Origin of the sequence: Corynebacterium pilbarense (genome assembly GCF_026930265.1) — a bacterium.
GTDB lineage: Bacteria > Actinomycetota > Actinomycetes > Mycobacteriales > Mycobacteriaceae > Corynebacterium > Corynebacterium pilbarense.
The window spans coordinates 114,319-171,071 of sequence record NZ_JANRML010000003.1 but is presented as its reverse complement, the minus strand read 5'-3'; the positions used below and the strand labels follow the sequence as shown (position 1 = coordinate 171,071).

The 56,753-nt window shown below is 66.3% G+C and carries 52 protein-coding genes (2 of these 52 only partly in view); 31 read left to right on the top strand and 21 right to left on the bottom strand.

The window, feature by feature from the left end; genetic code table 11:
- The 3 genes in view from NUW87_RS04350 to NUW87_RS04340 are tightly spaced (each overlapping or abutting the next) and all read left to right on the top strand, a layout consistent with a single transcriptional unit that may run on beyond the window.
- A protein-coding gene (locus NUW87_RS04350; protein WP_269027363.1) for an ABC transporter ATP-binding protein crosses the window boundary here: on the top strand, positions 1-1,210 show its 3' portion. 134 nt of this gene lie to the left of the window's left edge; 1,210 of the gene's 1,344 nt are visible here — the last part of the coding sequence; its start codon lies off the left edge, out of view; the stop codon is at positions 1,208-1,210.
- Positions 1,207-1,968 (top strand): energy-coupling factor transporter transmembrane component T family protein, encoded by a 762-nt coding sequence (locus tag NUW87_RS04345; RefSeq protein ID WP_269027362.1) that lies wholly within the window; start codon positions 1,207-1,209, stop codon positions 1,966-1,968. The genes NUW87_RS04350 and NUW87_RS04345 overlap by 4 nt, the downstream gene beginning before the upstream one ends.
- Positions 1,965-2,432, top strand: coding sequence for a nucleoside/nucleotide kinase family protein (locus NUW87_RS04340; protein WP_269027425.1), 468 nt, complete (start codon positions 1,965-1,967; stop codon positions 2,430-2,432). The genes NUW87_RS04345 and NUW87_RS04340 overlap by 4 nt, the downstream gene beginning before the upstream one ends.
- Here the strand turns inward: NUW87_RS04340 and NUW87_RS04335 are convergent.
- The 6 genes from NUW87_RS04335 to NUW87_RS04310 form a co-directional block, all read right to left on the bottom strand.
- On the bottom strand, positions 2,419-4,386 hold the full coding sequence (locus tag NUW87_RS04335; protein ID WP_269027360.1) for a dipeptide ABC transporter ATP-binding protein: 1,968 nt from the start codon (positions 4,384-4,386) through the stop codon (positions 2,419-2,421). The genes NUW87_RS04340 and NUW87_RS04335 overlap by 14 nt on opposite strands.
- Positions 4,383-5,459, bottom strand: a complete 1,077-nt coding sequence (locus NUW87_RS04330) for an ABC transporter permease (protein WP_269027358.1) — start codon at positions 5,457-5,459, stop codon at positions 4,383-4,385. Before NUW87_RS04330 ends, NUW87_RS04335 begins: the two co-directional genes overlap by 4 nt.
- Before the next feature lie 12 nt (positions 5,460-5,471).
- Positions 5,472-6,455, bottom strand: coding sequence for an ABC transporter permease (locus NUW87_RS04325; protein ID WP_269027356.1), 984 nt, complete (start codon positions 6,453-6,455; stop codon positions 5,472-5,474).
- A gap of 133 nt (positions 6,456-6,588) precedes the next feature.
- On the bottom strand, positions 6,589-8,295 hold the full coding sequence (locus NUW87_RS04320; RefSeq protein ID WP_269027354.1) for an ABC transporter family substrate-binding protein: 1,707 nt from the start codon (positions 8,293-8,295) through the stop codon (positions 6,589-6,591).
- A gap of 364 nt (positions 8,296-8,659) precedes the next feature.
- Positions 8,660-9,196: a ribonuclease FAU-1 family protein gene (locus NUW87_RS04315; RefSeq protein ID WP_269027353.1), complete on the bottom strand. Its 537-nt coding sequence runs from the start codon at positions 9,194-9,196 to the stop codon at positions 8,660-8,662.
- A 4-nt stretch (positions 9,197-9,200) separates the two neighbouring features.
- The gene (locus NUW87_RS04310; protein WP_269027352.1) at positions 9,201-9,872 is read right to left on the bottom strand and encodes an Rv1157c family protein; all 672 of its coding nucleotides are present in this window, start codon (positions 9,870-9,872) and stop codon (positions 9,201-9,203) included.
- A gap of 165 nt (positions 9,873-10,037) precedes the next feature.
- Between NUW87_RS04310 and typA the strand changes: the two genes are divergently transcribed.
- The 8 genes from typA to NUW87_RS04270 all read left to right on the top strand — a co-directional run bounded on the left by typA (position 10,038) and on the right by NUW87_RS04270 (position 18,079).
- Positions 10,038-11,954, top strand: coding sequence for a translational GTPase TypA (typA, locus tag NUW87_RS04305; protein ID WP_269027351.1), 1,917 nt, complete (start codon positions 10,038-10,040; stop codon positions 11,952-11,954).
- 11 nt (positions 11,955-11,965) lie between these two features.
- A complete protein-coding gene (locus tag NUW87_RS04300; RefSeq protein WP_269027349.1) occupies positions 11,966-13,648 on the top strand; it encodes an ABC transporter family substrate-binding protein in 1,683 nt (560 codons plus the stop codon).
- On the top strand, positions 13,645-14,517 hold the full coding sequence (gene mshB / locus NUW87_RS04295) for an N-acetyl-1-D-myo-inositol-2-amino-2-deoxy-alpha-D-glucopyranoside deacetylase (protein ID WP_239219060.1): 873 nt from the start codon (positions 13,645-13,647) through the stop codon (positions 14,515-14,517). The genes NUW87_RS04300 and mshB overlap by 4 nt, the downstream gene beginning before the upstream one ends.
- Positions 14,514-14,837: a hypothetical protein gene (locus NUW87_RS04290; RefSeq protein WP_063937458.1), complete on the top strand. Its 324-nt coding sequence runs from the start codon at positions 14,514-14,516 to the stop codon at positions 14,835-14,837. Before mshB ends, NUW87_RS04290 begins: the two co-directional genes overlap by 4 nt.
- 13 nt (positions 14,838-14,850) lie before the next feature.
- Positions 14,851-15,174, top strand: a complete 324-nt coding sequence (fdxA, locus tag NUW87_RS04285) for a ferredoxin (protein WP_070421608.1) — start codon at positions 14,851-14,853, stop codon at positions 15,172-15,174.
- Between the two features lie 4 nt (positions 15,175-15,178).
- The gene (dapC, locus tag NUW87_RS04280; protein ID WP_269027346.1) at positions 15,179-16,279 is read left to right on the top strand and encodes a succinyldiaminopimelate transaminase; all 1,101 of its coding nucleotides are present in this window, start codon (positions 15,179-15,181) and stop codon (positions 16,277-16,279) included.
- Positions 16,280-16,339: 60 nt separating this feature from the next.
- A complete protein-coding gene (locus NUW87_RS04275; protein ID WP_269027344.1) occupies positions 16,340-16,903 on the top strand; it encodes a GtrA family protein in 564 nt (187 codons plus the stop codon).
- An 87-nt stretch (positions 16,904-16,990) separates the two neighbouring features.
- Positions 16,991-18,079, top strand: coding sequence for an HNH endonuclease signature motif containing protein (locus NUW87_RS04270; protein WP_269027342.1), 1,089 nt, complete (start codon positions 16,991-16,993; stop codon positions 18,077-18,079).
- On the opposite strand, the gene NUW87_RS04265 is transcribed toward NUW87_RS04270, so the two are convergent.
- The 5 genes from NUW87_RS04265 to NUW87_RS04245 are packed head-to-tail and all read right to left on the bottom strand — an operon-like array spanning position 18,022 to position 23,286.
- On the bottom strand, positions 18,022-18,573 hold the full coding sequence (locus NUW87_RS04265; protein WP_269027340.1) for a GNAT family N-acetyltransferase: 552 nt from the start codon (positions 18,571-18,573) through the stop codon (positions 18,022-18,024). The two genes, NUW87_RS04270 and NUW87_RS04265, sit on opposite strands and share 58 nt — an antisense overlap.
- Positions 18,563-19,537: a 2,3,4,5-tetrahydropyridine-2,6-dicarboxylate N-succinyltransferase gene (gene dapD / locus NUW87_RS04260; RefSeq protein WP_194560299.1), complete on the bottom strand. Its 975-nt coding sequence runs from the start codon at positions 19,535-19,537 to the stop codon at positions 18,563-18,565. Before dapD ends, NUW87_RS04265 begins: the two co-directional genes overlap by 11 nt.
- 5 nt (positions 19,538-19,542) lie before the next feature.
- Positions 19,543-20,907: an amino acid permease gene (locus tag NUW87_RS04255; protein ID WP_269027338.1), complete on the bottom strand. Its 1,365-nt coding sequence runs from the start codon at positions 20,905-20,907 to the stop codon at positions 19,543-19,545.
- A complete protein-coding gene (locus NUW87_RS04250; RefSeq protein ID WP_269027337.1) occupies positions 20,907-22,295 on the bottom strand; it encodes an amino acid permease in 1,389 nt (462 codons plus the stop codon). The genes NUW87_RS04255 and NUW87_RS04250 overlap by 1 nt, the downstream gene beginning before the upstream one ends.
- A gap of 58 nt (positions 22,296-22,353) precedes the next feature.
- A complete protein-coding gene (locus NUW87_RS04245) occupies positions 22,354-23,286 on the bottom strand; it encodes a 2,3,4,5-tetrahydropyridine-2,6-dicarboxylate N-succinyltransferase (RefSeq protein ID WP_269027336.1) in 933 nt (310 codons plus the stop codon).
- 29 nt (positions 23,287-23,315) lie between these two features.
- On the opposite strand from NUW87_RS04245, the gene dapE reads away from it, so the two are divergent.
- Genes dapE through NUW87_RS04210 form a run of 7 tightly spaced genes read left to right on the top strand, consistent with a single transcriptional unit; the run spans position 23,316 to position 28,163 of the window.
- On the top strand, positions 23,316-24,422 hold the full coding sequence (dapE, locus tag NUW87_RS04240) for a succinyl-diaminopimelate desuccinylase (RefSeq protein ID WP_269027335.1): 1,107 nt from the start codon (positions 23,316-23,318) through the stop codon (positions 24,420-24,422).
- A 3-nt stretch (positions 24,423-24,425) separates the two neighbouring features.
- The gene (locus NUW87_RS04235) at positions 24,426-25,211 is read left to right on the top strand and encodes an LOG family protein (protein WP_239219042.1); all 786 of its coding nucleotides are present in this window, start codon (positions 24,426-24,428) and stop codon (positions 25,209-25,211) included.
- Positions 25,204-26,055 (top strand): dihydropteroate synthase, encoded by an 852-nt coding sequence (gene folP, locus NUW87_RS04230; protein ID WP_269027333.1) that lies wholly within the window; start codon positions 25,204-25,206, stop codon positions 26,053-26,055. The genes NUW87_RS04235 and folP overlap by 8 nt, the downstream gene beginning before the upstream one ends.
- On the top strand, positions 26,052-26,768 hold the full coding sequence (locus NUW87_RS04225) for a glucosyl-3-phosphoglycerate synthase (RefSeq protein WP_269027331.1): 717 nt from the start codon (positions 26,052-26,054) through the stop codon (positions 26,766-26,768). Before folP ends, NUW87_RS04225 begins: the two co-directional genes overlap by 4 nt.
- A 10-nt stretch (positions 26,769-26,778) precedes the next feature.
- Positions 26,779-27,087, top strand: coding sequence for a hypothetical protein (locus NUW87_RS04220; protein ID WP_063937446.1), 309 nt, complete (start codon positions 26,779-26,781; stop codon positions 27,085-27,087).
- Positions 27,088-27,102: 15 nt separating this feature from the next.
- Positions 27,103-27,273, top strand: a complete 171-nt coding sequence (locus tag NUW87_RS04215; protein WP_070475087.1) for a DUF3117 domain-containing protein — start codon at positions 27,103-27,105, stop codon at positions 27,271-27,273.
- A gap of 26 nt (positions 27,274-27,299) precedes the next feature.
- Entirely contained in the window at positions 27,300-28,163 is an 864-nt protein-coding gene (locus NUW87_RS04210; RefSeq protein WP_239219036.1) for a class I SAM-dependent methyltransferase, read from the top strand.
- A gap of 3 nt (positions 28,164-28,166) precedes the next feature.
- On the opposite strand, the gene NUW87_RS04205 is transcribed toward NUW87_RS04210, so the two are convergent.
- Both NUW87_RS04205 and glgA read right to left on the bottom strand, forming a co-directional pair.
- Positions 28,167-29,567: a GH32 C-terminal domain-containing protein gene (locus NUW87_RS04205; RefSeq protein WP_269027328.1), complete on the bottom strand. Its 1,401-nt coding sequence runs from the start codon at positions 29,565-29,567 to the stop codon at positions 28,167-28,169.
- The gene (gene glgA / locus NUW87_RS04200) at positions 29,564-30,721 is read right to left on the bottom strand and encodes a glycogen synthase (RefSeq protein ID WP_269027326.1); all 1,158 of its coding nucleotides are present in this window, start codon (positions 30,719-30,721) and stop codon (positions 29,564-29,566) included. Before glgA ends, NUW87_RS04205 begins: the two co-directional genes overlap by 4 nt.
- A 67-nt stretch (positions 30,722-30,788) precedes the next feature.
- On the opposite strand from glgA, the gene glgC reads away from it, so the two are divergent.
- Positions 30,789-32,006 (top strand): glucose-1-phosphate adenylyltransferase, encoded by a 1,218-nt coding sequence (glgC, locus tag NUW87_RS04195; protein WP_269027325.1) that lies wholly within the window; start codon positions 30,789-30,791, stop codon positions 32,004-32,006.
- On the opposite strand, the gene NUW87_RS04190 is transcribed toward glgC, so the two are convergent.
- Entirely contained in the window at positions 32,003-32,677 is a 675-nt protein-coding gene (locus NUW87_RS04190; RefSeq protein WP_377734287.1) for an O-methyltransferase, read from the bottom strand. The two genes, glgC and NUW87_RS04190, sit on opposite strands and share 4 nt — an antisense overlap.
- A gap of 76 nt (positions 32,678-32,753) precedes the next feature.
- On the opposite strand from NUW87_RS04190, the gene sigE reads away from it, so the two are divergent.
- Genes sigE through tatB form a run of 3 tightly spaced genes read left to right on the top strand, consistent with a single transcriptional unit; the run spans position 32,754 to position 34,155 of the window.
- Positions 32,754-33,347: an RNA polymerase sigma factor SigE gene (sigE, locus tag NUW87_RS04185; protein WP_269027323.1), complete on the top strand. Its 594-nt coding sequence runs from the start codon at positions 32,754-32,756 to the stop codon at positions 33,345-33,347.
- Positions 33,348-33,368: 21 nt separating this feature from the next.
- Positions 33,369-33,728 (top strand): anti-sigma factor family protein, encoded by a 360-nt coding sequence (locus tag NUW87_RS11645; RefSeq protein ID WP_272508652.1) that lies wholly within the window; start codon positions 33,369-33,371, stop codon positions 33,726-33,728.
- Between the two features lie 10 nt (positions 33,729-33,738).
- Positions 33,739-34,155: a Sec-independent protein translocase protein TatB gene (tatB, locus tag NUW87_RS04175; RefSeq protein WP_239219026.1), complete on the top strand. Its 417-nt coding sequence runs from the start codon at positions 33,739-33,741 to the stop codon at positions 34,153-34,155.
- Here tatB and NUW87_RS04170 read toward each other — a convergent pair.
- A complete protein-coding gene (locus tag NUW87_RS04170; RefSeq protein WP_269027321.1) occupies positions 34,148-35,284 on the bottom strand; it encodes an Mrp/NBP35 family ATP-binding protein in 1,137 nt (378 codons plus the stop codon). The genes tatB and NUW87_RS04170 overlap by 8 nt on opposite strands.
- 52 nt (positions 35,285-35,336) lie before the next feature.
- Here NUW87_RS04170 and NUW87_RS04165 point away from each other — a divergent pair, with 52 nt between their 5' ends.
- Together NUW87_RS04165 and NUW87_RS04160 are read left to right on the top strand one after the other, a co-directional pair.
- Positions 35,337-35,858, top strand: a complete 522-nt coding sequence (locus tag NUW87_RS04165; RefSeq protein WP_239219022.1) for a YflT domain-containing protein — start codon at positions 35,337-35,339, stop codon at positions 35,856-35,858.
- Entirely contained in the window at positions 35,851-36,576 is a 726-nt protein-coding gene (locus NUW87_RS04160) for a hypothetical protein (protein WP_239219020.1), read from the top strand. Before NUW87_RS04165 ends, NUW87_RS04160 begins: the two co-directional genes overlap by 8 nt.
- Positions 36,577-36,663: 87 nt before the next feature.
- Here NUW87_RS04160 and NUW87_RS04155 read toward each other — a convergent pair whose 3' ends face one another.
- From NUW87_RS04155 to NUW87_RS04145, 3 genes are all read right to left on the bottom strand, one after another.
- Positions 36,664-40,398, bottom strand: coding sequence for a multifunctional oxoglutarate decarboxylase/oxoglutarate dehydrogenase thiamine pyrophosphate-binding subunit/dihydrolipoyllysine-residue succinyltransferase subunit (locus tag NUW87_RS04155; protein WP_269027319.1), 3,735 nt, complete (start codon positions 40,396-40,398; stop codon positions 36,664-36,666).
- Between the two features lie 123 nt (positions 40,399-40,521).
- Positions 40,522-44,130, bottom strand: a complete 3,609-nt coding sequence (locus NUW87_RS04150) for an ABC transporter ATP-binding protein (RefSeq protein WP_344849766.1) — start codon at positions 44,128-44,130, stop codon at positions 40,522-40,524.
- Positions 44,126-45,019: a hypothetical protein gene (locus NUW87_RS04145; RefSeq protein ID WP_269027318.1), complete on the bottom strand. Its 894-nt coding sequence runs from the start codon at positions 45,017-45,019 to the stop codon at positions 44,126-44,128. The genes NUW87_RS04150 and NUW87_RS04145 overlap by 5 nt, the downstream gene beginning before the upstream one ends.
- 81 nt (positions 45,020-45,100) lie before the next feature.
- Between NUW87_RS04145 and NUW87_RS04140 the strand changes: the two genes are divergently transcribed.
- On the top strand, positions 45,101-46,684 hold the full coding sequence (locus NUW87_RS04140; RefSeq protein WP_269027317.1) for a carboxylesterase/lipase family protein: 1,584 nt from the start codon (positions 45,101-45,103) through the stop codon (positions 46,682-46,684).
- 103 nt (positions 46,685-46,787) lie between these two features.
- The gene (locus NUW87_RS04135) at positions 46,788-47,645 is read left to right on the top strand and encodes a hypothetical protein (protein WP_269027316.1); all 858 of its coding nucleotides are present in this window, start codon (positions 46,788-46,790) and stop codon (positions 47,643-47,645) included.
- Here NUW87_RS04135 and NUW87_RS04130 read toward each other — a convergent pair.
- The gene (locus NUW87_RS04130; protein WP_269027315.1) at positions 47,642-48,166 is read right to left on the bottom strand and encodes a hypothetical protein; all 525 of its coding nucleotides are present in this window, start codon (positions 48,164-48,166) and stop codon (positions 47,642-47,644) included. The two genes, NUW87_RS04135 and NUW87_RS04130, sit on opposite strands and share 4 nt — an antisense overlap.
- A gap of 156 nt (positions 48,167-48,322) precedes the next feature.
- Here NUW87_RS04130 and NUW87_RS04125 point away from each other — a divergent pair, with 156 nt between their 5' ends.
- From NUW87_RS04125 to NUW87_RS04105, 5 genes are all read left to right on the top strand, one after another.
- Positions 48,323-49,531, top strand: coding sequence for an MFS transporter (locus NUW87_RS04125; protein WP_269027314.1), 1,209 nt, complete (start codon positions 48,323-48,325; stop codon positions 49,529-49,531).
- Positions 49,528-50,523, top strand: coding sequence for a nucleoside hydrolase (locus NUW87_RS04120; RefSeq protein WP_269027313.1), 996 nt, complete (start codon positions 49,528-49,530; stop codon positions 50,521-50,523). Before NUW87_RS04125 ends, NUW87_RS04120 begins: the two co-directional genes overlap by 4 nt.
- A gap of 109 nt (positions 50,524-50,632) precedes the next feature.
- Positions 50,633-51,442, top strand: coding sequence for an ECF transporter S component (locus NUW87_RS04115; RefSeq protein WP_269027312.1), 810 nt, complete (start codon positions 50,633-50,635; stop codon positions 51,440-51,442).
- Positions 51,443-51,451: 9 nt separating this feature from the next.
- Positions 51,452-52,150, top strand: a complete 699-nt coding sequence (locus tag NUW87_RS04110) for an energy-coupling factor transporter transmembrane component T family protein (protein ID WP_269027311.1) — start codon at positions 51,452-51,454, stop codon at positions 52,148-52,150.
- A complete protein-coding gene (locus NUW87_RS04105) occupies positions 52,141-53,301 on the top strand; it encodes an ATP-binding cassette domain-containing protein (protein WP_269027310.1) in 1,161 nt (386 codons plus the stop codon). Before NUW87_RS04110 ends, NUW87_RS04105 begins: the two co-directional genes overlap by 10 nt.
- A 206-nt stretch (positions 53,302-53,507) precedes the next feature.
- Here NUW87_RS04105 and NUW87_RS04100 read toward each other — a convergent pair whose 3' ends face one another.
- A complete protein-coding gene (locus NUW87_RS04100; RefSeq protein WP_269027309.1) occupies positions 53,508-56,525 on the bottom strand; it encodes a DEAD/DEAH box helicase in 3,018 nt (1,005 codons plus the stop codon).
- Positions 56,525-56,753, bottom strand: the 3' portion of a protein-coding gene (locus tag NUW87_RS04095) for a (deoxy)nucleoside triphosphate pyrophosphohydrolase (RefSeq protein WP_269027308.1). 161 nt of this gene lie beyond the right edge of the window; 229 of the gene's 390 nt are visible here — the last part of the coding sequence; its start codon lies off the right edge, out of view; it ends in the stop codon at positions 56,525-56,527. The genes NUW87_RS04100 and NUW87_RS04095 overlap by 1 nt, the downstream gene beginning before the upstream one ends.

Below are 56,753 nucleotides of genomic sequence, written 5' to 3'. Positions count from 1 at the left end.
GTCCACGTTGCTTGCGGTGATCGCCAAGCTTATCGACGACTCCGAGGACGGCAGCCGCGCCGGCACCCTACACGTGGACGGGACCGTCGGCATGGTGCTGCAGGACCCGGAGGCGCAGACGATTCTGTCGCGGGTGGGCGACGACGTCGCCTTCGGCGCCGAGAACCTCGGCGTACCCCGCGAGGAAATATGGCCGCGTGTGCAGCGCGCCCTCGACGCCGTGGGCCTCGACATCCCTCTGGACCACCGCACCGCGCACTTGTCCGGCGGTCAGAAGCAGCGCCTGGCTTTGGCGGGCGTGATCGCGATGGGGGCGGACATCCTCATCCTGGACGAGCCCACCGCTAACTTAGACCCGCGCGGGCGCGACGAGGTCATTGCTGCGGTGGACCGCGTCTGTCAGCGCACCGGCGCCACCTTGATCGTGGTGGAGCACCGCCCGAAGCACTGGGCGCACGTGGTTCAGACCTACTACCGACTGGACCAGACGGGTCTTTCCCGCATCGGCGCCGACGAGCTGCCGGACGCCCCGGCACTGCCGCCCGCGAAGAAGGTGCCACGGGGAGTACCTGCGGCCGTCGCAACGCAGGAGGTGCTCACGCGTTTCGGCCCGCCGCGCACCATGCACGCGCCGGAGGGGTATTCCACCGTGATTACCGGCGAGAACGGCTCCGGAAAGACCACGCTGGTGCAAGTGTTGGCTGGCCTGACCCCGCCGGAAAAGGGCGAGGTCCAGTACTCGGAGACGATCCGGCAGGGGCTGACCTCCCCGTCGATCAAGTGGTCGTCGAGGGATCTGACCAGCCGCATCGGGTACGTGTTCCAGGAGCCGGAGCACCAGTTCGTCACCGCTACCGTGCGCGAGGAGATGGCGCTGTCCGGCGCGCCACAGGAGCGTATCGACGACCTGTTGCACCGCCTGCGCCTGGAGCACCTGGTGGACGCGAACCCGTTCACTCTCTCCGGCGGTGAGAAGCGGCGCCTGTCGGTGGCTACCGCGCTGGTCAACGCCCCGCAGTTGCTCATCCTGGACGAGCCGACGTTCGGCCAGGACGACCGCACCTTCGTCGAGCTCGTCGGCCTGATCCGCGAGCTGACGGAGCAGGGCGTGACCGTCATGTCCATCACCCACGACGAGGCGTTCATCGCCTCGCTGGGCGACCACGTCGAGCGCGTCCTCGCACGCTCGGACGCGGAGGAGGGCCGATGAACTTGCTGCGCGGCATCAACCCCGTCACCCGCATCCTCGGCCTGGTGCTTCTGACCACGCCGCTGATGTTCACTATCGACTGGGTCTCCGCCACCTTCGTACTCGCGTTCACGCTGCTCATGGTGCCCGTGTGCGGGCTGGGCTACGGCCGCTTCTGCAAACGCGCGCTGCCGATCCTGCTCATCGCGCCGCTGGCGGGCATCCCCATGGCGCTCTACGGCCAGGCGGGCGGGGACACCTACCTCGAGTGGGGGCTTGTGCACGTCACCGAGCTGTCGGTGTCGTTGGCGTGGGCCGTGATCTTGCGCGTGCTCGCGATCGCCCTGCCAGTGGTGCTGCTGTCTGCGGACGTGGACCCCACCGACCTCGGCGACGGGCTCGCGCAGGTGCTGCACCTGCCGGAACGCTTCGTCATCGGCACCGTCGCAGCGCTTCGCATGCTCACCCTGCTTCGCGACGACCTCGACGCCATGCGCCGCTCCCGCCGCGCCCGCGGAATCGCCGACCAGGGCAAAATCAAGTACTGGTTCTCGCTGTCGTTTGGCCTGCTGGTGATGTCGCTGCGCCGCGCCGGCAAGCTCGCCACCGCCATGGAAGCGCGCGGCTTCGGCGGGCCGAACAAGCGATCTTGGGCGCGCGAATCCACGCTGCACTCCCGCGACTGGGTAGTTAAGGCCGCCTGCCTCGCCGTCGCGCTCGCCGCGCTCGCGCTCGCGTGGGCGACCGGCTACCTTCGCCCGGTGTGGGCGGTGCGATGACGTACACCCTGCTTATCGACGGCCCCTCGGGCTCCGGCAAAACCACCCTCGCTAACCAAATCGGCGCCGCCCTCGGCATCCGGGTGGTGCACCTGGACGACTTCTACCCCGGCTGGGGCGGGCTCGCCGAGGGCGCCCGGATGGTCGCCGACGACGTCCTTCACCCGGTGGCGCCCGGGTTCTGGCGCTGGGACTGGGAGCAGGATAGACGCGCGGAATGGGTGCCGTTGGTGCCCGGCGCGGATCTCGTGGTGGAGGGGGTTGGCGCGGTGACGGAGGCGTCGATAAGCAAGGCGAAAGCGCGCGGCGACGTGGACACGCTGCGGGTTGTCGCGGACGCCAGAACCCGAAAAGCCCGGGCCCTGAAGCGGGACCCGGGCTACGCGCCCTGGTGGGACATGTGGGCCGAGCAGGAGAAGCTCCAGCCCGCAATCCCCGTGGACGTGGAGGTTAGGAGGGTGTGACCTCCTCCGGCTTGTACACCGTGCGCTCGCGCGCACGCTCCGCGTCCGGATCGGGGATCGGAATCGCCGACAACAACGCCTTGGTGTAGGGGTGCTGCGGGTTGTCGAAGACGTCGTCGGTTTCGCCGAACTCCACGAAGTCGCCCTTGTACATCACCGCCACACGGTCCGACAGGTGGCGCACCACCGACAGGTCGTGGGCGACAAACAGGTAGGACAGGCCCAGCTTGCGCTTGAGCGAATCCAGCAGGTTGATCACGCCGGCCTGGATGGACACGTCGAGGGCGGAGACCGGCTCGTCCAACACGATCACCGACGGGTTGGTCGCCAACGCGCGGGCGAGGCCGATGCGCTGGCGCTGGCCGCCGGAGAAGTGGCCGGGGAAGCGGTCGATCTGCTTCGCGTCCAGGCCCACCGTGCGCATCAGTTCGGAGATGCGGGCGTCCTTGTCGCCCTCGTAGCCGAGGGCGTCCAGCGGCTCTTGGATGATCTCTTTCACAGTCATGCGCGGGTTGAGCGAGCTCATCGGGTCCTGGAAGACCATCTGGATGTTTTTGCGTGCTTCGCGGCGCTGCGCGGAGTTCATCTTCGCCGCGTCCTGGCCGCAGATGACAATGCGGGAATCCGCCTCCGGCTCGAGGTTCATGATCTCCAGCAGCGTGGTGGTCTTGCCCGAGCCCGACTCGCCCACGATGGCCATGCACTCGCCGGCGCGCACGTCGAATGAGATGTTCTTCACGGCCTCCACGGTGCCGATGCGGCGCTTGACCAACGCGCCCTTTGTCAGCGGGAAGGCGCGGTAGAGGTTCTCCACCTCGAGGGTGACCTCGCGGTCCTCGCGCGGGATGCCCGCGTACTTGTTCTCCGGCAGCTTCGGGGCCGGGAAGAGCGGCTTGCCGTCGATTTTTCCCTCCATGATCTCATCGCGGCGGATGCAGGCGACCAGGTGTTCATCGTCGTCGCCCTTGTCCGGGACCAGGGCCGGCTCTTTGGCCAAGCACTCGTCTACGGCGATGGGGCAGCGGGGTGCGAACTGGCAGCGGTCGGCGACGTCGATGAGCATCGGCGGGTTGCCGTCGATGTACGTCAGCGGTTCGTTGGACGGCTGGTCCACGCGCGGGGTGGAGCCCAACAAGCCCACGGAGTACGGCATCTTCGGGTTGCTGAAGAGCTCGTGCACCTCGGTGCGCTCGACGGGGCGGCCGCCGTACATCACCAGCACGTCGTCCGCGGTGCCGGCGACGACACCCATGTCGTGGGTGATCATGATGCAAGCCGCGCCCGTTTCGCGCTGCGCCTTCTTAATCACCTCGAGGATCTGCGCCTGGATGGTCACGTCCAGCGCGGTGGTCGGCTCGTCGGCGATGAGCACCTTCGGGTTGTTCGCGATGGCGATCGCGATGACCACGCGCTGTCGCATGCCGCCGGAGAACTCGTGCGGAAAGGAGCGCAGGCGCTTCTTCGGCTCCGGGATGCCCACGAGGTCCAGCAGCTCTGCGGCGCGGTCCATCGCCTTGGACTTGGAGACGTTGTTGTGCGCCTGGATGGCCTCCACCAGCTGGGTGCCGATGTCGTAGACCGGGGTCAGCGCGGACAGCGGGTCCTGGAAGATCATGCCGATGCCGTTGCCGCGGATCTTGGACATCGCGGCGTCGGACTTGCCCAGCAGCTCGTCGCCGCCGAACTTCACCGACCCGGTGACCTTCGCGTACTCCGGGAGCAGCCCCATCACCGCAAGCGAGGTGACGGACTTGCCGGAGCCGGACTCGCCCACGATGCCGAGGGTGCGTCCGGGGTAGAGGTCGAAGTCCACGCCGCGCACCGCCCGCACCACGCCTGCCTCCGAGGGGAAGGAGACGTGGAGGTCACGCACGGCAAGCACCGGGTCGCCCGTAGGCGCGGGCGCCGGGCCGCCGAAGCCTGTGCCGCCGGGGTTGTGGATGCTGGTTGTCATGCTGCGGAACCTCCGGAATTCGAGTTCGGGTCAAGCGCGTCGCGCAGGCCGTCTGCGATAAACGCCATGGACACGGTGAGCAGGGTCAGGATCAGGGCCGGGAAGTAGAACTGCCACGGTGCGGTGATCAGCGTCGACGTGCCCGTCTGCAGCAGCGTGCCGAGGGAGACGTCGGGAAGCTTCACGCCCAGGCCGAGGAAGGACAGGGCGGTCTCCGACATGATGGTGGAGACGATGCCGAGCATGAGCTGGATGATCAACAGCGACGCGACGTTCGGGATGACGTGGCGCACGATGGTCTGCGGGCGGGAGACACCCATGAACTTCGCGGCGCGCACGTAGTCGTTTTCGCGGATGGACAACGATAGCGACCAGATCACACGCGCCGAGTACATCCAACCGAACGCGATGAGCACGACGGTGAGCACCTTCCAGTCGCCGCCCGAGCCGGAGACCAGCAGGGCGATGATGAGGAAGGTCGGCACGGCCAGCAGGAAGTGGATGACAGCCAGGACAACCTTTTCCACGCTGCCGCCGTAGAGCGCCGCGCCGGCGCCGACGATCGCGGAGATGATGGTGGTGGCAATGGATGCGGGGACAGCAATCGTCAGCGAGCGGCCCAGGCCGTGGACGACTTGGGCGAACAGGTCGTTGCCGGAATCCGTCGTGCCGAACCAGTGCTCTGACGACGGCGGCACGGACAGGTTCAGAAAGTCCGGATCCTGGTAGTTCCACGGGCTGAGGAACTTGCCAAAGACAGCGAGCAGGACGAGCAGGAAGAAAATGATCAGACCGATCACCGCCGCCTTGTTGCGCATGAAGCGGCGGAAGTAGATCTTCGACTTTCGCGTCGCGCGCATCGTCCGTTGGTCGTCGATGCTGTTGCCCTGCTTCGGGGTTGGTGGGGGAGTATCGCGCTCCGCGCTTCTCACGCCGTCGGCCTGGCGGCCGGTCTCGGAGATAGCGGTGAGGTCGTTGAGCGGCATGTTCGCGTGCATGCCCAGTTTGGTCGAGCTGTGCGCCCGGGGGTCCTTCAATTTGCGGGATACGCCGCTGGAGGTATTCGGTGCCATGATCGGTGCTCCTTAGCTCACGCGCACGCGCGGGTCGAGGGCGACGACGATGAGGTCCGCCAGGATGGCGGAGACAGCTGTCATGGCGGCGCCGAACGCGGCCACGACGACGACCCCGTGGACGTCGTTACGCGCAATGGTCTGGATGAAGTACTGGCCCATGCCTTGCCAGGCGAAGATGCGCTCCGTCATCACCGCGCCGGTGAAGATGCCGGGCACGGAAAACGCCACGGAAGTCGCCACCGGGATCAAGGAGGTGCGCAATGCGTGACGACGCACCGCTTTCGCCTTGGTCAGTCCCTTCGCGCGAGCCGTACGCACGTAGTCAGCATTCAGGTTGTCGAGCAACAACGTGCGCTGCATGAAGTGGTAGCCAGCGTACGAAATGATCAACAGCGACAGGGTGGGCAGCACCAGGTGCTGGGCGTAATCCACCATCTTCGCACCGAATCCTTCAACGCCCGGGGAGGAGGCGCCGGTGACGTAGAAGATGCGCTTGCCGGTCCACTCGTTGACCTTGAGGCCGAACCACACCACGGCGATGGACGCCACAACCACGTGAATGTTCATGGTGATAATCGAGATGCCCTGCCACACGCGGTCGGCGCGCTTGTACTGGCGCGAAGCGGTGTACACGCCGAGGGCCACGCCGATGAGGATGGACAGCAACGTGGCAAACAGCGTCAGCTGGGCAGAAACCCAGATGCGGTAGGAGACCTGCTCGTTCACCGAGTCGCCGAGCGGGGATTTGCCCCAGTCCCAGCGTGTGAGGATGCCGGTCAGCCATGTCCACCAACGCTCAATGAGCGGGGTGTTCGGGCTCAGGTTCAACGGCTCGAGCAAAGCGTCGATTTGGTCTTCGGGCAGGGGAGGGCGGCGACCGAAGTAGTTGGCTCGCGGATCAAGGAAAAAGCTAGCGAGGAAGTAGGTCAGGTTAGTGGCCAAGAAAACAATCAGGCCCCAACTCAGCGTCTTCCTGAACAGGTATCGAAACATGTGGTCTCTCAGTTCCGGTGTCAGCGGGTGTGCAGGAGGTGTTCGGCGATGCAAGTGCGGAAGCCCGCCCAACGCTCACGCTGGGCGGGCTCACACTCATCGCGGGTGTTTCACCAGTTCGTAGGCGGGGGACTTACTTTGCCCAGCCCACGTTTTCGATCGGCAGGACTGCGAACGAGTTGGCACCGTAGTTGGCCAGCCCCTTCTTCACAGCCACGATCTCGGGGCCGTTCGCGTACGGCATGATGCCGAACTGCTCCAGAGCTTCCTTCTCCAGTTCGTTGGCGCGCTTGATCTGCTCGTCTGCATCCGGGATCTGCTGCAGCTCCTCGATCTGCTTGTCCATCTCCGGCGTGCCGGTGCCGGATTTATTCAGCTCAGAGTCCGACGCGTAGATCTGGCCGAAGTAGGCCACACCGAACGGGTCCGAGGAGCTGAAGCCGGACATGAACAGGTCGAAGTCGCGCTCAGCGGTGACCTTGGAGAAGTCGGAGCTCGGGCGCTCCTCCACCTGGACGTCGATGCCGATGTTGCGGAGCATTGCCTGCAGGGCGGAGGTGGTGGCCTGAACCATCGGGGAGTCGCCGAGGGTGACGTAACGCACCGACAGCGGGTTCGCCTCGTCGTAGCCAGCTTCCTTCAGCAGCTCCTTCGCCTTCTCCGGGTCGTACTGGACAACCTCGCCGAAGTTGTCCTCGTAGCCGTCCTGGGTCTGGAACAGGTTGAACGAGCCCGGCAGGTCCTCGGTGTAGCCCAGGCCCTGGAAGCGGATCGCGGCCAGCTGCTCGCGGTCAATGCCTCGCATGATGGCCTCGCGCACCTTGATGTCTTCCAGGCCCGGGGCGGTGGAGTTGATGGTCATGAGGTAGGTCGACGGGCGCAGCGCGGTGCGGATCTCCACCGCGTCGCCCATCTCCTTCGCGGTAGCCAGACGGTCGCGGGTGCCGACGCCGGTGGCGTCGAGCTCACCTGCACGGAACGCGTTCAGGGACGCCTGATCCTCCATCTGGCGGTAGGTGATCTTGTCCAGCTTCGGCTTCTCGCCCCACCAATTCTCGTTGGGCACGAAGGAGGCGGTGCCGCCTTCAAAGTCGACGTTTTCCACCTTGAACGGGCCTGCGCCCCACTCGGGGTGGACCTGCTTGAGGTAGGCGTTCATGAAGGTGTCGGCGTCCTTGACCTGCGGCGGAACCAGGGAGTCGAAGAGGCCTTCCCACCATGGGTATGCCTGCTTGAAGGTGACTACGGCCTGCTTGTCGTCCTCGCCGCGCTCCACGGACTCGATCAGCTCGTAGCCGTCGGTGGAGTTAACTTGGACGTCCGGGTTGCTGCCGTTGTTGAACTTCCAGGTGTTCTCGTAGGCAGTCCAGTCGATCGGGGTGCCGTCGTTGTAGTTGGCTTCCGGGTTGATGGTGTAGGTGACCACGGTCTTGCCGTCGACGGTCTCATCCTGGACGTCGGTGAGGTACGCCGGGTTCGGGTGGTAGGTGCCGTCACCGTCGAAAAGCGAAAGCACCGGGTTGTACTTCGTCCACAGAGAACGGGTGTACAGGTTCATGTTCGCGTGGAACATATTCTGCTGCTCGGCGATCTCGGTGATCGCGAGCGTGAGTTCGCCGCCGTCCTGGATCTGGTCGCGCTCGAGCGGGTTGTAGTCGCCCGCGGCGTTGACTTCGAGCTTCTCGCCGTTGTCGCCGGACTTGTCAGCCTGGGTGTTTGCGGTGTCCTGGCCGCCACCTGCGGCAGTTCCCTCGGAGTTTCCGTCCGAGGAGCAGGAGGCGAGGACGAGGGAGATGGAGGAGAGGCCGGCGAGAGCCGCGACGCGGAGGCGTTTGCTCATGGTCAGTTCCTTTCGTAGGTCGTCCGTTCGCAGTGTGCTTTGCGACGGTTGCCCAAGGCGGGCAATGGTGCCGGAAGTATCCGGCGGCCCCTGCACACGACACCGTTTTGGTAAACACGACGTGAATCAGGTTGAACACAACGTACCGCACGTGTCACCTAGTTCACATTGCTTTGGGAAAGTATTTTGCGTTTTATGCCCAGTGATTTTTCAGCGAATTTGAATGGTCCTGTAAATTCGCACGTCAATCGTTGTATTTGTTCGAAATCGAGATAGCTGCTCGGTTATAGAAAAAGTGAATGATATTTGCGCAACGTAAAAACCCCACCCGTCGCAGCGGCGGGTGGGGTTAACGGAAGGTGAATTAACTGGCCGGTGTCAGCTCCACGTTGTCGGCCCATGTCAGTTCGATGCCTTGGGCGCGCAGCCATTCCATGGCGTCGTCGCCGTGGCGGGTGATGCCTTCGACGGCGGCCAGCGTGACGTCGATAGCCTTCTCCGCGTCCTCGGCGGTGATGAAACCTGCGGAGGTGGCGGCGGCGAGCTCGTCGATGTCGAGAACATCGATGGGGTTGCCGGTCAGCGACACCAGGTCGACGTAGAGGTCGCGGGTGCTCCACACCTCACCGTCGACGTCGATGTCGGCGACGTCGAAGTAGAAGTCCTGCTCCCGCTCGGCGCCCTCGCGGTAGTGGAAGATGTTGGCGCGCAGCCCGAGCTCCGGCAGTAGCCAGCTCTCCAGGTAGCCGAACTCCGGGTGATCCGCGCCGCGGCCCATGTAAAGGCCGAAGTCGGTGACGCGGAACGTGTCCACCTCGCGCAAGAAGCCCTTCGGGTCGGTGTTGATGTTCGCTGCGGTGTCGAACGTCTCCTGCTTCACGGGGTGTAGATCGGCGGCCATGGGGTTACCTCACGTCAATCGATGCGGCGGTCGGTGCGAAGGGGCAGACCTTGTCGACGGTGCGCACACTCCCGTCAACGACTGCCAGAACCCGCCCAGAGCCCGTGTCCGCGGTCGCGGACAGGGTGGCCGGTCCTGTCGGGTTAATCCCGTTGTTGCCCAACGGCGTTACGCCAGTGCGGAAGTTCGCCAGGTTGATCCAGTACACCTTCATGCCGCCCTGCTCCTTCGCGGCCGCGGGGGTGCCCAGTGCGGTGAAGACGAAGGTGGTCTGGCCGGCCTTCGCACCCGGGGCGGGGGACTCGGCGGGTCCGGGCACCGCGATCGCGGAGGCGGTGGAGTGCAGCCCCTTGCCGATGCAGTTGCCGGAGACGGTGGGCCAGTAGAACTGGGTGAACCGTGGGGCATCGGCAGGCAGTGGCGGGCCGCCGATCTCGTCGCCACCCGCGTAGAACTGCACCGCGGTGCGCAGCGCGTTGCCCACCTTTTGCGGGACGTGAGGCTGATCTGCGAACGCGTTGACGCGCGCGACGGTCTCGGGCGTCGGCCGGCCCAGCGGGTCGAGGAACGAGGACTGCGCAGAGGCAGTTTGCTTAGCGACGCCTCCGGTCACCAGCAAACCGGCAGCGCACACCGCCGCAACGACGGTCCTGGAGAGTGAAAGATAGTTGTGCACTTGCGCCACATTAGTCACATCCGTAACAACGTCAAGCGGAACTGGGGTATTACTGTGGGAACCGTGCGCGCGCATCGCCCCGGTTTGCTGGCGGGATAATGCGATTCAGTGCAGGCGGGAGTATCGTTTAGGCGTTATTTCCGCCAACGCAAAGGATCTATCTCTGTGTCGCACCCTGAATTTCGCAACGTAGCCATCGTCGCCCACGTCGACCACGGTAAAACCACCCTGGTCAACGCCATGCTGGAACAATCCGGCGTGTTCGGTGACCACGGCGAACACGGCGACCGCGTGATGGACTCCGGCGAGCTCGAGTCCGAGCGCGGCATCACCATCCTGGCCAAGAACACCGCCATCCGCCGCGCCGGCAAGGGCAAGGACGGCGCGGACCTAGTCATCAACGTCATTGACACCCCGGGCCACGCCGACTTCGGCGGCGAGGTCGAGCGCGGCCTGTCCATGGTCGACGGCGTTGTCTTGCTTATCGACGCATCCGAAGGCCCGCTGCCGCAAACCCGCTTCGTGCTCGGCAAGGCACTCGAAGCCAAGAAGCCGGTCATCATCTGCGTGAACAAGACCGACCGCCCGGACGCCCGCATCGACGAGGTCGTCGAAGAAGCCCAGGACCTGCTCCTCGAGCTCGGCGCCGGCCTGGAGGACCCGGAAGCCGCAGAGGCCGCAGAGAACCTGCTCGAGCTGCCGGTGCTCTACACGTCCGGTCGCGCCGGCCGCGCCTCCCTGGAAAACCCGGGCAACGGCAACCTGCCGGACAACGAGGACCTGCAGCCGCTGTTCGACGTCATCTACGACGTGCTGCCGGAGCCGTCCGCAGAGATCGACGCGCCGTTCCAGGCGCAGGTGACCAACCTGGACTCGTCCTCCTTCCTGGGCCGTATCGGCCTGATCCGCGTGTTCAAGGGCTCCGTGAAGAAGGGCCAGACCGTCGCCTGGGTCCACTACGATTCCGAGGGCAACCAGCAGGTCAAAAACGTCAAGATCGCGGAGCTTCTGGTCACCGAGGGCCTGGACCGCGTACCGGCCACCGGCGACGTGGTTGCAGGCGACATCGCCGCCGTCTCCGGCGTCGAGGACATCATGATCGGCGACACCCTCTGCGATCCGGAAAACGTCGAGCCGCTGCCGCGCATTGCCATCGACGACCCGGCGATCTCCATGACCATCGGCGTGAACACCTCCCCGATGGCCGGCCGCAACGGCGGTGACAAGCTCACCGCCCGCATGGTCAAGGCCCGCCTGGATCAGGAGCTGATCGGTAACGTCTCCATCAAGGTGCTGCCCACCGAGCGTCCTGACGCATGGGAGGTGCAGGGCCGCGGCGAGATGGCCCTGACCGTGCTCATCGAGACCATGCGTCGCGAGGGCTTCGAGCTGACCGTGGGCAAGCCGCAGGTGGTGACCAAGGAGGTCGACGGCAAGACCTACGAGCCGTACGACCACATGATCATCGACGTGCCCGCCGAGCACCAGGGTGCCGTCACCCAGCTGATGGCCAACCGCAAGGGCCAAATGACCTCTATGGGCAACGCCGGCTCCGGCGACTGGGTGCGCATGGAGTTCGACGTGCCGTCGCGAGGCCTGATCGGCTTCCGCACCACCTTCCTCACCGAGACCCGCGGCGCCGGCATCGCCAACTCGTACTCCATCGAGCACCGCCCGTGGGCCGGCGAGATCAAGGGCCGCCCGACCGGCTCCCTGGTCGCCGACCGCTCCGGCCAGGTCACCGCCTACGCGCTGCAGCAGCTGGCAGACCGCGGCGACTTCTTCGTCGAGCCGGGCGCGGACGCCTACGAAGGCATGGTCGTCGGCGCGAACTCCCGCGACGAGGACATGGACGTCAACATCACCAAGGAGAAGAAGCTGACCAACATGCGCGCCGCCTCCGCGGACGCCACCGTCACGCTGCAGAAGGCACGCACCCTGTCTCTGGACGAGGCCATCGAGTTCTGCGACGACGACGAGTGCGTCGAGGTCGCACCCGAGGCGATGCGCGTGCGCAAGATCATCCTCAACGCCACCGAGCGCGGCCGCGCCCGCTCCCGCGCAAAGCAGAAGAACAGCTAGCCTGTTCTTCCATGCACCCAAGTAGAACGCGCCGCCCAGCCACCCGTGCTGCGGCGGCGTTTTCCGTGCTCTGCCTCGTGGCGTCGTGCGCGGCCAACCCCGGCCCGCCGCCGCTGGTGGAACCGGAGGACCGCCCGGATGCCGTCTCCGAGCGAGACGCCGAGAACGGCGACTCAGACAGCGCTAACGGCGCAAACAACGCCGAGGAGCAGCGCACCGACCAGGAACCCGCCAATGGACGTCCGCAGGCGCAGATCGGCGTCGACCCCGTACGCGCGGGGTTCAACCCGCACCTGGTCGGCGACGAGTCCGCCGTGGTGCGCGGCATTGCAGACCTTGTCCTGCCCAGCGCGTTCCAAGCGGACGGCGCGAAGGACCCGAACCTGCTCGTCGGGGCGTCGGTGCTGCCGACGTCCCCGGACGCGTTCACGGTCCGGTACGTCATCGCGCCGAACGCCCAGTGGTCCGACGGCACCCCGATCACCGGCGCGGACTTCGCCTACCTGTGGCGGGGCATGACAAAAACCGCCGGCGTGGTGGACCCGGCAGCGTACCGCGCGGTGTCGAACGTGCGCGTCAGTGGCCCCGGCGGCAAGGTCGTGGACGTGGATTTCGCGCAGCCGGTGGCGGATTGGAAGGTGCTGTTCCGGCATCTTTTGCCGTCGCACTTACTCGCCGCGGACGCCACCGATTTCGCTTACGCGCTGCGCAACACTGTCCCCGCCTCCGCTGGCCGTTACCTCGTGCGCAGCGTGGACCGCGCGCACGGCACCGTCACGCTGAACCGCAACGACAGGTTCTGGGGGCCGGACCCGGCGCCGATTGACATTCTCACTCTCGCCGCGGCGCGCGACACCACCCAGGTGGCGGACCAGCTGCGCAGCGGCCAGCTCGCGTTCGTGGACATGGTGCCGCAGGACACCACCGAGGATGTTCTCGGGCTCATCCCGGGTGCGGACACCCGTACGTTTGCGGGCACCCGCACCCTCGGCGTGACGCTTTCGGCCACCAGCGGGCTTTCGGCACAGGCGCGCGCGGAGGTGCGATCGCTTATCGACGTCCCCCTGCTCGCCCACATCGCCGCCCGCCGCAGCACCAACGTTCACGCCGCGGCACCCACCGAACCGGGCTCGCTGGCGCTGCTGCACGCACTGGCCGCGGACGGCAAGGTGCTACGCGTGGCCGCCGACGCCGCGGACCCGGCGGCTACCGCGGCCGCGCGTTCGCTGGTGGATTTGCTGGACGCCGCCGGCGTGCCCGCACGGATCGTGGCTAACGAGCTGCCCGCCATCGCCGCGCGCAGCTTGCCTGCGGGCGAGGTGGACGTTGTGGTGCACTGGCGAAACGATGGCGACTCCGCAGACACCTTGGCCAGCCGCATCGCGTGTCCCACGGAGACCGGCCGCGCCGGAAACCTCGCCGGCTTTTGTTCGGCGGCCGGCGACGAGTTGGCCCACGCAATCCTCGCCGGAGAGATTCCGCCCGCCGCCGCAGCTGAGCGCGCCGCGGCGATTGAGCACCGCGAAGCGCTCTGGGTGCCCCTGCTGCACGAAACACGCCTGGCCGCCACCGCTGGCGGGGTGCGCGCAGCCGGCACGCAGCCGGGTCAGTGGCCTGGCGGGTTGTCGTCGGCAGGCAAGTGGAAGCTAGCCGATACAGTGAAGCGGCGATCAAAAATTCAGGAGGTTCCATGACCACTCGAGACCTTTCCGGCTACCGCGTTGTCGCCGTGCACGCCCACCCGGACGACGAAGCAATCACCACCGCCGGCGCCCTCGCAGACCTTTCCGCCCGCGGCGCGGACGTGCTGGTGGTTACCTGCACCCTCGGCGAAGAAGGCGAGGTCATCGGCGAGCCTTACCAGCACCTCGTGGTGGACGAAGCGGACCAGCTCGGGGGTTTCCGCATCCAGGAGCTGCGGCGCTCCCTGGACGCGATCGGTGCGCGCGGGCAGTTCCTCGGCGGCGCCGGCCGCTTCCGTGATTCCGGCATGGCGGGCTCGCCAGCGAGCCGGAATCCGCGGGCGTTTGTGAATTCGGGCGACGTGGCCGTCGAGAAGCTTGCTGCCATCTTCGAAGCGGAAAAGCCGCACCTTGTGCTCACCTACGGCCCCGACGGCGGCTACGGCCACCCGGACCACATCCGCGCCCACGAGATCACCCACGCCGCCGCCGAGCGCGTGGATGTCCCGCGAATTATGTGGGCGGTGCGCCTGGCCGAGGAGACCGCCGCACTCATGCCCGCCGAGGCCCCCGAGGGCTGGCGCCTGCCCGAAGACGGCGAGCTCGACGGCGTGGAATCCTCCGACGTCCGCGTCGAGCTCAACGACGCCGCCTACAGCGCCAAGGTGGAGGCGATGCGCGCGCACGCCACCCAGCTGTGGATCGCGGACGGGCGCACCACCGACGTGAACCCGCACGCCGCGCTTGCCGCGGGCCCGGTGGTCTACTACGCGCTGTCCAACCTGATCATCCAGCCGATCCAGCGCGTCGAGCACTACCAGTTGGGCGCGGGGCTTCCGCTTCACGACGACACTTCGCTGCTCGCCGGGATCGCGCGATGACCCAACCCGTAGTGCGCGACGACTTCTCTAGGGGCGAAGCCGTGGCCGGTTTAGTGTGGCTCAGCGTCGGCGCACTGGTCTCGCTCGCGCTGGAAGTGGTCTACCTCAACTGGATCTGGGCGGTGGTGGCGCTGCTGTTTAACGCGGTGCTGACGAAGACGGCGCGACTGTGGTCCGAAACCTGGGCGCTCGCGCCGCTGGGGGTGTGGGGATGCGCGTTTTTCATTTCACTGGCCGTGCTCCCGCCAACCGGCTGGTCGTTGGTGCTCTTTGTCGCCGGCATAGTGGGTGGCGTTTGGCCCATGGTTCGACGGAAGTGACATACTGTTTGCCATGACTTACGTGATTGCTCAACCGTGCGTCGATGTCATGGACCGCGGCTGCGTTGAAGAGTGCCCCGTCGACTGCATCTACGAGGGCAAGCGCATGCTCTACATCCACCCCGACGAGTGCGTCGACTGCGGCGCCTGCGAGCCGGCATGCCCGGTCGAGGCCATCTTCTACGAGGACGACACTCCCGACGAGTGGAGCGAGTACTACGACGCCAACGTCGGCTTCTTCGACGAGCTCGGCTCCCCGGGCGGCGCCGCCAAGACCGGCCCGCAGGACTTCGACCACCCGTTCGTGGCCGCCCTGCCGCCGCAGAACCAGGACTAGGCCCTTGGCTCCCACTCCACTCGGATCGCGGCTGCCGGACTTTCCCTGGGACACCATCGCGGATGTGCGTGAGCGCGCCGCCGCGCACGACGGCGGGCTGATCGACCTGTCCGTCGGCGGCCCCGTCGACCCGGTCGCGCCGTCGATCCAACTCGCGCTGACCGAGGCCGCCGCGGCCCCCGGCTACCCGCAGACCGCCGGCACGCCCGAACTGCGCGCCACCATCGTCTCCTCGCTTGCGCGCCGCTTCGGCATCGCGGGGCTGTCCGAGCGCTCCGTGCTGCCCGTGATCGGCCTGAAGGAGGCCGTGGCCTGGCTGCCCACGCTGTTGGGCCTGCGCGGCGCGAAGGTGGTCATCCCGGAGGTCGCGTACCCCACCTACGAAGTCGGCGCCCTGATGGCGGACTGCGAAGTCGTGCGTTGCGACGACCCCGCGGCCGCCCCGCGCGACGCCTCGCTAGTCTTCGTCAACTCCCCGTCGAACCCGACCGGGGCAGTGGCGTCCGCGGAGCAGCTGCGTGCGTGGGTGGAGTTCTCCCGTGACACCGGCGCGATCATCGCCTCCGACGAGTGCTACCTCTACCTCGGCTGGTCCGCCGAGCCGGTGTCCATCCTGCACCCGTCCGTCACCGGCGGCGACAACACCGGGCTCCTCGCCCTGCATTCGCTGTCAAAGACGTCCAACCTGGCATCCTATCGCGCCGGCACCATCTCCGGCGACGAGGAGCTGGTGCAGGAGCTGCTTCTCGTGCGCAAGCACTCCGGCCTCATCGTGCCGGGCCCCATCCAGGCCGCCATGGTCGCGGCCCTCGGCGAGGACTTGCACGAGGAAATGCAGCGCTCCACCTACGCCACGCGCCGCGTCGAGCTCATGAAGGCGCTGCCGGAAGCTGGCTTTACTATCGACGACTCGGATGCCGGGTTGTACCTTTGGTGCCGTCGAGAAGCAATGAGCTCCCGCGAAATCCTGGAATGGCTCGCAGACCGCGGCATCCTGGCAGCCCCCGGCCACTTCTACGGGCCTGCCGGCGCGAACCACGTGCGCATCTCGCTGACCGCCACCGACGATCGCATCAGCGAAGCCGCCAAGCGCCTGATTTCTTAGCGTCGACCTCCCGCGACTACACTCACGTAAGTTTTGCGTACTTTTTCGAGGAGGTTGACCGTGACGCATGAGCACACCGCCGCCCCAGCCGGCGGGAGCACAGCGGTGCGATTCGTCGCCGGACTGCGCCAGTTTTTGCGCTTCGGCATCGTCGGCGGCTCCGGAGTGCTGGTCAACTTTGTCGTGTTCTACTTGGCCAACAAAGCCCTGGAAAACGGCCTTGACCTCCACGCCAACGACGTGTTGATGCAACTCGGCTCCACCCGCTGGAACGTGCGCTGGTACCACGTGATGTCCACGCTCGCGTTCGTGCTGGCGAACACCTGGAACTACCAGCTCAACCGCTCCTGGACCTTCCGCGGCGTGCACGCGCGCTCCTGGCTGCGCGGTTTCTTCCCGTTTTTGGCCACCGGCGCGCTCGCGTTCGCGGTGTCGCTGACCTGCATGACGCTTCTGATGAACCCCACCACGCCGATTGGCCTGCCGGACCACATCTTCGACGACTCCTCCGGGCTGCGCACCAAGTCCTACTGGGCGCAAGCCATTTCGACGTTCATTGCCATGCCGGTGAACTTCATCATCAACAAATTCTGGACCTTCGGAAAGTCAAAATCTTCCGTCTAGCTGGGGATTGTGAAATTCTCAGGAAAAGTTATCCACATTTTGGCACGGGTCTAGTGTCGGGTCTTGCGCGGTCGTAGCTTGTGTGCCATGACACCATTCCAAGAGTTCCTAGACACACAACCGACCATCCGCGTGCTTGAAGGCTTTGACAAGCGCGCCGCCATCGCCGCCGGCGTGATACCGAACCTGGCCAGCAAGTGGGAAGCCATCCACAAGCTCTATTTCGGCGCCACCCGGTGGACCAAACACCAACGCTTAGGCCGCAAAGCCGCCGAAGCCTTCCCGCTGAGTCAGCTGGTCTACATCGAAGACCGAGTAAAGAAGATCCCCAACGAAGCCGAGCGGTGGCGCGTGCGCCGCAAGCTGCTGGAAAAGTTCAGCACCCACCACGAGCTGAAAGCCAAAGCCGACCGGCTGATTCTCAAGCCGGCGCGGACCAAACCTAAGCTGCAGGTCACTTTTGGACGGTCGGTGCACGGCCGACGAACGATCCACATCACTGCCGACGAGCACGACGCCGCCGACATCGAGCACTACCTGCGCGAAGACCTCGCCCCGACAAAGCCGCCGGGGCCGCAGATGCTGCGAAGATTCTTAGATCTCGTCCGGGGCTGCGGCGGAGGCATACCCTTCGCCGTCCGACGCCCGATTGTGGTGGTGGGGCTGGACCAGCACGTGCAGATCCTCTCCGGCGACGGAGACGACGTGATCCTCGGGCTCACCGACGGCACGACCATCACCGGCGCCGAATACCTGGCATCGGAGCCCGAGCTCGCGGAAGTCGCGCTGTTCCACCCGACCGAAGGCGCGTTGAACCTGTACCAGACGCAGCGCTACGCCAACGACAAGCAGCGCGACCTCGCCCGGATGACGCTCACGGTGTGCCCGTGGCCGGGCTGCCGCCACGGCTCCGATGCCTGCGAGATCCACCATATGCAGTCGTGGGCCGAAGGCGGCGAGACGAACATGCGCAACCTCGTGCCAGTGTGCCGCTACCACAATCAGATTAACCACGACATCGCCTCGCACGCGAACAGGCGCGGCAGCGTCAAACGCGTCAAAGGAGTCCCGAGGTGGGTCTCACCGAACGGGATCCCGGCGGCGAACCGGTACCACCCCTACGGGGCGATGGAGGTACTGTTCGGCTCCGCCTCGTCTGGGGCGGGGAGGACGTAGCGGGCCAGCGTGTCCTCGTGGCCGCGCAGGCGCACCGGGTCGGGGAGAAGCCCGGCGAAGGTGTAGCCGGCTTTCTCGGCCGTGCGGCGCGAGGCGGCGTTGTTCACGGCGATGTGAAGTTCTAGCCGCCGCAGGCCTTGGGCGTGCGCGTGGGCGGCGACAAGTCGCAGCGCGCGGGCGGTGAGCCCCTGGCCGCGGGCCCATGGCGCGGTGTTGTATCCCAGTACACCGCCGGGGCGCAGCTCGATGTTGCCGCAGTAGCGGCCGTCGACCACGTAGGCCCACCTGTGGACGTCCTCGGGCGGCTCCGCCAGGAAATCGCCGGCGTGCTCGCCGGTGTACGGGTGGGGCACGGCGGTCCAACGCACCATGTCCGGGTCGTTGCAGGACGCGACGAGGTCGTCGCGGATCCCCGGCAGCGAGGGGACCTCGCGCCAGGGGAGCAGCGTCAGCTCCGCGTCACTGAGCGTGGGCATGTATCCCTTAGTTGGCATGCAGGGCTTCGTTGAGCTCGATGCCCTTTGCGGGCACCGCCTCGACGGAGCCGGAAACGGAGTTGCGGCGGAACTGCAGGCCGTTCGCACCGGAGAGCTCCAGGGCCTTGATCTCGGCACCGGGTTCCTTGCCCAGCGCTTCGGCCACCGGGGCAGTGAGCACCACCTTGGTGCCGGCGGTGACGTAGAGGCCGGCTTCGACGATGCAGTCGTCGCCGAGAGAGATGCCCACGCCGGCGTTGGCGCCGAGGAGGCAGCGCTCACCGAGCGAGATGACTTCCTTACCGCCGCCGGACAGGGTGCCCATGATGGAGGCGCCGCCGCCGATGTCGGTGCCGTCGCCGACGACAACGCCCGCCGAGATACGGCCTTCAACCATGGAGGCGCCGAGGGTGCCGGCGTTGAAGTTGACGAAGCCTTCGTGCATGACGGTGGTGCCTTCGGCGAGGTGGGCGCCGAGGCGGATGCGGTCGGCATCGCCGATGCGCACGCCGGACGGTACGACGTAGTCGACCATGCGCGGGAACTTGTCCACGGAGAACACCACGACCGGGCCCTTGGCGGCAAGACGGCCGCGGGTCATCTGGAAGTCGGAGACGGCGCAGGGGCCGTAGTTGGTCCACACCACGTTGGACAGCAGACCGAACACGCCGTCCATGTTGGCGCCGTGGGGGCGGATCAGACGGTGCGACAGCAGGTGCAGGCGCAGGTAGACGTCGTAGGCGTCCACGGCTGGCTCGGCCAGGTCCTTGATTGCCGTTTCCACGGCCACACGCGCCACGCCGCGCGCCTCGTCGGGGCCGACGAGGTCTTCGAAGCGGGCGTCGGGCTCTGCCAACCGACGCGTCCCGGTTTCCTCAACCGGCTCATCTACTAACGGGGCGGGGTACCAGACGTCAAGCACGGTGCCGTCGTGGGTGATGGTGGCGACGCCGCGCGCGATAGCGGAAGTTGGGGAATTCATGCCAGTCACCTTACGGCACCCCGGTCACGGGTGAGGAAGGACATGGCAATCAGGATCAGCGACAGGATGGTGACGCTGATGACCTGGGAGCGCGAAGCGTCGTCGAAAAGCATGAGCACCGTCAGCCCCAGCAGCGCCGCCAGGGTCACCCACGGCACCCACGACGCTCCACGCACACGCACCGCAGAGGAGCTGATCCGCGGGTGGAGCTTGATAAAGCTCAGGGTGATCATGATCCAGGTGACGATGAGGCAGCCGCCGGTGGCGGACATGATGAAGTCGATCATCCCCGGCGGGTTCCACCACTGCAGACCCACGGCCACGAATGCGAAGAACACGGAGATGAGCACGGAGTTGCGCGGCACTCCGGCGGCGTTGGTGCGCGCCATCCACGCTGGCGCGTCGCCCTCGAGCGCCTGCTGGTAGCCCAGGCGCGAGGTGCCGTAGATCTGCGCGTTGAACGCGGACAACAGCGCGAGCACGATCACGACCTCCATGAACCTGGCTGCGCCCGGGATGTTGGCCATTTCCAAAACGGCGGTGAAGGGGGAGTCGGCGGCGGAGTCCGCGCCGTCGATCGCCGTGTACGGCAGCAGCAGGATGATCACGGTCACGGAGCCGATGTAAAACAGCGCGATGCGCCAGATAATGGAATTGACGGCGCGCTTGACGTTGTCGGAGGGGTTTTCGGACTCGGCCGCAGCGATGGTGACCACTTCGATGCCGCCGAACGCGAACGCCACTGCAAGCAGGCCTGCGGCGATGCCGGCGATGCCGTTGGGGGCGAAGCCGGATTCGCGCACGTTGCCGAAGCCGACGAACCCGCTCGCAGGCAGCACGCCGGACCACAGCAGCACGCCGATGACCAAGAATCCCAGGATGACGGCGATTTTGATCATGGCGAACCAGTACTCGAACTCGCCGAAGCCTTTGACTTGCGCGAGGTTCACGGCGGTGAGCACGACCACGACGATGAGGCCTGGCACCCATTGCGGCACGCCGAACCAGCCGGCCATCATGGCGGAGGCGCCGGTGAGTTCGGCGCCGCACGCCATGATCAGCAGGAAGTAGTAGATCCAGCCGAGCAGAAATCCGGCCCAGTGGCCGAACGCCATGCGCCCGTAGGTGGCAAAGGAGCCGGAGGAGGGGTGCGCGGCGGCCATTTCGCCGAGCATGCGCATCACGGCGATGACGATCAGCCCGGCGATTGCGTAGGCGATGAGGATCGCGGGCCCGGCGGCGCGGATGCCCACGCCGACGCCGAGGAACAGCCCGGCGCCCACGGCGGTGCCGAGCCCCATGAGGGTGAGGTGCCGCGATTTCAGGCCGGAGCCGAGATCGCTGTTGCTTGTCGACGTCCTTCCGGCCATCACCCGACCGCCTTCTTTTGCACGTTTTGGTGGATGACGCCGGCGATGGCGATGACGCCGACGACGACGGTGACGGCGAGCATCTGGAAGCGCCCGTCCGAGTCGGCCAGCATCAGCGCGATGACGCCCGCGGCGAGCGCGATCATGACCCACGGCAGGACAGCCGGCGCCCACATGCGCACCTCGGTGATTTCACCGGTGGCGACGAGCTTCGGGTGGAGCCGCACGAACGACAGGGCGACGACGATCCACAGCACGATCAAGCAGCCGCCGACCGCGTTGAGCAAAAATGCCAGCAGGCCCGGCGGGTTCCAGTACTGCAGGGCCACGGCGGCGAAGCCGAAGACGACGGAGACCACCACGGCGCGCATGGGCACGCCGCGGGCGTCGGTGCGGGCGAAGGAGGCGGGGGCGTCGCCGCGCACTGCGAGGTTTTGCAGGAAACGCGAGGAGCCGTAGATCTGGGTGTTGCAGGCGGACAGCAGCGCCACGACGATGACGGCCTCCATGATGCCCACCGCGCCCGGGATGTTGGCTAGCTCGAGCACGGCGGTGAAGGGGGAGTCGGCGGCGGAGTCGGCCCCGCCGATCTGGTCGAACGGCAGAAGCAGCACGATCAGCAGCACGGAGCCGATGTAGAACACGGAGATGCGCCAGATGATCGAGCGGATGGCGGAGTGCACGCCCGCCTGCGGGTCCTCGGATTCGGCGGCGGCGACGGTGACCAGCTCAATGCCGCCGAACGCGAACGCCACGGCCAGCAGCGCGGTGGCGACGCCGGACAAGCCGTTGGGCATGAAGCCGACTTCGCTGACGTTTTCCAGCCCGACGAAATCGCCGGCGGGCAGCAGCCCGAGCCACAGTGCGACGCCGATGATCAAAAAGGCGACGATGACGGCGACCTTGATCAGGGCGAACCAGAATTCGAACTCGCCGAAGTTTTTCACGGCGGAGAAGTTGATCACGGTAAAACCCATGATGGCCACGAGCGCCGGGATCCACGGCGAGATGCCGAACCACGCAGCGACGATCGCGGAGGCGCCGGTGATTTCCACGGCCATGATCATGATCATCATGAACCAGTACAGCCAGCCGATGGTGAACCCGGCCCACGGGCCGAACGCCTGGGCGGCATAGGTGGAGAAGGTGCCGGAGGACGGCCTGGCGGCGACCATCTCGGCGAGCATCTGCATGAAGCAGACGGTGATGAATCCGGCGATGACGTACGCGATGAGCACGGCCGGCCCGGCGGCTGCGATACCCACGCCGGTGCCCAGAAACAGGCCGGCGCCGATGGCGGAGCCGAGGCCCATCATGGTCAGGTGGCGTGTTTTCAGCCCGCGGGCGAGCGCGGTGGATTCCGCGACGGGGGAAACTGGTGTCGACATGTCGAACACCTTAAACGCAAGCTATTGCGTCAAGGGCAATATATTCCGCAACTTTTCGCTAATCGACGCCTAAAGTGCGCCGCCGCACCACCGGCGAGGTGGAAAACGGTTCGCGTTCGATGCGAAGATCCGCGCGCCCGGCGATGGTCCGCGCGGGCACCTGGGTACCGGTTTCCACGTCGAAGACCATGGTTTCCGGTTCGAGCATGACGTTGACTCCGATTTCGCACCGGTCGCCTAGATCCACCCCGATCACGCCGGCAGACGGGTGCAGCCGGCAGTCCCGCCCGACCCGCATCGGTGCACGCTCAAACTCGTTGACCCGTGATGCCATCAGCGCCGATGACAGCGACAGATCGGTCCCGCCGCCGACCACCACGAACGACGACAGCCGCCCCTCAATCCGCGCAGGTCCCAGCGAGCCGGCGTTGAAGGAGACGTAGCCTTCGCGCATCACCGAAGTTCCCTCGGCCAGGTACGCCCCGAGCCGCACGCGCTCGGCTTCGGCGATGGTCACCCCGGACGGCACGACGTAGTCCACCATGCGCGGCAGCCGGTCGATGCCGTAGACGTGGATCAGCCCACGCGCCCGCAGGTTGGTGCGCACGGTTTCGAAGTTGTCCGCCAGGCACGGGCCTTTGTTGGTCCACACCACCGGCTGCAGCAGCTCCAGCGCGCCGGCCATGTTGATCGTCAGCGGCTCCACCATGCGATGCGAAAGCAGATGCAGGCGCAAAAACACGTCGTGCGCATCGATGGGTGGTGCGTCCAAGTCCGCGATGACGGTGCGCACCGGCACGAGTTCCACCAGCCGGTCGTGGTCTGCGCCAATAAGTTTCAGAAACTTCGGGCTGAGTTCGTGGGCGGAGACGCGGTGGGTGCCGGAGGTGCCGTCGATAGGCAGTAGCTCCGGCGACGGGAACCAGGTGTCCAGCACGGTGCCGTTCATGGCGATGTTGGCGATTCCGACGGCGCGCGCTCCTTGAGACATGCCTGCGAGTCTAAACGTAGGATCGCCGTGTGACTTCCTTAGATCTCTTCGCCGACCCAATTGCACTTTCCGCGGCGCTCGTGGACATCGAGTCGCCCTCGCACCACGAGGAGGCGATCGCGGACGCCGTCGAGGGCGCACTTCGCGGCCTCAAGCACGCGGAGGTTGAGCGCTTCGGCAACACGGTGGTGGCGCGCACGAACTTCGGGCTGGGTTCAAGGGTGGTCCTGGCCGGGCACATCGACACCGTCCCGCTCGCGGACAACACGCCGCATCGGCTCACAAGCTCGCCGACGGGTGAGACGGTCTTGCACGGCTGCGGGTCCGTCGACATGAAATCCGGCATGGCCTGCTACCTGGCAGCCTTCGCGCGCCTGGCTGAGCCGGGCAAGTCGGACCACGACCTGACCGTCATCGCCTACGAGGGCGAGGAGGTCGCGCAGGAGTACAACGGCCTGTACCACCTGGAGCGCGACCACCCGGAGTGGCTCGAGGGCGACATCGCGCTGCTCGGCGAGCCGTCCGGCGCCATCATCGAGGCTGGCTGCCAGGGCACCATCCGCGTGTTCGTGGACGCACACGGCACCCGCGCGCACTCCGCGCGAAGCTGGCTCGGCCACAACGCCGCGCACGATCTGGCCGGTGTGCTCACGCGCATCGCCGCCTACGAACCGCGCGCCGTGGAGATCGACGGCTGCGAGTATCGCGAGGGCCTCAACGTGGTGGGCCTGGAGGGCTTCGTGGCCACCAACACCATCCCGGATCACGCGCGGCTGATCGTGAACTTCCGCTACGCGCCGGACCGCTCCGTGGAGGAGGCCAAGGCCCACTTGGAGGAAGCGCTTTCGCTTGACGACGGGCTCACGCTGACCTACGACGACATCGCGCCGGGCGCACTTCCCGGCCTGGGCGACCCGGTCGCCGCCGGCCTAGTCAAGGCTGTGGGCGGGAATTTCCGCGCGAAGTTCGGATGGACGGATGTCGCGCGCTTTTCTAGCCTGGGTGTTCCCGCGGTCAATTTCGGCCCCGGCGACCCTGGTTTTGCCCACAAGAAGGACGAGCAGTGCCCGACGGACCAGATCACGCAGGTCTTCGAGCAGCTGATGTCGTACCTGAGCTTCAACGAAAGCGAGTAGTCAGTGGCCCCGCTGAACATCCCCCGTCCGGAGCGCGACCGGAAGCTGCGCGGCCCGATCGCGCTGCGCGGTTCGGACCACCAGGCGTCCACCTTTGACCAGCGCCTGCTTGAGGCGTTCGGGCACGCGGACAGCCAGTGGCGCCACGAGGACCCGTGGCGCGTGATGCGCATCCAGAGCGAGTTCGTCGCGGGCTTCGACGCGCTTTCGGAGATGCCGAAGGCCGTCACCGTGTTCGGCTCGGCGCGCCTGGGGGAGGGCACGGACGAGTACCAGCTGTCCTACGACGTGGGCCGGGCGCTGGTGGAGGCCGGCTACGCGGTGATCACCGGCGGCGGCCCGGGCTTGATGGAGGGCCCGAACCGCGGGGCGCACAACGCCGACGGCCTGTCGGTGGGCCTGGGCATTGAGCTGCCGTTCGAGCAGGGTTTGAACGACTGGGTGGATCTGGGCTTAAACTTCCGCTATTTCTTCGCCCGCAAGACCATGTTTTTGAAGTACTCGCAGGCGTTTATCGCCCTGCCGGGCGGCTTCGGCACGATGGACGAGGTCTTCGAGGTGCTGTGCATGGTGCAAACCGGCAAGGTGACCAACTTCCCGATTGTGCTGATGGGCACCGAGTTTTGGTCTGGGCTGGTGGCTTGGATTGAGGAGCAGCTGCTGGGCCGCGGGCTGATTTCGCCGGGGGACGAGAAGCTGTTTTTGGTCACCGACTCGGTGGACGAGGCGGTGGCGCACATCGTGGAGACGCACAAGGTGATGACGGATCAGCGCCTCAAGGATGACTAAGCAGCTCGCCGAGGTGATGGCGATTGTCAACCGCACACCCGACTCGTTTTACGACAAAGGCGCGACGTTCGCTTCCGAGAAAGCCCTTTTGCGTATCGACGGCGCCGTGTCCGCCGGCGCCAGCATCATCGACGTCGGCGGGGTCAAAGCAGGTCCCGGCGACGACGTGGACGTGGCCGAGGAGATCGACCGCGTCGTGCCGCTGATCGCCGCCGCGCGCGGGCGCCACCCCGATGTGACGTTGAGCGTAGACACGTGGCGCGCGCCGGTGGCCGAGGCTGCGATCGCCGCCGGCGCGGACCTGATCAACGACACGTGGGCCGGTTTTGACCCGGAGCTGGTGGAGGTCGCCGGCCACCACCGGGTGGGCTACGTCTGCTCGCACACCGGCGGGATCACGCCGCGCACCCGCCCGCACCGGGTGCATTACGACGACGTGGTCGCCGACGTCATCGCCGAGACCACGGCGCTGGCGGAGCGCGCGGCGTCGCTGGGCGTGCCGGAAAAGCGCATCTTCATCGACCCGACCCACGATTTTGGCAAGAACACCTACCACGGCCTGGAGCTTTTGCGCCGCGTGGACGAGCTGGTGGGCACCGGCTGGCCGGTGCTGATGGCGCTGTCGAACAAGGACTTCGTCGGCGAGACGCTTCACCGCGGGCTTTTCGGCGCGGACATCACCGAGCGCGTCCCCGGCACCCTCGCCGCCACCGCGTGGGCGGCCGCGCGCGGGGTGGCGGCGTTCCGCGTGCACGAGGTCGAGGCCACGTTGGACGTGATCCGCATGACCGCCGCGATCCAGGGCGAGATGGCCCCGCTTAACACCGTGCGAGGGCTCGCGTGAGGGTCAGCGTGGTCATCCCGGCGTTGAATGAGGAAGTGACGGTGGCGGGGGTCGTCGAGAAGTGTTTGGCATCGAGTGCCGACGAGGTGCTGGTGATCGACCCGGACTCCACCGACGCCACCGCCGCCCGCGCCGCAGCCGCGGGCGCGAGGGTGGTGCCGTGGCGCGAGGTGGACCCGCGCGAGCCGTGGGAGGGCAAGGGCGAGGCCCTGTGGCGCGGCGTGAAGGCGGCCGCCGGTGACGTCGTGGTCTTCGTGGACGCGGACGTGACCTCGCTTAAGCCGTGGTGGGTCGACGCACTCGCCGAGCCGTTGTCGGATCCGGGCATCCACCTGGTCAAAGCCTCCTACGAGCGCGCCCGCGCCGGTGGCCGTGTGACCGAACTGACCGCCAAGCCGCTGTTGCGCGCACTGTTCCCGCAGCTCGCGCACATCCGCCAGCCGCTCGCCGGCGAGTACGCCATCCGCCGCTCGACCGCGCTGCGGGTGCCGTTCGTCGCAGGCTACGGCGTCGAGGCTGGTTTGCTCATCGACGTCGCCTCCGCCCACACCCCCGCCTCCATCGCGCAGGCCGAGCTGAGCCCGCGCACGCACCGCAACCGCCCGCTGACGCAACTGGGGCCCATGGCGGACGTGGTCTCCCGCACGATCCTGGCGCGCGCCGGGGTGGGCGAAATACAGGTCCGCGAGCGCCCCGCCTGGGTGGACGGTTAAACTAACCGGCATGCTTTCCTGGATCGTGTTAATCCTCATCCTCGCGCTGCTGAGCATCATCGGCGTGCGCGTGTTCGCCTCCGTCTTCGGACGCGGCGAGGCACAACCGCCGATGCCGCCGACCGCCGACGTCAAGGAAGCCAACCGCCGCGCCGTAGAGGAGGGCAATTTCGGCGATATCCAGCTCGAGGTCGTGCACCGCGGCTACCGCATGGATCAGGTGGATGCGCTGCTGGAGCAGTTGGCTGGCGGCAACCTTGGGCCCGTCGAAAGGCAGGATGCTCAGGTAGAATCGTCTACGTCAACTATCGCGAAGTAAAAGGAGCGTAGACGAATGGCAGCAATGAAGCCGCGTACCGGCAGTGGCCCGATGGAAGCGGTGGAGGAGTCCCGCAAGATCGTGATGCGTATCCCGTCCGACGGCGGCGGCCGCCTCGTGGTGGAGCTGTCCAAGGAGGAGGCCGGCGAGCTCGGCCGACTGCTCACGGAGGCCGCAGAAGCCTAACGCGCCGAACGCGGTAGTATCGCCACATGCTCAACGACATTGTGGACGTGCTCGCCGACCCGGCAGACCTCACCCCGCTTCGGGGCGAAGACGATTTTTCCCGTCTCGTCTCCGAATCGGGGCATTCTTATGACGTGGCCAAGCAGGGCTACGTCACCCTCGCCGCCGGCAAGGGCATCGGGCACGAGGGTGACTCGCTGGAGATGGTCAACTCCCGCGAGACGTTTTTGTCCAACGGCCACTTCGCCCCGTTCGTGGAGGCTGTCTCCGACGCGCTCGCCGATGTTGTGGAGCGCGCCGCCGGCGACACCGAACACCCGGTGATCATGGAGGCCGGCGCCGGCACCGGCTACTACCTGGCCCACACCCTGGACCTGATCGCGGGCGCGCGCGGCGTCGGCCTGGATGTGTCCGTGCCGGCCGCGAAGCACCTGGCCAAGGCCCACCCGCGCGTGGGCGCTGTGGTGGCGGACGTGTGGGAGCAGCTGCCGATCCGCACCGGCTCCGTCCACGCGCTCGCCGTCGTGTTCGCGCCGCGCAACCCGGCCGAGTTCGCGCGCGTGCTTGTGGACGGTGGCGAGGCCGTCATGCTCGTCGCCGACCAGGGCCACCTGGATGAGCTGCGCGAGCCGCTGGGCATCCTCGGCGTCGAAGAAGGCAAGGTCGAGCGCCTCATCGCTCAGTCCGAGGGGCACTTGGTCCCGGCGGCGGATCCTGAGCTCATCGAGTTTCCAATGCTGCTGGAGCGCGACGCCATCGCCGCCCAGGTGGGCATGAGCCCGTCGGCGCGCCACCTGGATCGCGACACGCTTCAGGCCCGCCTGGCGGAGCTGCCGGAGCAGATGCGGGTCACCGCCCGTGCGCAGCTGATCCGCATGCGCAAAGCCTAAGCGTTAGCGCACGTAGCCGCGGCGCCACTCGGAGTGGATTTCCGCGCCGTTGTAGGCGCGGGTGCGGATGCCGGAGCAGCCGCCGTTGAGCCACACGCGCGAGGACATGACCACGCTGCCGCCGCCGGCGTAGACCTCGATGGTGGAGCCGTCGACGATGACGGTGATGTTGTCCTCGTCGTCGTCGTGGAGCTCGGCGCTGGCGGGGGAGCCGTCCTTGCGGTCGAGGACGATCTGGTCGCCGGAGTGGGTGATCTCTACGCCCGGTTCACCGTCGCCGTCGAGCACCTCCACGACGACGGAGGCTCCCGGCGCGACCTCGCAGAGCCCGGCCCACATGCGGGCGCGGTCGGTGCTGTCCACCGCGTCCGGAAGCCCCGGGGCGGGCACCTGGTAGAGGCGGCCGCCCTGCAGGGTGATGCGGCGCGGCAGGGTCAGGGCGTTGGCCCAGCCTTCGGCGTCCCAGTTGGGCTCTTGGGTGGGGTCGCCGGCGCGGTCGGTGTTGGTCATGAACCCGTAGAGGTAGGCGCGTTCGTACAGTTTCGCCGTTTCTGCCAGGTTGTAGGTGGTGTTGCGGGGGCGGGTGAAGTCGTGGCCGTGGTCGACGATGGTGAACGGTGTGTCCACGCGGAAGGTGTGGCCGCGCAGCTCGCCGACGGCGTAGACGGCGGTGTCTTTGCCGTCGCGCTCGAGGGTGACAAACAAAACGTCGCGGATCTGGCCGTCCACTTCGTCGCGCAGGCGCACGATGCGCGGGGCGACCAAGGAGGTGTCGAGGTCGAAGCCGGTGTCGCCTTCGAATTCGAGGACGCCTTCGAGCTTCCAGTCGCGGCCGTCATCGGAGGTGAGCACGACTGGCTTCGGCGCGGTTTCGGGGCCGGAGACGGCGAGCATGAGCCAGCCGTCGTGGGCGTCGTCGCGGTCGGTGTCGGCGTCCCAGTCGGGCACGACGCAGGGGGAGCGGAAGTTGCTCACGCCGGCGACGTCTTCGACCACGGCGCCGAGGCGGGCTGCGGCGCCGGAGACATCGAGGTCGGCGTCGTCGTCGAGGTCGGAGCACAGCTCGTCGACGTGGGGGACGTGCGCGACCTGGATGGTGTTGCCGGCGGCGGTGGCGGAGGTGAAGTACAGGTCCACCCCGTCGCCGGCGGCGGAGACACTGCCGGCGCGAACGGCGATTTCGCCGCCGACGGGCACGATGACGTCGTTGCAGTCGATCCAGCTAAACGCGTCTTCTGCGCTTTGCTGGTGGCCCCAGCGGCTTGGCGCGTCGGGGGTGGGGCGGTACTGGTAGAACATGTTCCACATGCGCTCGGCTGCCTTGCCGGTGCGGTAGATGCCAGCGGGGCCTTCGAGGATGCCGCGCTCGGCGGTGACGTGCAGTTCCGGACGGTAAACGGTCATCTGTTCAGCCCCTTGTAAATCTCTACGGTTTCTTGCGCAATGGTCGCCCAGGAAAAGTCGGTTTTGGCCCGCGTGAGCCCGGCCGCGCCCAGGGCGGCGGCGCGCTCGGCATCGCCTGCGACGGCGTTGACGGCTTCGGCCAAGGCGGCTTCGAAGCCCGCGGTGTCGGTGGCATCGTAGTCCACCAGCACGCCGGTTTCGCCGTCGACGACAACTTCCGGGATGCCGCCGACGCGCGAGGCTACCACGGCGGTCTCGCACGCCATCGCCTCGAGGTTGACAATGCCCAGGGGCTCGTAGATGGACGGGCAGACGAACACGTCTGCCAGCGAGTACACCTCGCGCACCTTTTCCGGCGGCATCATTTCCTGGATCCAGAACACGCCGTCGCGCGACGCCTTCAGCTTTTCGACGAGCCCTTCGGTCTCCGCCGCAATCTCCTTGGTGTCCGGGGCCCCAGCGCACAGGATGAGCTGGATGTCCTCGTCGAAGGATTGGGCGGCCTTGAGCAGGTGGGCCACGCCCTTTTGGCGTGTGATGCGGCCGACGAAGGCCACAACCGGCTTGTCCGGATCCACACCCAGCTCTTCGGCGATGGTGCCGGAGTCGGGGTACCACTTCTCCGGGTCGATGCCGTTGAGGACGGTGTGGACTTTAGTGTCGTAGATACGCGGGTAGGCGCGCAGAACCGCCTCCTTCATGCCAGCGGAGACCGCGATGACCGCATCGGCGTACTCGAAGGCGTTCTTCTCCGACCAGGAGGAAACGTTGTAGCCGCCGCCGAGTTGCTCGCGCTTCCACGGGCGGTCCGGCTCCAGGGAGTGGGCGGTGACCACGTGGGGGATTTCGTGCAGCTGGCCGGCCAGGTGCCCGCCGAGCCCCGCGTACCAGGTGTGGGAGTGCACCACGTCGAGCCCGGCGGCGGCGTCGGCCATGCGCAGGCCGGTGGACAGTGTTTTCATCGCCCCGTTGGCCTCCGCCAACGCGGGGTCGACGCCGTGCACGTAGACGCCTGCTGCGTCGCGCGGCGCGCCCATGCAATGCACGTCCACCTCGACGATGTCGCGCATGAAGCGCGTCAGCTCGGTGACGTGGACGCCGGCGCCGCCGTAGACCTCCGGTGGGTATTCGCGGGTGAACATTCCGACTTTCATGACCGCCGAGCCTACTTACCCGCGCGATTCCCTGCAGGGACCTGGATTTCTCATTAGCCTTGGAAGTATGAAAAGCCAGCCTCGGGTTCTCGCCATCGTCCTCGCCGGCGGTGAGGGCAAGCGTCTGTTTCCGTTGACCGCCGATCGTGCCAAGCCCGCCGTGCCGTTCGGCGGCAACTACCGTCTCATCGATTTTGTCCTGTCCAACCTGGTCAACGCGGGGTACATGCGTATCGCGGTGCTGACCCAGTACAAGTCGCACTCGCTGGACCGCCACGTTGCCACCGCGTGGAACGTCTCCGGCCCGACGCAGCAGTACATCGCCTCCGTGCCGGCGCAGCAGCGCCGCGGCAAGCGCTGGTATTCGGGCTCGGCGGACGCGATCGTGCAGTCGCTGAACTTGATCTACGACGACGCGCCGGACTACGTGCTGGTCTTCGGCGCGGACCACGTCTACCGCATGGACCCTTCGCAGATGGTGGAGGACCACATCGCCTCGGGCAAGGCCGCGACGGTGGCGGGCATCCGCGTGCCGCGCTCGGAAGCGCACGCGTTCGGCTGCATCCAGGCGGCAGACGACGGCACCATCACCGAGTTTTTGGAGAAGCCGTCGGACCCGCCGGGCACCCCCGACGACCCGGAGACCACGTTCGCGTCCATGGGCAACTACTGCTTCTCCACCGAGGCGCTGATCCAGGCGCTGTTGGAGGACGAGCAGAATGAGGATTCCGCCCACGACATGGGCGGCGACATCATCCCGTACTTCGTGGCCCAGGGCGAGGCGAACGTCTACGACTTCTCCCGCAACGAGGTCCCGGGCGCAACGGAGCGCGACCGAGGCTACTGGCGCGACGTGGGCACCGTGGACTCGTTCTACGAAGCCCACATGGACCTGATCTCCTCGCACCCGGTGTTTAACCTCTACAACAAGGCGTGGCCCATTCACGCCACGGATGAGGACAACCTGCCGCCGGCGAAGTTCGTCATGGGCGGCATCGCGCAGGAGTCCATCGTGGCGTCCGGCTCCATCATCTCGGGCGCGACGGTGCGCAACTCTGTGCTGTCTACCGACGTCCGCGTCGAGGAAGGCGCCACCGTGGAAGGCTCAGTGCTGATGCCGGGCGTGCGCGTGGGCAAGGGTGCGGTGGTGCGCCACTGCATCCTGGACAAAAACGTCTACGTCTCCGACGGGGAGATCATCGGGGTGGACTCCGAGCGTGACCGCGAGCGCTTCAACGTCTCCGACAGCGGCGTGGTGTGCGTGGGCAAAAACGAGGTGATTTAGCGCCGCTTGGTCAGAAGCGTCAGCCCGCCGTCGAGAGGCAGGCGCGCAATGGCGGCCTCTTCGAGCGCCAGCGTATCGACGAAAGCGTCCGCCTCCCTCGCCGCCTCAGTTTCGCGGTCGCGGCGGGTGGGGTCGGCCACGGTGCCGTCGAGAAGCGAGCCCGCGATGACGAGCGTGCCGCCGGGGGCGAGCAGGGGCCACGCGGCGTCGATGAGCGGGCGCAGCTCCACGGCCGAGACGTCGGCGTAGATGAGCTGGTAGGCGCCCGTTGCCAGCCGGCCCATCACATCGAGCGGGCGGGAGGTGAGGAAACGCACGCGCGACGGCGCGAAGCCCGCGGCGCGGAACGCCTCCTTGGCGCCTGCCTGCAGTGCCGCCTCCGGTTCGATGCAGGTCAGGGTGGCCTTCTCGCGCAGACCGGCGAGGATGTGCAGGCCCGCAACCCCCGCGGCCGGGGTCACCGCGACCGCGCCCTGGGCGGCCTCGTTGCCCGCCGCCAGCACGGACAGCAAATCGCCCACGATCTGGCTGGGAACCGGCACGCCGTTTTCCCCGGCGTCCTCGCGGGCGCGGGCGAGTGCTTCGCCCACCGCCTCCGGCAGGTGGTCCCGGCGGGAGTCGATGTAGGTGCTCAGTTGGGTAAACGCTGTCTCACTCACACCGGCAATCATAGCGGGGCGCATGTGCTCAGGGAGCTCACAGCAGGCGTGCTGGCATCTGGGAGGTTGATCTGCCAAACTACTTGCCATGACCACTGAGGAAAACCAGCTGTCCGGCACTGCCGCGTTCGACGCGGGCGAGGGGGCCATGCCCACCTGGTCGGAGCTGGTGCAGGAACACGCCGACAGCGTGTACCGCCTTGCCTACCGCCTGTCCGGCAACCAACACGACGCGGAAGACCTGACGCAGGAGACCTTCATGCGCGTGTTCCGGAGCCTGAAGAACTACCAGCCGGGCACCTTCGAGGGGTGGCTGCACCGCATCACCACCAACTTGTTTTTGGACATGGTGCGCCGCCGCGCGAAGATCCGCATGGAGGCGCTGCCGGAGGACTACGAGCGCGTGCCGGGCACCGACATGACGCCGGAGGAGGCCTACAACGTGGCCAACCTGGACCCGGCGCTGCAGCGCGCGCTGGATGATTTGGCGCCGGACTTCCGCGTCGCCGTCGTGCTTTGCGACGTCATGGGCATGACCTACGAGGAAATCGGCGACACCCTCGGCGTGAAGATGGGCACCGTGCGCTCGCGCATCCACCGCGGGCGCGCGCAGCTGCGCGAGTCGCTGGAGGCGCAGGCGCTTGACGACGCACACGCGAAGGAGCTCATCCGCACCCGCTAACCAAGCGACGTGATGATGTCCATGGCCAAACGCGAATTCAACTCCACCGACCACCTGAACCCGGAAGCGGTCGCCGCCTTCGTGGACGGCGAACTGTCTGATTCAGCGTTCCGCCGCGCCGCCCGCCACCTGACCGACTGCGACGAGTGCAGCGCCGAGGTCGACGCCCAGCGCCGCGCCGCGAACCGGCTGCGAGTGGTGGACAACTCGTGCGTGCACGCCCCGGCGTCGCTGGTGGAGCGCTTGGCCGGGATGAGCGCCGGGGACCTCGACAGGGTGGGCGAGGCGCCGGGCCCTCGCGGCCGGGTCAGGGACCTAGGCGCCAACCTCAGCTCCGCGCTGCAGTCGGCTTTGAGCGCGCTGAAGCGCCGCGGGGAGTAGGGTGTTGTAGGTGTTTTCCAACATCGGCTGGGGCGAGATTTTCTTCATCCTGATCATCGGGCTCATCGTGATCGGGCCCGAACGCCTGCCCGCCGTCGTGGAGGATGTGCGCGCGGCGATCTACGCCGCGAAGAAGGCCATCAACAACGCCAAGGCCGAGCTCAACGGGGAGCTGGAGGGCTTCGAGGAGTTTAAAAAGCCGATCAACACCGTGTCCCAGTACGCGTCGATGGGCCCGCGCCGCGCGATGGCGAAGGTGTTGTTCGAGGACGAGGCCGTGGACCCACGCGAGGCGAAACCCGAGCCCACCCGCTCGGGCCCGCGCCCCGCGGCGCAGGAGCCGCCGCGCCCGGAGCAGCCTGCACAGCCGGATCAGGCGGAGCGGCCGTCGAAAGGCAGGAGCTTCTCCTGGGAGGACGTTATTTAACCTGCGGGTTGAGGCTCTTACCGGCGAGGGATTCGCGGCGCACCTTCAACTGATCCGCGACCGCCTGGATGGCCTTGGCGGCGGGGGAGTCCGGCTCGGAGATGACGACGGGGGTGCCGGTGTCGCCGTGCTCGCGAAGCTGCGGATCCAGGGGGATGGAGCCGAGCAGCTTCACGTCGGAGTCCGTCAGCTGCGTTAGACGCTCGGCGACTTGCTCGCCGCCGCCCTCGCCGAAGATGTTCATCACGGTGCCGTCGGGCATGGTCATGCCTGCCATGTTCTCGATCACGCCGGCGATCTTCTGGTCCGTCTGCTGCGCGATCGTGCCGGCGCGCTCCGCCACCTCCGCCGCGGCGGCCTGCGGGGTGGTCACGATGAGCAACTCCGCGTTCGGCACCAGCTGCGCCACCGTGATGGCCACGTCGCCGGTTCCGGGCGGCAGGTCCATGAACAACACGTCCAGATCGCCCCAGTACACGTCGGCCAAAAACTGCTGGATCGCGCGGGTGAGCATTGGCCCGCGCCACACGATCGGCGCGTTGCCTTCCACGAACTGGCCCACGGAGATGTGGCGCACGCCGTGGGCAATCGGCGGCATGATCATCTCGTCGACCACAGTGGGGCCCTTGTCGTTCGAGCCCATCAGCCCGGGCACGGAGTGGCCATAGATGTCCGCGTCCACCACGCCGACGCTCAATCCCTGCGCGGCGAGGGCGGTGGCCAGGTTCACGGTCATGGAGGACTTGCCCACGCCGCCCTTGCCGGAGGCGACGGCGTAGATGCGGGTGCGCGTGTCCGGGTCCGCGAACGGGATCGCAGGCCCGGTCTGCTCGCCGCGCAGCTTCAACGCGAGCGCGCGGCGTTGCTCGTCGCTCATGGTGTGCAGCGTGACGGAGACGTCGCCGACGCCGTCGAGTTCTTCTAACACCGCGCGCGTGTTGCCCTCAATGGTGTCGCGCATGGGGCAGCCGGCGATGGTCAGGTAGATGCCCACGGCCACGTCCGCGCCGGTAATGCGCACGGATTCCACCATGCCCAGCTCGGTGATGGGCTTGCCAATCTCGGGGTCCTCCACGCGCTCGAGTGCCGCGAGGACGTCCTGCTCTGTGATTTTTTGTTCAGTAGCCATGTTGCCCTGCAGTATAACGGTGCCCCGCAGGCGAGCGGATACACTGGTGGGCATGACAAATCCCATGAGCAACTCTTCCCGTGTGCCCGCGCGCGAGGTTCCAACGGGCTGGCCTGTCGGCAGCTTTAAAACCTACGCGGAGGCGCAGGAGGCGGTGGATTCGCTATCTGACAAGGAGTTCCCGGTGGAGAAGCTGTCCATCGTGGGCGTGGATCTCATGCAGGTGGAGAAGATCACGGGCCGTTTGACCTGGGGCAAGGTGCTGGGCACCGGCGCGCTTTCCGGCCTGTGGATGGGCCTGTTCATCGGCCTGATCCTTTCGGTGTTCACCGAGCCGGGCTCGGGGTGGGTGACGTTTACCACCACGCTGGTCATCGGCGCGATCTTCGGCGTGATTTTCGCGGCGGTGGCCTACGCGTTCACGGGCGGCAAACGGGACTTCTCCTCGGCGACGACGATCGTGGCGGGCCGCTACGACGTGCTCTGCGAGCCGGATGCCGCCCCGCAGGCGCGCGACCTCATCGCGGGCCAGCTGCCTATCGACGACACGTCGCACCCCAACCCCGATGCATAAGCGCTACCGCGCCGCGGCGGCGCTTTCCGTGTGCGCTCTGGCGGTCTCCGGGGCGTTGTCCGGATGTTCTGCGCTTGGTCAGAAGAGCACGAGCAAGGAACCGATCGCGATCGGCATCGACGCCGAGGACCCGGAGCAGCGCGTCCTGGGCGAGATTTACAGCCGCGTGCTGCAGCAGCTGGGTAGGCCCACCAGCGTGACCGCGGCCGATTTCTCCGCTGGCGACACGCTGCGGGTGATCAAGGAAACCCCGGTGGACTTCGTGGTGACATGCACCGGCCGCCTCGTCGAAGAAACCGACGTGGAGGCCGCCAAGCGCCTGAAGACGGAGGCGAAGGACGCACCGGCCGGGTTCTCGGACGTGGTCTACGACCAAGCCATCGCTGGCCTGCCCAGCACCCTGCGGACCGTGGACCCCTCGCCGGCGCAAAGCTGCGGCCGCTCGGGCGATTTGCCGCAGAACATCATCCCGCTATTCGACAAGTCCGGCTTCGACCGCGGCGAGATCAACCGCCTGAACTTCATCACCCGCGTCATCTCCACCAAGTCGCTGGAGGAGATGGTCGAAGACATCGAGGGCGGCGCCGACGTCCAGGACACGCTGGCGGCGTGGATGATGGAAAACGCCCACATCAACATCTACGACGACGAGCTGCCAGAGGCGGACGAGGACGGGGCAGCGGCGGGCGATTCCGCAGACAGCGCCGGCGCGCGCTAGAAAGACCCCAGATACGAGGAAGGGCCCCGGGATACCCCGGGGCCCTAACGCTTGTGGGGGAGCACCGGTGGCGCTCCCGTCGTCAAGCTACTTTGCAAATGCCTCCTCGAGCAGCTGCTTCTCCTCCTGCTGGTGCACCTTGGCCACACCGGTTGCGGTGGTGGACTGGGCGCGGCGGGACACGCGGACCATCTCCGGCATGTCCGGGATCAGGGTGCGCAGGTGCTCGTTGTAGAACGGCCATGCGCCCTGGTTTGCCGGCTCGTCCTGAACCCAGCGGATCTCCTTGGCGTTCGGGTAGTTCTTGAACGCGTCCGCGAGGCGGTTGAACGGGATCGGGTGGAGCATCTCAACGCGGATGATCGCGATGTCGTCGCGGCCGTCCTTCTCCTTCTTCTTGGCCAGCTCCCAGTAGATCTTGCCGGAGCACAGCATGATCGTGGTGACCTTGTCGGTGTCGCCGACGACCTTGTTGCCGCGCTCGACGAAGTTCGGGTCGTCGATGACGGACTGGAAGCGGTCCACCTCGATGAAGTCAGCCGGCTGCGAGACAGCCGCCTTGTTGCGCAGCATCGACTTCGGGGTGAAGACAACCAACGGGCGCTTCATCTCGCCGAGAGCCTGGCGGCGCAGCAGGTGGAAGTGGTTTGCCGGGGTGGACGGCTGGGCAATGGTCATCGAACCTTCTGCCACGAGCTGCAGGTAGCGCTCAATGCGGGCCGAGGAGTGGTCCGGGCCCTGACCCTCGTAGCCGTGCGGCAGCAGCGTGATCAGCGAGGACAGCTCGCCCCACTTGGTCTCGGAGGAGGACAGGTACTCGTCGATGATGGTCTGTGCGCCGTTGGCGAAGTCGCCGAACTGCGCCTCCCAAGCCACCACGGCGTCCTTGTTGCCCAGGGTGTAGCCGTACTCGAAGCCCATGCCCGCGTACTCGGTCAGGGCGGAGTTGAACACCTGGAAGTGACCGCCGTTGTCGGCCTCTTGCGCGTTGTGGTCCAGCGGGTTGTACGGCTCGGCGTTATCCGGGTTGTACAGCACCGCGTGGCGCTGGGTGAAGGTGCCGCGCTGGGAGTCCTCGCCTGCGAGGCGGACAAACTTGCCCTGCTCCGCCAGGGAACCGAAGGCGAGCAGCTCGCCCCAGCCCCAGTCGATGTCGCCGTCGGTGAACGAGCCGCCGCGCTTCTTCAGCACGGACTTCAGGCGCTTGTTCGGCGTGAAGTCCTCCGGCAGGTTCGCGAACGCGTCGGCGAGGCGCTTGAACTGGTCCTCGGAGATGTTCGTGTCCAGGCCGCGGGTGAGCTCCTGCGACTCGGTGATGCCGGTCTGCTCGCTCGGCTGGCCCTTCTCCGCCTTGACGTCGGAGAAGACGGAATCCAGCTGGTCGTGGAAGTCCTGCGCTGCCTTCTCGGCGTCTTCCTCGGTGATGTCGCCGCGGCCGATGAGGTCCTGGGTGTAGCGGGTGCGCACCGACGGGTGCGACTGGATGCGGTCGTACATGACCGGCTGGGTCACCGTCGGGTCGTCGGCCTCGTTGTGGCCGCGCAGGCGGTAGCAGATCAGGTCGATGAAGACATCCTTGCCAAACTCGCGGCGGTACTCGGTGGCCAGCTGGGCAACCCAGGCGGCGGCCTCCGGGTCGTCGCCGTTGACGTGGAACACCGGGCAGTCGAAGCCCTTGGCCAGGTCGGTGGCGTAGTAGGAGGAACGGCCGGAGTCCGGGGTGGTGGTGAAGCCGATCTGGTTGTTCACCACGATGTGGATGGTGCCGCCGACGGTGTAGCCCGGCAGGCGGGACAGGTTCAGCGTCTCCTGAACGATGCCCAGGCCGGTGAAGGAAGCGTCGCCGTGCAGCATCAGCGGCACGACCGGGTGGTCCTCGCGGCCCTTGGCAAACTTGATCTGGTCTTCCTTGGCGCGTGCCATGCCCACCAGGACCGGGTCCACGGCCTCGAGGTGGGACGGGTTGGCGGCCAGGGATACCTTGATCTCGCCGTCGCCGAACATCTGGATGTGCTCGCCCTCGAAGCCGAGGTGGTACTTCACGTCGCCGGAGCCGCCCTGCTGGGCTGCACGCACGTTGCCCTCAAACTCGTTGAAGATGGTGGCGACCGGCTTGCCCACGATGTTGAACAGCACATTCAGGCGGCCGCGGTGCGGCATGCCGACGACGACCTCTTCCAGGCCCTGGCCAGCCGCGGTGTCGATGATGGCGTCCATCAGCGGGATCAGGGTCTCGGCGCCCTCGAGGGAGAAGCGCTTCTGGCCGAGGTACTTGGTCTGCAGGAAGTTCTCGAACGCCTCGGCGGCGTTGAGCTTCTGCAGGATGTACTTCTGCTCGGGGCCGGTCGGCTTGGGCATGCCGGCCTCGACGCGGTCGCGCAGCCACTCGCGCTCGTCGCGGTCCATGATGTGGGAGTACTCGGTGCCCACCTTCAGGGTGTAGGCGGCGCGCAGGCGGGTCATGACCTCGCGCAGGGTCATCTGCTCCTTGCCGCCGAAGCCGCCGACGTGGAAGACGCGGTCCAGGTCCCACAGGGTCAGGCCGTGGGTCTCCATCAGCAGGTCGCGGGAGTCCGGCTTGGGCAGGCCCGGCTGGTGCCAGTGCAGCGGGTTGGTGTCGGCGATGAGGTGGCCGCGGGAGCGGTACGCCTCGATCAGCTGCATGACGCGGGTGTCCTTGTTGATGCCGGTGTTCGGCTCGTCCTGTGCCCAGCGCAGCGGCGCGAACGGGATGTGCAGGGAGCGGAAGATCTCGTCCCAGAACTTGTCGTCGATGAGCAGCTGGGAGATGTCGCGCAGGAACTCGCCGGATTCCGCGCCCTGGATGACGCGGTGGTCGTAGGTGGAGGTCAGGGTGACCAGCTTGCCCACGCCGAGCTCGGCGAGGCGGTCCTCGGAAGCGCCGGCGAACTCTGCCGGGTAGTCCATTGCGCCGACGCCGACGATGGTGCCCTGGCCCTTGGTCAGGCGCGGGATGGAGTGGCGGGTGCCGATGCCGCCCGGGTTGGTCAGCTGGATGGTCACGCCGGAGAAGTCGTCCATGGTGAGCTTGCCGTCGCGGGCGCGGGCGACGATGTCCTCGTACGCGTCGACGAACTCGTTGAAGGACTTGGTCTCGCACTCCTTGATGGCGGCGACGACCAGGGAGCGGGAGCCGTTCTTGCCCGGCAGGTCGATGGCCAGGCCGAGGTTGATGTGCTCCGGCTGCACTGCGAAGGACTTGTTGCCGTCCTCCTTGTAGTTCTTGTTCATGTCCGGGTGCAGCTTGGTGGCCAGGACGATGGCGTAGCCCAGGATGTGGGTGAAGGAGACCTTGCCGCCGCGGGTGCGCTTGAGGTGGTCGTTGATCAGCGCGCGGTTTTCAAACATGAGCTTGACCGGCATGTCGCGCACGGTGGTCGCGGTCGGCACCTCGAGCGACTCGTTCATGTTCTTGGCAATGGCCTTGAAAGCGCCCTTGAGCTGGAACTCGCCGGGCTCGGCTTCGATCTGGTTGACCTTGTCCAGCGGGGAAGCCTTCGCTGCGGCGGCGGGGCGCTTCGGCTTCGCTGCCACCTTGGCGGCTGCCTCGTCCACCTTGGTCTCGCGGCCGTCCTGGCTCGGGGCACCGGTGGAGCGTGCGACCTTCGGGTCGGTCTTCGAGGTGCTTGCGCTCTCATCGGAAGGGGTGACGCTGGGGGTGCCCTTCGCGGTCTTCGGAGCGCCCTTGTTCTCGAAGAGTTCGCGCCATTCGGCGTCCATCGAGTTCGGGTCGTCCTTGTACTGCTGGAACATCTCGTCAACCAGCCAGCTGTTCTGGCCGAACGTGTTTTCGCTGCTCACGGCAGGTTCTCGCCTTCCTTCTGGGTTGTGTTCGCGGAACGTTTCTTTGACTGTAATCGTCGGCGCTGGTAGAGCGCTAACTTGGGTTGTTCCTCTCCACGGGGGCCTTGTGTTTCACCCCCGTTATCGGTTAACAGCCCACATATGGGCATATCTTCCGCCTGCGGAGATGAGGTCCTCGTGGCAGCCGTCTTCAATGATACGTCCTTCATCAATCACGAGTATTCGGTCGGCGCGAGCGGCGGTGGCGAGCCGGTGCGCGACGACGACGGACGTGCGGCCATCCATCGCGCGATCGGACGCGTCGAGGACGGCGCGTTCGGTGGCGGGGTCGAGGGTGGCGGTGGCTTCGTCTAAAAGCAGCACCGCGGGCGTGAGCATCTCGGCGCGGGCGAGCGCGATGATTTGGCGCTGCCCGGAACTTAGGCCCCGGCCGCGTTCGCCGACCCGCGCGTTGAAGCCTCCGGGGATGGTGCCGATCACGCCGAGCGCGCCGATGCGCTCCACCGCGCCCTGCACTTCAGCGTCCGTGGCGTCGGCGGTGCCGTAGGCGATGTTGTCCGCGACGGTGCCGGGGAAGAGGTAGGACTCCTGCGGCACCTGCGCCAGCGCGCGCCGCCAATCCGCGAGCGGAAACTCGGCGATGTTCGTCCCCGAGGCACGCACGACACCGTCCACTGGGTCGTAGAAGCGGGCAAGCAGCTTGACGACGGTCGACTTGCCCGCGCCCGTCGGCCCAACCAACGCCACCGTGGAGCCGGGGGAGAGGGCAAGCTCCATGCCGTCGATGACGGGCTCTGAGTCCGGCGAGTAGCCGAAGGTGACGTCGTTAAGCGAAAGCTCCCCGGACGCCGCTGTGTGCGCACCGGGGCGGGTGCCCGTGTCGGGGACGGTGGTGCGCTCGGCGAGCAGTTCGCGGATGCGGTCGAAGCTGACGGTGGCTTGCTGCCAGGAGTCGAAGATTTGTCCCAGCTGCTGGATGGGGCCGTAGAGCTGGCTTAGGTACATGGTGAACGCGACGAGCACGCCGACCGACAGCGTGCCGTCCGCGATGCGGGTGGCGCCGACGCCGATGATCACCGCGGTCATGACCTGGGAGACGAACTGCATGCCCGGGAAGTACAGGCCCACCAGGCGCACAGAGTTCATGCGGATGCGGCGGTAGGTGTCACTCAGCTGCGTAAAACGCGACTCGAAGTGGTCTTGGGTGAGGTGGGTCTGGGTGACCCGGATGCCGCCGATGAGCTCGGCGAACTCGCCGTTGACCGCGGAGATCTGCGCGCGCGAGGCGGCGTAGAAGCGCTTGGAGAAGTGCCTGAAACCCCAGGTGGCCAGCGCGATCACCGGCACCGCGGCGAAGGCGACCAGGGCGAGCTGGCCGTCGGTGGCCACCAGCATCACCGTCACGCCGGCAAGCGAGCCGACGGCGACAATCGCCTGCGCCAGACCGGTTTGCAGGAAGCTGGACAACGTGTCGATGTCGGTGGTCATGCGCGTCATGATCTTGCCGGACAGTCGCGACTCGAAAAAGCTTAAGCCCAGCTGCTGCAGGTGCGCGTAGGAGCGCAGGCGCAGGCCGTAGAGGAGGCGCTCGCCGGAGCGCGAGGACAGTACCGTCATCACGGTCATGGACGCCCACGCCACCGCCACCACGGCCAACGCGATCAGCCCGGTGCGGATTAGGCTTTCCTGGTCCGAGCCGGCAATGCCGCGGTCCACGGCGGCGCGCACGAGGGTGGGAAACGCCAGGTCCGCAAGCACGCCGACGACCAGCAGGGCCACGGTGCCGGCGATGAGCCAGCGCACCGCACGAAACAGCTCGCGCACGTGGAAGTCGCGGGACGGGGTGCGCAGCTGCTCCAGGCGCTCTTCACTTAAGTCCGGCTGCTCGGTGGCCTCCGGGAGTTTTTCCACCCGTGCGAGCAGCTCCGGGGTGGCGTTGACCGTGGACGCGCGCCCGGTGGTGGGCACGATCACGCGTTCGCGCTCCGGCTCGGCCGCCTCGGGCCACAGCTCGGCGTGCGTCGGGGCCGCCGGCAGCCGCGCCGGCGTGTCGGCGGACATGGTGGCCAGGTACTCCGGGCTCTGCACAACCTCGTCGCGGCGGCCAAGCTTGACGACGGCTCCGTGGTCGACCACCGCCACAAAATCCGCATGATCCACCGTGGACTGCCGGTGCGCGACGGTGAGCACCGCGACGTTTTTGAGCTCCTTGCGCAGGTTGGCCAGGATGCGGGACTCGGTGACCGCGTCGATGGCGCTGGTGGCGTCGTCGAGCACGAGCACTTCGGGTTTCGCCATAAGCGCACGCGCCAGGGCGATGCGTTGGCGCTGCCCGCCGGATAAGGTCAGGCCGCGCTCGCCGACTTCGGTGTCATAGCCGTCGGGTAGATGCTCGATGAACTCGTCTGCGCAGGCTAGGCGCGCTGCCTCGCGCACGGCGCCGTCCAATTCTGCGGGCGGAAGGTCGGCACCCATGGCGATGTTCTCGCGCACGGACGAGGAGAACAAGAACGCCTCGTCGAACACGCACAGGACTTTCTGGCGTAAGGCGGCGGGGGAGGCGGAGCCGTCGAGAAGCTCGACGCTTCCGGAATCCGGCCGGTAGAAGCCGCCGGCGAGCTGGACGGCCATGGTTTTGCCCGCCCCGGGCGGGCCGACGAGCGCGACCGTCTCGCCCGGGCGCACGGTGAGCGAAAAGCCGTTGAGCACCGGGTTACCGCCGGTGGTAAAGCGCACGTTGTCGAAGCGCAGGCCCGTGCCCACTACGGGGCCGCTGGTGGCTTCGGTGGCGGGGGCGAGCCCCAGCACGTCGTCGAGGCGGTCAAACGAGCTCATTCCCATCTGCAGCCGCACGTACTGGTTGGTCAGCATGGACAGCATCGACGTCATGGAGGTCAGGTACGTCGTAAACGCCACGAACTGGCCGATGGTGATCTGCCCGCGGATAGCCAGCATGCCGCCGGCGATGATAGTGACCACCAGCGCGACCTTGGGCAGCTGGGACAGGATCGGTTGGAAACGCGCCGTGAGCTTCGCCGCACGCATCTTCACCGCGTACAGGTGGCGGCCCAGCTGGTCCAGCCGGTCGATCTCGCGCTGCTCTTGGCCGAACGCTTTGACCACGCGCACGCCGGAGACGGTCTGCTCCACGTGCTCCGCCAGTTCCGCGGTGGCGTGCTGGTTGACCCACGTGGCGGCGTAGAGCGTTTTGCGCGAGCGGTTGGCCTCCCACAGGATCAGCGGCAACAACGCCAGGGACATCAGTGTCAGCGGGACGTCCATGTACAGCATCACCGCAAGCGTGAGCACGAGTTGCACGGTGCGGGTGAGCATCATGGCCAGGGTGTCTAACACCATCTGGTACATGTTCAGATCCGAGATGGAGCGCGAGACGATCTGCCCGGTGACAATCTTGTCTTGGCCAGGACCGTCGAGGCGGTGCAGGGTGCGCAGGATCTCGGTGCGCAGCCAGTGTTGTGAGCTGGACGCCAGCCGGCCCGCCGTCACGCGGCGGGTGAAACTTAAGCCGTAGGTGGCTGCGGCGACGGCGACCATCAACCACGCCGTGCGCGTCACCGATCCCTCCGCGTTGCCGGTCGCGATGTCCACCGCGTGGCCTGTCAATGCCGGCACCGCCGTTTGGAACACTGCGGCGAGCGCGGCCGCGATGAACGCGGCTGCCGCAGGCGCGCGGTTGGCGCGGAGGGATCTGGTGAGCAGGGGGTTAATTGTCGCTGCCGTCCTTCTTGTCGTCCTTCTCGTTCTTGTCGTCCTTGAACTGGCGCAGGACCCAGGCCGCGAACTCTTTCGGGTTCAGGCTCAGGCCCTTGCCGTCTTCGTCGTCGCCGTCGTTGTCCTTCTCCGGCAGCGGGTTGGCAAAACCGGCCGGCACGGCGCCGAGGCCGGACTGCACGTTGCCGATCACGCCGTCAGCGAGCTTGCGGTTGGCAGTGGTGCCGGCGATTGCGCCGATACCCAGCGGCATGAGTTTGCCCAGCCACGCACGCCGCAGCGTCTTGCGCATGGAGCGCATGGCGATGCGCTCCAGCACGTTGTTCGTGTTCGCCAGCGTCGGACCGGAGAACTTTGCCAGGGTGGACTTGCCGGGGATTTTGCCGGCGTCGTCGCCGAGCATGGCGTCCACAATCGCCAGCCCCTTCGTGCCCATCAGCAGCGAGAGCACGAGCGCGCGGCGGCGCTCCGGGTCGGAGACGTCTTCGCCGCGCAGATAGGCGGACGCGACGGCGTAGAACGCGGCCAGGTCTAAAAACAGCACGGATTCGCCCGCGACTGCGGCCGCGCCAGAGAACAGGCCGATGCCGGGCACGGCGGCTGCGGCGCCCACGCCAGCGCCGGTGCCGGTGACGGTGTTTTTCAGGTGCTTGTCCATCAGCTTCTGAATCTCTGCCGGCGTGGCGTCCGGGTTCTGGCGGCGCAGCCAGTCCACGTAGGTGCGGATGGTGGAGGTCTGCAGCTGCACCGCCTTATCCACCGCGCCGATAAAGGCCCGCCCCAGCGGGCCGGCGTCCTTTTCCAGCTGCGTCGGGTCCTCGCGCAGCGCCTCCTCGATCTCCTGGCGCACGGCCAGGTCCTCGGACTTCTTCTTGGTGCCAAACATTGTGTGTTCTTTCGTTAATGGTCTGATTTACGACGATCCAGCATAGTTGGACTTCGCGCACATCCGTCTACGCTTGAGGCCATGACTGCCGCCGAGCACCCTGTCGCAGACACCACCGCGGGCAAGGTCCGCGGAGTGGTGGACGAGCGCTCCGGCATGCGCACCTGGCGCGGCGTGCCGTTCGGCGCATCCACCGCGAGCACCGGCCGCTTCCGCGCGCCCCAACCCGCCGAAAAGTGGCACGGGCTTTACGACGCCTCCCGGTTCGCCCCGCCAGCCATGCAAGGCACGTTCGGATGGCGCGACGTGGTCATCGGCACCGAGGACTGCCTCACCCTCGACATCGTGCGCCCGGACACGGACGAAGAACTGCCGGTGGTGGTCTACTTCCACGGCGGCACCTTCGTCACCGGCGCAAGCCACGAAAAGGTGCTGCAGGGGCACTTGCTCGCAGACGCCACCAAGGTGGTGTACGTCTCCGTGAATTTCCGCCTCGGCGTGCTCGGCTACCTGGACTTCCGCTCGCTCGGCCACGACTGCGTGGCCACACCCGCGCTGCTGGACCAGATTCTGGCGCTGGAGTGGGTGCGCGCGAACATCGCCAACTTCGGCGGGGATGCGAACCGGGTGACCATCATGGGCGAATCCGCCGGAGGGGCGGCCGTGGTGCACCTCATGTGCGCCCCCGCCGCCCGCGGCCTGTTCCACGGAGCAGTGGCGCAGTCGCCGCCACCGGCCAGCGTGCACTCGCGCCTCCAGGCCGCCATGTGGGTGCGCGAACTCGTCACCCGGATGGGCCTGCCGCGCACCACCACACTGGCGGACGTGCGTGCCACCAGCGCGGAAGAACTCGTGCGGGCCGGGCAATCGATGCTGCTGAACTCCAAGGAGCTGGTGCAGCTCAACACCAGCTTCATGCCCACCGTGGACGGCGACACGCTCACCGCCCACCCCATCGACACCTTCGAGGCCGGCGAGCAGGCCGCCGTGCCGCTGATCATGGGCACGAACTCGGATGAAGCCAGCTTTGCCAAGGCCATCTACCAAACCACGAAGGCCCGCCAGCGCGCCGCGCGACGGGCGCTGGAGGCGTTCGACCCCGACAACGCCCAGGCGGTGCTGCGCGCCTACGGCTACGCGGGTGGGCGGGGTGATTACGCCGACCTCATCGCGGATGCGGTGTTCTGGGCGCCGACGGTGATTCTGGCGACGGCGCACCGTCGAAAAGCAAGCACCTGGATGTACCGCTTCGATTACGCCTCCGCGGCTATGCGCATGCTGGGGTTGGGCGCGATGCACACCTCGGACTTGGGTGCGGTGTTCGGCGAGCCGAACGCCACAAAGGCCTCGCGGTGGGACGTCTTCGGCGGATCCGAGGGGTTCGAGGAGGTCAGCCGCGTCATGCAGCACCACTGGGGCCAGTTTTTCCACACTGGCGCGCCGGGGGAGGAGTGGCCTGTGTACGGCTTCCGTTCCGACGACAGGCCGGGCCGCGCCACCGCCGTGTTCGACGCTGGCATGCACGTGGAGTGGGACCCGAAGGCGGTGCAGCGCAGGGCCTGGGAGAGCTTTGACATGCGCGAGTGGGGCACCCACCGCCAGGACCTGATGGATTCCGCGGCGTCCCTGTTGGGGGCTGCGCATCCGGCGTGGGGCGACGACTAGCGGCCAGGCGGCGAAGTCCCACGCATTTGCGGGCATTCGTGGCTAGGCTTGTGCGCGTTGCGGCAAGCCAGCCCGACGGCGCGACGTGGAAGGAACCACAGACATGAGCTTTTTCGAGGACATCGCAGCGGCGCTCGACCGCGAAGGCATCGAGTCCCGCGTGGGCGGGGACACCATGTTCGTGCCCATGACCGCAGCACTTGAGATCCAGTTCGTGGAAATTGACCCGCACTTGCCGGCCGCCAACGTTTACATCGCGGCCGCGGACGTGGACGAGGACGATGAGGATTTCGAGGCCGTGTTGGTGGCCGTGGTGTTCTCCGTGGAGGACGCCGTGGCCGCGGTTGCGGAGCACATGGCGACTGACCAGGTGATCACCGTGCTGCGCGACCTGCTTGAGGGCACCGACGAGCGCATCGGCGACCTGGAGTTTTTCCAGGACCACTTGAACCCGCAGCAGGTGCGCGCCGAGGTGGGCGACAATGCGGAGCTGCTAGTCACTATCGACACCGTCGACGGCACCCCGCACGCCAAGGTCACCTTCATCGCGCTTCCGGACGACTACGACGACGTACTCGACGACGCCGAAGGTGAGCTCTGGGAGTCCGACGGCGACGCGGAGCTGACGGAGGAGGACCGCGCCCGCCTCTTCGACGCCATCCACGACGAAGCGCTCATCGACGCAGAGCAGCTCGAGCTGGGCAGCTTCACGGACTTTGACCGGCTTTTCGACGTGCTTTCGCTCGCCGCCGACCAGGCCGAGGACTGGGAGTCGCAGCTTCTGCCCGTAGACGACGAGTACGACGAGCCTGAGGTCTACGACCTGTTCGGCCAGGACGACGAGGACGACACGGACGACGCAGACGATGTCGACTACGACGAAGACGACGAGAATGGCGCCGACGACGCAGATGATGAGGACGCCGACGAGGACGACGAGGACCCCAACCCTCGCCGTTAGGCCGCGCGAAGCCCCTCGAACATCGACGACGGCGACGCGATCGGCGTGAATGTCCCGTCGACGAGCCAGACGTAGTTCGCCGTGCGCGTCCCAGCCAGCTCGTGCACCGCGTGGGCGCAGTCGTCGGGGAGCAGCGCGCGCACCCACGCTTCGGCGAGCACGGTGTCAACCACGCTGCCGGTCGTGTCCGCAATGCGGACCTCAATCAGGTACGCCGGCACCTGGCTGCCTCCGTAGCCCTGTATCCGGGCCCGCGCCCGTGGGCCGACTCTGCGCCGGGTCACGGCCAATGTCAGCTGTGGCCCGTTGGCCACCCGCGGCAGTGTGAGCACCGGTGGGCGCCACGCGGCGGTGGGCCGGGACAGCGACCGCGGGTGGTGCATGACGGCTTGCGCGGACTCGATGATTTCCGGGTGGCGCTCGCGGATGACCTCGGCGAGGGATTCCGGGGTGGAGACGGAGGAGTGGGACATGTCGTTTCGGCTGACGCTTCGCAGCGGATTCTTCGTGGTGAACTTCATGGCGCACACACTATGAAGCCCGGCGACATCACCAGCCAGACAGTTGAACGCCTGTGCGAATTCCGGTCGGCTGCCAGGGGTGATATGCCTTTGTGGAAAATATTTGCCACATTGCCAAATCAGACCACCCCACCCGGCGATGTACCCTAGCCAGCAATGAACGCCGACAATCCAACTCAACAGAAGACGCCCCGCACCCAACCGAAGATCCCGCGCACGATCTGGGTGCTTGTCGGCGCCGCGTTCATCATCGCCCTCGGCTACGGGCTCATCGCCCCGGTGCTCCCGCAGTTCGCCGGCAGTTTCGGCGTGTCCATGGCTGCCGCCGGCGCGGTGATCTCGATCTTCGCGTTCGCGCGGCTCATTGGTGCACCGGGGGCCGGCCGGCTCGTCGATAGGCTTGGCTCCCGCCCGATTTACCTCACCGGCCTGCTTATCGTCGCCGCCTCCACGTTCTTCGTGGCCTTCGCGCAGGCATATTGGCAGATCCTCGCCCTGCGGTTTATCGCCGGGTTCGGCTCCACCATGTTCACGCTGTCGGCCCAGGCGTTGATCGTGCGCGTGACGCACCCGAGCATCCGCGGGCGCGCCAACGCACTGTACGCCTCGGCGTTTCTGGTGGGCAACGTCGTCGGCCCGATCATCGGCGCTGCGCTATCCTTCCTGGGCTTCCGCGCGCCATTTGTCATTTACGGCATCGCGGTCGCGGGCGCGGCGGTCGCCGTCGGCGCGCTGACCCAGCCGCGCCCCGGCTCCGAGCCGCTGCCCGCGGCGAAGCCGAAAATGCGCGTGCGCCAGGCGTGGCAGAGCTCCACCTACAAGGCGCTGCTGGCTGCCGGGTTTACCAACGGCTTCGTCAACATGGGCTCGCGCGTGGCCATCTTGCCGTTGTTCGCCGCGGCCGTGTTTGAGCGCGGGGGAGCGGCCGCCGGGTTTGCGCTGACCGCCTTCGCGTTCGGCATGGCCGTAACCCTGCAGTTCTCCGGCCGCCTCGCCGACAGTCTCGGCCGCCGCCCGCTGGTCGCCGCGGGTCTTGCCACCTCAGGCGTGTTCACGGCACTCCTTGGCGGCGCGACCAGTTTCTGGCCGCTCGTGCTGCTGTCTGCCGCCGCAGGCATCGGCGCGGGCCTGATGAGCCCCGCCACCCAGGCCACGCTCGCGGACATCATCGGCAACGAGCGCTCCGGCGGTACAGTGCTGTCCACGTATCAAATGACGCAGGATGCTGGCACCATCCTCGCGCCGGTGCTGCTCGGCGCCGTCGCGGAGGCCGCCGGCTTCCAGGCCGCGTTCGGCGTGTGCGGGGCGGTGTGCGCCACCACGTTCATCATCTGGCTTGTCGCCGGAAAGGAAACAAAACCGTGAGAGTCATTCTGGATTGCGACCCCGGCATCGACGACACCTACGCAATCATCTTCCTCACCGCCGCGGCCCACGCGGGGCTCATCGAGCTCGATTGCCTAACGACGACCTCCGGAAACGCCCCCGCCGACCAATGCGCCCAAAACGGTGCCTGGATCCTGGGACTTTCCGGCCTGCCCATTATCTCGCTGGCCGCCGGCCTGCCCGAACCTCTCGAGGTGGAGCTGACCACCACGCCGGAAACCCACGGCGAGACCGGCCTGGGTTACGCCACCTCGCCCGAGCGCCACGTGGAGCACGACTGGGACGCCCTGTGGATCGACTCCATCGAACGCGGCACCGACGATTTACACCTCATCGTCACCGGACCGTTGACCAACCTGGCCGCCTTCGCCCACGCCCACCCGGAGCACTTCCGAAAGCTCAAACACATCACCGTGATGGGCGGGGCAGTGCACTACCCGGGCAACACCACCCCGAGCGCGGAGTGGAACTTCTGGGTGGACCCCCACGCAGCCGCCGACGTGTTCGCCATGACACCGGTGCCGATCACTCTGTGCTCGCTCGGCGTGACGGAGAAGATGGTGCTTACTCCGGGGGCGTTGGCGGAGTTCGTCGATAAGCTTGGCGGCGCCCCTGTGGCACAGCACCTGGAGGCGATCACGCGGTTTTACTTCGAATTCCACGAGGACGTGGGCGAGGGCTATCAGGCCCAGATCCACGACCTGCTCACCGTGCTAATTGCGCTGGGGCTTGTGGAATACACATGGAAGGACGCAGCCGTCGATGTGGAGGCGGACTCGCAGCTCATGCGCGGCACCTCCGTGGCGGACCTGCGGGGGATCTGGGAGCGCGAACCCAACGCGCGCCTGGTCACCGGGGCTGAGATCGAGATGGCCTGGGGCTGGTTCACGTGGGCCTGCGAGGTGCACGCCAAAGTCGCCGCCGGCGACGCCGAGATTGTGGAGCTGCGCCACCTGCGTGCCGACGACTAGGCCGGCAAAACCACCCCTGCTACACTCCCGAACCGATAGCCCAGCCGAGGTGACATAGGCGATGAGGGCTGTACTTCCCGTTCCTCCCCGCACACCACTCGGAGTTTCCATGTCACACACCGTTTCCACCCAGGCCGCGCCCACCGAGAACACCGCGCAGAAGGCCGAATGGACCCCCGCCCGCCGCGCACTCGTCATCGCAGGCGCCGTCCTCATCGCCGCCACCTGGCTGTACTTCGTGTTGGTCCACCCGGCGGACTGGGACCAGGTCACCGGTTCCGGGCAGGGCATCGCGCTGCTGGCCGGCTACGGCATCGGCACCGCGCTGCTGCTCGCCGCGGTGATTCCGGTGCTGCCCGCGCGCACGCTGGGGCTGATCCCGATTGCGATCATCATCAACTCTGTCGTCGGCGAGATCGTCGGCTCCATCGGCCTGCCGCTGTACCTGGACTCCGTGGGCACCGTGCTCGTCGCGGCGCTCGCGGGCCCGGTAGCGGGCATGGCCACCGGCGCGCTGAACAACGTGGTGTGGGGACTGCTCAACCCGGCCGCGCTCCCGTTCGCCGCGGGCGCAGCGCTGATCGGTTGGCTGGCCGGCGTGTTCATCCACCGTTTCAACGCCCTGCGCAATATCGCCACCGTGATCGGCTTCGGCCTGGTGCTGGGCCTTGTCGGCGGCATGGTCGCTGCCCCGGTCGCGGCCTACGTCTACGGCGGCACCGCCGGCGTGGGCACCGGCGCGTTGGTCAGCCTGTTCCGTGAGATGGGCAGCTCGCTCATCGCATCCGTGACTACCCAGGCGTTCATCTCGGACCCGGTGGACAAGGTCATTGTCATGCTGGTGGCGTTCTTCACGGTCAAGGCGCTGCCGAACCGAACCGTCGCGGCCTTCGCCCCGCAGAGCAAGCACACCAAGTAGCCAACCCAAATGCCCCAGCCTCAGACACGCCTGAACCCGCTGACCGCCCTGGTCATCGGCGCGTCCGGCTGGATTCTGGCGCTGGGGATCAACACCCCGATAGCCTCGCTGGCCATCATCGCGGCAGCTCTGACAGCCGGCACTTGGCGCACCCGCAACCCGTCCGTCGCGGCGGCGACCGCACTCCTCGCCGCCCCCGTCGCCACGTCGATGGTGCTCATCCACGCGCCCTACGGCGAGCACAAAATCGCCCCGCTCATCACCTCCGACGGGCTCGCCGACGCCGTCCACCTCACCGCCCGCTTCACCGCACTCGTCGCGTGCCTGCTCGCGGCCGTGGCCTGGACGCGCACGCCGGATCTGGCCAAGGCTCTGCAGAGCACAAAAGGAGGCAACCGCATCGGCTACATCGCCGGCACCACGCTGCAGCTTGGCCCCCAGGGCGCGCACCGGGCTCGCATCACCAGCGACGCTAACCGACTCAAACAGCGACCGATCAAAGCCAAAACCGTCGTGCCGCACCTGATCATGCCCGTGCTCACGGAGCTGCTCACCCAGGCTGGCGCCCGTGGCCAGGCGTTGGAAACCGCAGGCTACGACCTCACCGGCCCCCGCACCGTCCTTTACCCCGTGCATGACAGCATCCTCCAGCGCGCCACCCGCATCCTTATCCCGCTGACCTGCGTGGCGGTGGTCCTATGGATCTAACCCCGCTGACCCAAGCACTCGACCAGCACCGCACCATCGAGGTCGTCGGCAATTCCGGCGCGGGTCTGACCACACTCGCCGCCCAGGCGCACAACGAGTGGCCGGGCGCGGCCGTGGTCCAGCAGGACGCCACTGCGCACGTGTCCTACCTGCGCGACACGGTCATCGAGGAGGTCGCGCTCGGCCTGGAGCAGCGCGGCACACCCATCCCGGAGATGCGGCATCGCTGCGAGCGCGTCCTCAGCGCCGCGGGCCTCACCGAACTCGCCGAGCGCCACCCCGCACAACTCTCCGGCGGCCAAACACGCCGCCTCGCCATCGCGGCCGTCGCGGCCCTCGAGCCGGAGCTTTTGCTTCTCGACGACCCCTTCGCCGGCCTCGACCCCACCTCCGCCCGCGCTGTGACCCGCCTGCTCGAGGCGCTACCGTCACGCATCGTGGTCCTGGGCAACCGCTCCCGTCTCAATGCAGCCAAGCTCTCGCTTATCGACGGCATCCTGTCTCCCACATCCCCTCCCACCCACGAGCCCAGCCTGCCCCCACGCGTGGTGCCCACCGGTGAGCCGATCGACCTCGGTGAGATCACCGCCACCCGCGGCGGAAAACCCCGCAAGTGGTGGCAGTTCCGCGCACACGAGGATCCAGAATTCACCGTCGGCCCGATCCACTTGACCGTGCGCCCCGGCCAGGCCGTGTGGCTGCGCGGCGACAACGGCACCGGCAAGACCACGCTGCTGCGCGCGATGGCCGGCCTCGACGGCAACCCGGGGCTTGCTCACGGCGTCTCCCTCGCCCTGCAGCGCACCGCCGACCAGCTCGCCGAATCCACGGTGGGGGAGTTCGTCGACGACCCGGATGCCGTTGCCGCGCTAGGTCTCGATCCGGAAACCCACCCGCTGGACCTGCCGGCCGCGCACCTGCGCCTGGCCCAGCTCGCCCAAGTCTTCGCCCAAAACCGCTCGCTCGTGCTTCTCGACGAGCCCGACGTCGGCCTCGACGCCCCCTCCCGTGACCGCGCCCACGCCCTCATCGCCGACGGCTTGCGCCGCGGCCAGGCGGTGATCTTCACCTGCCACGACGAGAGCTTCGCCGCGGAGATAGGGGAGTACGCGGCGGTGGACGAGCTTCTTCTCACGACGACAAAGGAGTAACCGCAGTACACAGCGTTTCGAGATCCTCAGTGTACGGCCAATGTGACCCAAAAGGGAGGCTGCTTACAGCGGAAGGGCTGCGACATGGACGCGCACTCCGTCGACCCCAACCTTGCAGCTGAGCCGCAGCAGCCCGAGGGACCTCAGTAGAACAAGCGCCGCGAACCGGCCGGATTCTTCAACGAGAAGCTGACTTTGAGGGGGACTTACTGCTCCAAATGACGTTTGCCTTCCGAATCTTCTCTGACCATGTGGCCAGGGTTTCGGTGGAGTCCCGCCTTCGAGCCGTCATCAAGCGGATCCTGGATGCTCGAACGCTTGTTTGTGGTGAGTGCCTTGTACAGCGGGGCAGGGACAGGTTCGTCTATTCCCAAACTCATGACCACCACGTCGAGCAATTCATCTTTGTTTCCAGTCATTTGCCGCTCTTCGGCGTGCCTGACTTCAGCTTGCCCGAGGTAGTAAAACTCCAAGCCGTCTGCGTCTTCACGCTTCACAAAGAGGTGGAGGTCGGCGGACCCATCCAATATGGGCTGGAGTTCGTTGCTTTTCAGCGTCCGATTGTTCTTGGAAAACCATTGCATTGTGGATTGGTCAATGAACGTGTCGTCGTATCGGTGGCTCGCCAGGACATCGGCGTCCTTGTGGTAGGTGACGAAGATCGGGCATGTGTTGGTGTTTGAATCCACCGCGTACCCGTAGATCGTGGACTCCCTATTGTCGTGCCAATTGAGGAGTCTCGCCGCGTCTTTCCGGGTGTACGTTTTCCCTCGGACGAACATGTCGCTCTGGCGGTATTGGCGCCGGTTTACGAGGAGGCCAGTTTCGATGAGGTCATCGATGTGGGAGCGGAAACTGACTTCCGGGGTCGGGTGTTGATCGTCGTAGGAGAAGTACAACTCTGAAAACCGTTCACCGAGCTGAAAACCGCTGCTTGTGCGGACAGCAAGTGGATTGCCTCCATAACGTTGGGCAGCAGCCTTCGTGAACCAGTCTAGGTTCAAAACGAGCTCTACCGACTTCATGAGGTTGGCCGAGGAATCAAGCTCAGGTGAGTACTGCTCAATTGCGGTCTTGAATTCGTTTGTGGAGAGCGTCCCTTGAGGTCCGCGGCGCACAAGTTCGGAGAGAAGAAGAAGTTCCTGTGGTCGTTTTCCGTGGAGCAGCTCCGCGGCAATGAGGGAAAGGAAGCCCTCTTCTTCGCGGGAGGGTGCACAGTCAACTTCCTTCAATTTGTACAAAAGCGACCAGTAGTTTCGAGTTTTTGGATCGGTTGCGCACAGCACAGACGGATCCATGGACTCGTGGTAAAGGAAATCGACGAGCCTCGGAATCCGGCCGAGCCGGTACTTCAACTCGGCGATGGCTTCGCGCTTCGCTTTAACTCCGGTGATACGGGCCTTTTGCAGGGACTCGATTACTCGGGCTGCGGAGACCTTGTCGAAGCTCACAGTGGAAGACCCGGCTTTTGGGCGGGGGTCGTTGACGTCGTCGAGGATCTTTGGCTTGTGGCCAGTCTTGTTTCCGGTGAGAGCAATAGCAATGAGGTAGTTGTTCGCGTAGTTACCAATAAAATCGATGACGCGCAGCGAGTGCTTGTCGGCGGACTTTCGCAACCCCCGTCCAAGTTGCTGAGTGAAAATAATCGAGGATTCAGTGCTTCGGAGCAGGACGATCACGTTCACCGAGGGGATGTCGATTCCCTCGTTGAAAATATCCACCGTGAAGATGTAATCGAGCTCGCCATTTTCCAGCTTCGAAACGACCGACTCTCGCTGTTCAATCGTGTCTGCTCCCGAGAGACTCCTCGTTCTCAACGGACGGCCGTGAACGGTTCGTGAGGAGAGTGCTTCCGCGAGGATGCGGGATTCTTCGTTACTGCTGCAGAACACGAGGCCTTTCGTACCTTCTGCGAACGAGTATTTCTGCAGTGCATCAACGATGTGCTCGACGCGACTTTCCGCAACCAGATCTTGGAGCTTTGACTTGTCTCCAATTGATCCCCGCGCCGATTCGTAGTCGGCAATGCCGTAGTAGTCGAAGGGGACGAGCATCCGGTTTTCAAGGGCGCCTTCAAGACGGATCTCGTACGGAACGTTGTATCCAAAGAGTTCGAAGACGTTAAACCCATCCGTACGCTCCGGGGTGGCCGTCAAACCCAGCGTGAAGTTTGGGCGGAAGTGGTTCAGGATTGACTGGTACGACTTGGCCCCGGAACGGTGAACTTCGTCGATGATGATCAGATCGAACTGGAGCGGCGAGATTGACGCCAGATTCTCTCTCCGTGAAAGAGACTGAACCGTTGCAAACACCAAATTTTTGTCTAATTCTTGCCGCGCTCCCACGAAGAAACCGATTTGTGAGTCGTCGACTTCCAACACCTTGGCAAACTCTTGAGCTGCCTTTTTCAAGATCTGCTCACGGTGAACGATGAAAAGCGTTTTTGAAGGCTTCATCTGGCGCGTAGCCAACGCTGCCAAAATAGTCTTTCCCGTGCCGGTTGCTGAGATGATCAATGCGCGTTTTTCGCCGGAGTCGACCACGCTCTCCAGCTGCTCAAGGGCCTCCACCTGCATCAGGTTTGGAAGAATCTTCTCGCCTTCCGGAGAAACCTCCATCGGTTGAGTTTCCGTGAAAACGATTGTGCGGTTGGCCCGATTGTGCTCGTACTCGCTGATCCATTCCTCGGTCAGTGGTACTGCCTTTTCGAGGTGCTTGTCGACCCCACTTTGAAGCTGTGACGCGATATTGCCGTTTCGGTGCGAGGAAACTCGGATGTTCCACTCGTGGTTTTCCATCAGCGCGTAGCGCGTGAGGTTTGAGCTGCCGACGAGCGCGGTGACATGATCGCCGTGGTTGAAGATGTAGCCCTTGGCATGGTGGGCGTATTCAGACATGACGTAGACATCGACGTTTTCCAGAGTTAGTAGCTCACGCAATGCAGCTGGCTCGTTGAAATCTTGGTACGAGGACGTGATGATCGTGCCTTTGCCTCGAAACTCAACGAGTTGCTGTTTGAGCGCACCGATACCACCGACCGTCACGAATGCAACGGAGAAGACGTAACTATCAGCGAACTCAAGCTCGTTCTTGAGTGCCTCGTACATGGTGTTTGAGTCACTGTTGGTGATGAGCTCAGGGTTCTCTTGCTTGTTAGCAAGAAGGGCTTCGTCGATGAAGCCGTATTCAAGGTCGCGTCGCAGCGAGGAAAGTGAAGGATCCATTATTGCTGCTGCACGCGTTCAACAGTCTCGATGTCGGCCGGCGCCCACTCAAGTTGGTGCAGCTCAGCTTTAGGAACCCAGCGGATTTCCTGGTGCTCGGAAAGCTCCGGGGCGCCGGAGCGTAGCGTGCAGTAGTACGTGGTGAGGTTGATGACTACAGAGTCGGTTTCGTGCCGGCTCGTTCCGATACGATCCAACACTTCAACCTCAACGCTGAGTTCCTCGAAG

Bases quoted from the DNA above. Each gene is read 5' to 3' on its own strand.
- NUW87_RS04345 (WP_269027362.1), top strand. From the start codon at position 1,207: ATGAACTTGCTGCGCGGCATCAACCCCGTCACCCGCATCCTCGGCCTG.
- NUW87_RS04340 (WP_269027425.1), top strand. From the start codon at position 1,965: ATGACGTACACCCTGCTTATCGACGGCCCCTCGGGCTCCGGCAAAACC.
- NUW87_RS04335 (WP_269027360.1), bottom strand. From the start codon at position 4,386: ATGACAACCAGCATCCACAACCCCGGCGGCACAGGCTTCGGCGGCCCG.
- NUW87_RS04330 (WP_269027358.1), bottom strand. From the start codon at position 5,459: ATGGCACCGAATACCTCCAGCGGCGTATCCCGCAAATTGAAGGACCCC.
- NUW87_RS04325 (WP_269027356.1), bottom strand. From the start codon at position 6,455: ATGTTTCGATACCTGTTCAGGAAGACGCTGAGTTGGGGCCTGATTGTT.
- NUW87_RS04320 (WP_269027354.1), bottom strand. From the start codon at position 8,295: ATGAGCAAACGCCTCCGCGTCGCGGCTCTCGCCGGCCTCTCCTCCATC.
- NUW87_RS04315 (WP_269027353.1), bottom strand. From the start codon at position 9,196: ATGGCCGCCGATCTACACCCCGTGAAGCAGGAGACGTTCGACACCGCA.
- NUW87_RS04300 (WP_269027349.1), top strand. From the start codon at position 11,966: ATGCACCCAAGTAGAACGCGCCGCCCAGCCACCCGTGCTGCGGCGGCG.
- mshB (WP_239219060.1), top strand. From the start codon at position 13,645: ATGACCACTCGAGACCTTTCCGGCTACCGCGTTGTCGCCGTGCACGCC.
- NUW87_RS04290 (WP_063937458.1), top strand. From the start codon at position 14,514: ATGACCCAACCCGTAGTGCGCGACGACTTCTCTAGGGGCGAAGCCGTG.
- fdxA (WP_070421608.1), top strand. From the start codon at position 14,851: ATGACTTACGTGATTGCTCAACCGTGCGTCGATGTCATGGACCGCGGC.
- NUW87_RS04270 (WP_269027342.1), top strand. From the start codon at position 16,991: ATGACACCATTCCAAGAGTTCCTAGACACACAACCGACCATCCGCGTG.
- NUW87_RS04265 (WP_269027340.1), bottom strand. From the start codon at position 18,573: ATGCCAACTAAGGGATACATGCCCACGCTCAGTGACGCGGAGCTGACG.
- dapD (WP_194560299.1), bottom strand. From the start codon at position 19,537: ATGAATTCCCCAACTTCCGCTATCGCGCGCGGCGTCGCCACCATCACC.
- NUW87_RS04255 (WP_269027338.1), bottom strand. From the start codon at position 20,907: ATGGCCGGAAGGACGTCGACAAGCAACAGCGATCTCGGCTCCGGCCTG.
- NUW87_RS04250 (WP_269027337.1), bottom strand. From the start codon at position 22,295: ATGTCGACACCAGTTTCCCCCGTCGCGGAATCCACCGCGCTCGCCCGC.
- NUW87_RS04245 (WP_269027336.1), bottom strand. From the start codon at position 23,286: ATGTCTCAAGGAGCGCGCGCCGTCGGAATCGCCAACATCGCCATGAAC.
- folP (WP_269027333.1), top strand. From the start codon at position 25,204: ATGACTAAGCAGCTCGCCGAGGTGATGGCGATTGTCAACCGCACACCC.
- NUW87_RS04220 (WP_063937446.1), top strand. From the start codon at position 26,779: ATGCTTTCCTGGATCGTGTTAATCCTCATCCTCGCGCTGCTGAGCATC.
- NUW87_RS04215 (WP_070475087.1), top strand. From the start codon at position 27,103: ATGGCAGCAATGAAGCCGCGTACCGGCAGTGGCCCGATGGAAGCGGTG.
- NUW87_RS04210 (WP_239219036.1), top strand. From the start codon at position 27,300: ATGCTCAACGACATTGTGGACGTGCTCGCCGACCCGGCAGACCTCACC.
- NUW87_RS04205 (WP_269027328.1), bottom strand. From the start codon at position 29,567: ATGACCGTTTACCGTCCGGAACTGCACGTCACCGCCGAGCGCGGCATC.
- glgA (WP_269027326.1), bottom strand. From the start codon at position 30,721: ATGAAAGTCGGAATGTTCACCCGCGAATACCCACCGGAGGTCTACGGC.
- glgC (WP_269027325.1), top strand. From the start codon at position 30,789: ATGAAAAGCCAGCCTCGGGTTCTCGCCATCGTCCTCGCCGGCGGTGAG.
- NUW87_RS04190 (WP_377734287.1), bottom strand. From the start codon at position 32,677: ATGATTGCCGGTGTGAGTGAGACAGCGTTTACCCAACTGAGCACCTAC.
- sigE (WP_269027323.1), top strand. From the start codon at position 32,754: ATGACCACTGAGGAAAACCAGCTGTCCGGCACTGCCGCGTTCGACGCG.
- NUW87_RS11645 (WP_272508652.1), top strand. From the start codon at position 33,369: ATGGCCAAACGCGAATTCAACTCCACCGACCACCTGAACCCGGAAGCG.
- NUW87_RS04170 (WP_269027321.1), bottom strand. From the start codon at position 35,284: ATGGCTACTGAACAAAAAATCACAGAGCAGGACGTCCTCGCGGCACTC.
- NUW87_RS04165 (WP_239219022.1), top strand. From the start codon at position 35,337: ATGACAAATCCCATGAGCAACTCTTCCCGTGTGCCCGCGCGCGAGGTT.
- NUW87_RS04160 (WP_239219020.1), top strand. From the start codon at position 35,851: ATGCATAAGCGCTACCGCGCCGCGGCGGCGCTTTCCGTGTGCGCTCTG.
- NUW87_RS04145 (WP_269027318.1), bottom strand. From the start codon at position 45,019: ATGTTTGGCACCAAGAAGAAGTCCGAGGACCTGGCCGTGCGCCAGGAG.
- NUW87_RS04140 (WP_269027317.1), top strand. From the start codon at position 45,101: ATGACTGCCGCCGAGCACCCTGTCGCAGACACCACCGCGGGCAAGGTC.
- NUW87_RS04135 (WP_269027316.1), top strand. From the start codon at position 46,788: ATGAGCTTTTTCGAGGACATCGCAGCGGCGCTCGACCGCGAAGGCATC.
- NUW87_RS04130 (WP_269027315.1), bottom strand. From the start codon at position 48,166: ATGAAGTTCACCACGAAGAATCCGCTGCGAAGCGTCAGCCGAAACGAC.
- NUW87_RS04125 (WP_269027314.1), top strand. From the start codon at position 48,323: ATGAACGCCGACAATCCAACTCAACAGAAGACGCCCCGCACCCAACCG.
- NUW87_RS04115 (WP_269027312.1), top strand. From the start codon at position 50,633: ATGTCACACACCGTTTCCACCCAGGCCGCGCCCACCGAGAACACCGCG.
- NUW87_RS04110 (WP_269027311.1), top strand. From the start codon at position 51,452: ATGCCCCAGCCTCAGACACGCCTGAACCCGCTGACCGCCCTGGTCATC.
- NUW87_RS04105 (WP_269027310.1), top strand. From the start codon at position 52,141: ATGGATCTAACCCCGCTGACCCAAGCACTCGACCAGCACCGCACCATC.
- NUW87_RS04100 (WP_269027309.1), bottom strand. From the start codon at position 56,525: ATGGATCCTTCACTTTCCTCGCTGCGACGCGACCTTGAATACGGCTTC.